Below are 55837 nucleotides of genomic sequence, written 5' to 3'. Positions count from 1 at the left end.
TTCCGCGCAGGATGGCCATGCGCTCGTTCGAGGCTCTCGAACCCCTCTACCCGACCACGCAGGACCTGCATCGCGCGGCCTTGCGTCACATTCCGCGCTTCGTCGCCGCCTATATCGACGGCGGTAGCGGCGCCGACGCGGCGGCGGCCCGCAACCGGCACGCGTTCGACCGAGTCACGCTGGTGCCGCGCTACGGGCGCGGGGGTGTCGTACCCTCTCTGGAGACCGTTCTGTTCGGGCAGGCCTATACGGCGCCGTTCGGGGTGGCGCCGATGGGGCTCGGTGCGCTGGTCAGGCCGCGCCTCGAAGAGCGGCTGGCCCGGGCGGCGCAAGCAGCGAAAATCCCCTATGTCCTGTCGGCGGCCGCCAGCGCGGACATCGAGACGGTCGCCCGACTGGCGCCGGACGTGTTCTGGTTCCAGCTCTTCGGCCTGCCGCGCGACGATCACCGGGTCACGCTGGATCTGGTGCGGCGGGCTGATATTGCCGGCGCCAGGGTGCTGGTGCTCACGGTCGATACGCCCGTCCAGGCCCGTCGGCCCAAGGACATCCGCAACCGGCTCGCAACGGCCGGGTTCGAGCGGCGCCCGGCCATTCTCGCCGACATCCTGTGCAGGCCGAGCTGGGCGGCCGAGATGCTGCGTCACGGCAGGCCGGGCTGCGAGATTTTCCGGCGCTATCTGCCGAAGGGCGCATCCGCCGCCGACCTCACCGCTTTCGCGCGTGCCGAAATCGAAGGCGGCTTCACCTGGGATTTCGTCCGCCGCATCCGCGATGTCTGGCCCCGGGCACTGGTCGTCAAGGGCGTGCTTCACGGCCGTGACGCCATCGAGGCGATCGGCGCCGGAGCCGACGGCATCATCGTATCCAACCATGGCGGCAGGACGTTCGACGCGGCGCCGCCCAGTCTGGACTGCCTGCCGGAGATCGCCGCCGCCTGTGACGGGAAGGCCGCCGTCATGCTCGACAGCGGCCTGCGCGGCGGGCTGGATATTGCCCGGGCGCTCGCTTCGGGAGCAGCCACGACGTTTCTGGGGCGCCCTTTCCTCCATGCCGCCGCAGCGATCGGAGAGGAAGGAGGCGACTATCTGATCAGATTGCTGCAGACGGAGCTGCGCCACAGCATGATCCAGCTCGGCACCTCGACCATCGAGGAGCTGGCATCAGTCGAGCGGGGCCGAGCTTACCAAGCGTAGACCCACCAGTGTTCGGAGGGGAGGGGTTCGACACGGGTCTTCGCATCGAGATTGCGATAGCTGCCGCCGAAAAACACCAGAGGCTGGGCTGCCTCGCCGCCATGGCGGGTCAGCGTCAGCACCCGGCCGAGAATGATGATGTGATCGCCGCCGTCGAGGATGCGATGCGTCTCGCATTCGAACCAGGCGAGGGCGCCGGGCAGGAGTGCTGCCCCGCTCGCCTCTCCACGCAGCGTCTTGACGCCCAGCCATTTGTCGCCTTGCGCGCGGCCGAAGCGGCTGGACAGGTCGCGCTGCGACTGGTCGAGCACGTTGATCGCGAAGCGCTCGACGCTGTTCCAGGCGGCGAAGGCCTTGGCATTGCGCCCGACACTGAACAGAACCAGCGGCGGGTCGAGCGAGACGGAGTTGAACGAGCTGACGGTGGCGCCGATCCGCTCGCCGCCGCTCTCCGCCGTGACGATGGTGACGCCGGTGGCGAACATGCCGAGCGCGGCGCGAAGGTCGAGGGCGGTGAAATCGGCCGCGCCGGCGTGGCCGCCGCCGGTGCTGTCCTGCGCCCGGACGGTTTCGCCCGCCGCGCTCATCACAGGGCCGGCATCGCCAGGGCGCGATCGACCAGGTCGGTCGAGCGCTTGACGTCGTAGTTCCGGTACATGTTCTGCTTCACAAGGAAGGAGGCACCGCCATAGAATTTCTCGTATTGCTGGTGGCGCGCACCGAATTCCGAGCCGATGAAATCCCAGGCCAGGCGCATCAGCGCGATCCGCTCGCGCGCGCCGGAAACGCTCGAAGCGAGGTAGCGCTCGATATCCGCCGCCGTCTCCGGGCTTTCGAGATCCTTGAGCGAGGAGGGCATGGTGATCATCGCCGCGCCGGTGAGCTCGCGGATGATCTCGATCATGCGCGGGTTGATCTCGGATTGGAGCGCCATCACCGCATAGAGCGCCGAGCGCGACGGCCAGACCACGCCGTTGTCGTCGATCGTCGCCTTGATCTCCTGCGATTCCAGCATCGTCTCGACGATCGAGGCCAGAGCGGCGAGTTCGCCCATCTGCACCATGACGGGAGGAACGCCGGCATTGCCGGTCGCCTCGTTCATACGCTGGGCGAGGCCGACCATGAAGCGCAGCTTCGTGGCGTAGCGCGCCTGCGCCTGCAGATTGCCATAGGCATGTGAAGGCGTCTTCCACCACTGGTCGCGGCAGACTTCGAGATTACGGTAGATGAAGACGTGCTCCCAGGGCACGAAGACGTTGTCGAGCACGACGAAACAGTCGGATTCGTCGAAGCGGCTGCTCAGCGGGTGGTCGAAGCCGTTCTGCGCCTGGCCAGCGAAGGGCCGGCGCGGATAGAGCTTTAGGCCCGGCGCGTTCATCGGGATCGCGACGCCGATCGCGTAGTTCTCGTCGCCCGGCTGCAGCGGATGGATACAGCTGAGATAGAGCACGTCCGAATAGAGCCCGGCGGTGGCGAGCTGCTGCGCGCCGGCGACGACGATGCCGCCGTCCTTCTCCTTCACCACACCGGCATAGAGCGCCGGGTCGCTCTGCTTGTGGGCGGGCTTGGAGCGGTCGATCTGCGGCGGCACGATCGCATAGGTTGCCCAGAGATGGTTCTCGCGCAGATGCTCGTAATAGGCGACGACGTTCTCGGCGAACTGCTTGCCGCCGGCCTCGAAGACCTCCGGAACCGCCGCGTAGCCGCAGAAGAAGCCGGAGACGTGGTCGGGCGTGCGCCCCATCATGCCGAAGCTGGCTTCCGACCAGGTCTCCGAAGCCAGCCGCTTGGCCTTGAGGTCGGCATGGCTGCGCGGAATCTGGAAGGCGCGCAGGACGCGGTTGCCCGTCGTCGGCGAGACATAGGTCATCCGCTCTGCCATCGCGGGATCAGCGGCGATGTCGTAGAGCTTCGCGGCCGAAAGCGCCGCCTGCCGGAGAGCCGGATGTTGGGTGACGTCGCGCACGCGCTCGCCGTCGATGTAGACGGCGCGACCATCGGCCAGCGAGCGCAGATAATCGTCGCCCGTGCGCATCGAACCGGTAGCCGGCGCGGGAGCAATATGGGCCTTCTGGACGGCGGACATTGCAGTTCCTCCGGGCGCCTCTCTTCAGAGGCAATTAGCTACGTTATGTAGCTTCTAAATGTAACTTAAATCTGTTTCTGTCAAGCGCCTTTCGCGAGCGTCCGTCGCTACGGATGTGCCCGGCTTGACAGGGAAATCGCGTTGCGCCTTATCATAAGATGGCTTACAAATTTGAGCGCGAGATGCGGCCTCCTATGGCTGTCGAAGGACGATGAGCCTGACTCGCGAAACTCGGAACAACGGGGAAAAGCGATGGCGGCTGTTCAGTACCGCGACCTGCGCGACTTCATCGGGCTGGTCGAAGGGATCGGCGATCTCAAGCATGTGCGCGGCGCCCCGGCGGAATTCGAGCTCGGTGCCATCACGGAGGTCGCTGCGGGCTCTCCGGCTTGTCCAGCCCTTCTCTTCGACGAGATTCCGGGGCTCCAGTCCGGTTTCAGGGTGTTCTCGAACGCGACGGTGAACACGCGCCGTGCCGCCTTGGCGCTCGGCATCGACCCGACGCTGTCCCCCCTCGAGGTTCTGAAGAGCTGGAAGGAGCGGCGAGGCACTCTGAAACCGATCGACCCGGTCACGGTGAAGGATGCCCCGTTTCTGCAGAACGGCATGGCCGAGGGCGCGATCGACATTTCGCGCTTCCCGGCGCCCGTATGGCACCGCAACGACGGTGGGCCCTATATCGGCTCGGGCAGCCTCGTCATCACCAAGGATCCCGACGAAGGCTGGGTCAATGCCGCGATCTACCGCGTGCAGGTCCACGGCCCCGACCGCGTGACGGTCCAGTTCGACCATAAGGGCCGCCACGGCGCGATGATCTCGAAGAAATACTGGGACCGGGGCGAGCCCTGTCCGATCGCGATCGTCAACGGGCAGGATCCGGCGCTCTTCATCGCCGGCTTCGAATATCTGCCTGAGCGGCACCCGGAATATGCCTTCGCGGGCGCGATCAAGGGCGAGCCGGTCGAGGTCTACGCATTGCCACTGACCGGCCTGCCCGTTCCGGCCCATGCCGAGATCATCCTGGAAGGCTATCTGCTGCCTTTCGATCAGGCGAGCCTGCCCGAGGGGCCGTTCGGCGAGTTCACCGGCTATTACGCCGCCGACAGGCGGCCGGCGCCCGTGATGGAGATCAAGGCCGTCCATTATCGCGACAACCCCATCCTGCTCGGATCGCCGCCCTTGAAGCCGCCACGCTTCCATTTCGGCATTCCATTCCGCGCCGCCAGCATCTGGGGCAATCTCGAAGCCTGCGGCGTCGGCGACGTGGTCGGTGCCTGGCAGCATGTCTCGCAGCTGATGACGGTCGTCGCGATCCGCCAGCGCTATGCCGGCCACGCCAAGCGGGCGGGACTGATCGCGGCGGCGAACAGCTATATGGGGCGCGTGGTCGTTGTGGTCGACGAGGATGTCGATCCCTCGAACCTCGCCGACGTGATGTGGGCAGTGACGACCCGCGCGGAACCTTCGGAGGATGTCGACATCGTCCGCAACGCCTGGAGTTCCTCGCTCGACCCGCGGATTTCGGCGGCGGATCGCGATGCCGGCCGCACCTCCAATTCCAAGATGATCATCGACGCCTGCATCCCCTTCGAGCATCTCGACAAATATCCGAAATCCTCGGCACTTTCCGTCGATGAGGCCCTGGCCGTGAAGCGGCGCTGGCCCGACATCCTGGGAGCGTGAAGTCATGGCGGCGAGCCGGCTGATCGTCGGCATTTCCGGCGCCTCGGGCGTCGTCTACGGCGTAGCCGTTCTCGATGCGGCCCGCGCGCTTGGTCTCGAGACCCATCTGGTGATGACGCGCTCGGCCAAGGTCACGCTCGCGCATGAGATGTCGCTGAAAGTGCGCGATATCGAAGCCAGGGCCGATCACGTCCATGCGGTCGAGGATATCGCCGCGCCGATCTCCAGCGGCTCCTTCAAGACGCTGGGCATGATCGTCGCGCCCTGTTCGATCCGGTCTCTGTCCGAGATCGCGCATGGCACGACGTCGAGCCTGCTGTCGCGCGCGGCCGATGTCGTGCTGAAGGAGCGGCGCAGGCTCGTGCTGATGGTGCGCGAGACGCCGCTGCATCTCGGCCATCTGCGCAGCATGGTCCAGGTCACGGAAGCCGGCGCCATCGTCATGCCGCCGGTGCCGGCCTTCTACGCCAAGCCCGAAAGCGTCGACGACATCGTGCGCCATTCGGTCGGACGGGCACTCGATCTCTTCGGCCTGGATGTCGGCGGGCTGAAACGCTGGGGCGAGGCATGATGGACGATGTCGAAGCAAACGGCGCCTTCGATCTCGACTCGCCGTTCTGGCGCTTCGCCTTGAAAGTCTACGCGCAGCCCGGCGTCTCCCCCCTTTGCCTGACGCTGCAGGACGAGAACGGCATCGACGTCAACCTGCTGCTCTTCGCCTGCTGGTGCGGCGGCACGGGACGCAGACTCACGGCCCAGCATGTCGAGACCGCTGCAGCCTCGACGGTGGCATGGACGGAAGGCGTCGTCCGCAATCTGCGGGCGGCGAGGCGGGCCTGGAAAATGATCGGGCCGGACGAGCCTCAGGCCTGGGCGGGGCGCGAGGCGCTGAAATCGGTCGAGCTGCTTTCCGAACGGATCGTCTGCGCCACGCTTTATGGCATGGCCGATCGGCTCGGATGCGTCCGGGAGGCTGAGCTGCATCCGATGGGTGCGATCGGGGCGAATCTCGGCTTGGTGTTGCGGCGAGCCGGGGTCGCGCCGGATCGCGTGGACGCGGCGGCTCGTCTGCTGGTCGATGCGTGCCGGACGGTTGCCTGATCAGCCGGCAGCGCGAGCTGCCGTGAACCGGTTTTCCGGCACGTCCAGGCCCAGGTGATCGCGCAGCGTTGTGCCGGCATAGTCCTGCCGGAACAGGCTGCGCTTCTGCAACTCCGGCACCACGAGCGCGACGAAATCGTCGAAGGTGCCGGGGAAAGTCGCCGGCACGAGCATGAAGCCGTCGCAGGCCGGACCCGTGAACCAGCTCTCCATGATGTCCGCGACCGTCTCCGGCGATCCGCAGGCGACGAGGTAGGCGCGCGAGACGGCGAAGATGTTGTAGATGTCGCGCAGCTTGCAGCCCGGCCGCTGCGCGATCGCGCGGATGACGGCATGGTAGCTGTGGATATGGGCGGAGGGCGGCAGGTCCGGCATCGGCCCGTCGAGATCGTAGCCGGACATGTCGTGGCCCAGTCGCTCGGACAGCGTGTTGATCGCGCTGCGGTCATCGACGAGCTCGACCATGGCGGCGAGCTTGGCCCGGGCCTCCTCGTCGGTGCGGCCGACCACGGGAAACAGCCCGGGCAGGATCTTGCACTGCTCCGGCACGCGCCCCGCGGCGGCGACGCCGTCCTTGGTCTCGCGGTAGAAGGCCTTCGCGGCGTCGAGATCCTGCTGGACGGTGAAGATCGCCTCGGCATAGCGGCAGGCGAAGCCACGGCCCGCATCCGAGGCGCCGGCCTGCACGATCACTGGCCGCCCCTGCGGCGTCCGCGACAGGTTGAGCGGGCCGCGCACCTTGTAGAAGCGGCCGTCATGCTCGATCGGGTGAATTTTGGCGGGATCGACATAGGCGCCGCTCGCACGGTCGGCGATGCGGGCGCCGTCCTCCCAGCTGTCCCATAGCGCCTGCACGACATCGACGAACTCAGCCGCCATTTCGTAGCGCAGGTCGTGCTCGACCGGTTGCGTCAGGCCGAAATTCGCGGCCGCTTGCGGCGTCGAGGTGGTCACGACGTTCCAGCCGGAGCGGCCGCCGCTGAGATGATCGAGCGAGGCGACGAGCCGGGCGAGATTGTAGGGCTCCGTATAGGTGCTGGAGCCGGTGCCGATCAGCCCGACACGGCTGGTGCGGGCCGCGAGCGCCGACATCAGCGTGAAAGGCTCGAACCGCGCGATCGAGCCGGGATGGTCGCCCGGCGCAGAGGCCAGCCCGTCGGCGATGAAGACGAAGTCGAGTTTTCCGCGCTCCGCCGTCTCAGCGATGTGCAGGAAGGCGCTGAAATCCTCGCTGCTGGTAAAGGAGCCCTCCATTCGCCAGCCCGCGACATGGTTGCCGGGGCCGACCGAGAAGACACCGAGATGCATCTGCCGGCCGGGCATGGCGCGTCTCCTCTCAGCCTGCGGCGGCGATTGCCGCCAGATGCGGTGCGACGACGTCGTTATAGGCGAGGTCGCGGTCGAGCTTGCCCATGGCACGGCAGGCGCGGCTCATGCCGGCGACGAAGCCGGGCGTGATCGCGGTGTCGTAATAGGGCAGGTCGCGGCGGATCAGGTCGGTGATCAGAGCCGCCTGCGCCGGCGGGAAGAGGGCATTGCCCACGGCGGCGGAGCGCTCGACATCGGCCTTGAGCACGTCGTGAGTCCTGGCGATGGCCCGGATGATCGCCTGGGCGACTTCGGGACGCTCCTCCGACAGATCCTGCCGCACCGCGACCGAAGCCATCGTGCAGTCGAAGGCGGAAGCCGGTCCGTCGCCGCGCCTTGCATCCAGCACAACCGTGCCGAAGCCTTCGCGCACGGCGATCTCCGCCGCCATGCCGTTGGCCCAGAAGCCGTCGATCTGGCGATTCTGCAGCGCGCGGGCGGCGTTGAGGCCGAAATTGACGGATTTCTCCGGCGGCGCCGGCACGGGGCCGATGCTGATGCCGTCGCGCTCCAGATCCATGCCGGCTTCGGCCAGAAGGAAGCGCAGGCCCATCTCGACCCAGGGCGCGGCGCCGATGCGCCGCCCCTTCAGTGCACCGAGATCGCCGCGCTCGGCCTTGAAGTCGGCGTGCATGACGAGGAACCAGTACATGCCCTGCGCCTGCGCGCAGAGCAGCTTGACGCCTTCGAAGCGCGGGAAGGCCGCCAGCGCCGAATGGGCGGAGCCGGCGACGATGTCGACCGTGCCGTCGCGCAGGGCTTCATAGGCCTTGTCGACGGGAAAGATCAGCTCCAGCGAAACGTCGAGCCCATAATCCCGGAAGATGCCGAGCTCGATTGCCGCCTCCGCCGGAAAATAGGAATTCGACACCATGTCCGGCACGGCGAGCTTCATCGGCGTGGCTCCTTCTGCGGCGGATGGCCGGTTCAGTAGTAGTGGACTTCGAGCAGGATGCAGCCGTTCACCGACTTGAACGGGCCGTGATAGGCGCCCGGCGGACGCACGGCGTAGGTATAGCCGGTGAAGGACTCGCCGCCCTCGCCGTTCGCGTCGTTGCCGACGGTCAGGTCGCCTTCGAGCAGGAAGACCTCCTCGAAATATTCGTGGACGAAAGGAGCGGTCGTATAGACGCCGGGGTCGAAACGCAGCAGGCGCGTGCGGTTGCCGCGCTTGCCGGGCTCGTCCAGCCCGCCGGCAATGATCTTCTGCTTGATGCCGGATGGATAGCCGGGCGGCGTATGCCAGCCACTCTCCATGTCCAACCGGTGGAATTCGTCATGGGTCTTTTCGTAGACGACGGGTTCGCTCATCGGATCATCCCTCGATCGGCAGGCTGCGGATGGAATAGGCGGCGGTGATCGAGCGGCCGCTATGGGGATCGTGCAGCTCCATCTCGAAACGGTCGGCGGGCGCGACGCCTCCGATCGCGGCGAAAGTTCCGCAGAACATCGCCGTGCCGTCCGGCAGCGTGCTGCCGCCGTTGTAGAGCTTGATGAGTTCCGCCACGGGCCGCATCGCCCTGGCGGTGCCTTCCTGATAGAGCCGCCGCTCGCTGCCGATCACCGCATGGGAGCGGAGGATCAGGTCGTCCCAATGGTCGGCGACATCAGCGAATCGCCACAGCGTGGCCGAGACCGGCTTGGCGCACATCTGCTTCGACAGCGAGACGCCGACCGCTTCCGCCTCGCGATCCGTATGGTCCGAGCCGACGCCGACCCAGAGCTCGCCGCCGAGCGCGACGACGACCGGCTCGATCTCGCCGCTGGAGGCGCCGCCGAGCACCTCGATGGTTTCCGCGGTGGTCAGCAGCGAGGCGGCGGCACGATAGAAGATAGGCGTCGTGCGCGGACGTTTCACGCCGAGAGCCTCCAGCTCCTTGATGTGGTGTTCGACGGCTTTCTGATCGCGCCCGGTCCAGCCAGCGATGATCAGATGCTCGATGTCTGCGGGCTGGAACGGTCGTTCTATCAACACGGAAAGCCTCTCGGTCTGCCGGCTTCGGACCGGCGCTGCGCGGGCCTTTGACCAGCCCCGTTCGCATCCATGATTTTGCTTCGGGTAAAACTTGTCAAGTTTAGGTTATTAATGGAGCTAACTGGCGGCCGGCGGGAGGCGCTTCCCGCTGGCCGCGGGAGGTGGCGAAGACCGTTCCGCCAAAAGAGCATTATTTTTTTAGCTTTCATCTTGATATAAATTTTGAACGCGATATGGTCGCTGCTCATGGCGAGGGAGAGCGACCGTGAAGGCTTGGCTGACTTACGATTTCAATGACATGCGGCTCGAGGACGTGCCCGAGCCGAAGGCCGAGCCCGGCTGGGTCGTCTGCCGCACGCGGGTGCTGGAGCTGTCGGTCACCGAGGTCGCAGAGTTCAGCGGCGCGCCTGTCTCCAGCCACGAGAGCCTGAAGGCGATGCTGGCGAAGAGCCGGCCCTTGCCGCTGTTCGGCCACGAGTTCTGCGCCGAGGTCGTCGAGGTCGGCGCCGGCGTCACCAACGTCAAGCGCGGCGACCGCGTCTTCTACCATCGTGGCGTGCCCTGCGGCACCTGCAAGTACTGCCAGGCTCAGCGGCCGCAGCTCTGCCGCTCCGTCATCAATGTCGGCGAGGACACGCCCGGCTGCCTCGCCGAATATTTCCCCGTCCCGGCGCGCATGGTCGCCGCGGTGCCCAACGAGGTCACCGATGCCGAGGCCGCCGCGCTCCAGCCGCTGGTCTCGATCGTCGGCGCCACGGAAGGTATCGGGATCGAGATGGGCGACACCGTCGCCGTGATCGGGCTGGGGCCGATGGGCCTCGATTCGCTCCAGGTCGCGCGCTGCGCCGGCGCCTCGCGCGTCATCGCCATCGCTCGCCGCGATCCGGTTCTGCAGTTGGCAAAGCAGCTGGGTGCGGACGTGCTGGTCAACACGACCAGTCAGGATCCGGTCGAAGCGGTGATGGAGGCGACCAAGGGCTTCGGCTGCGACGTCGTCTTCGACTGCGCCGGCGGCGCGACGGGGCAGGGGCATGCCGGGACCCAGGCCTTCCAGCAGGGGTTGCAGATGCTGCGGCCTGAGGGGCGCATCATCGAGATCGGTCATCTGCCGGTCGGCGCGGAGGTCACCTTCGGACTGATCGAGAAGAAGGCGCTGCGAGTCGTCGGGCGCCGCTCGCCTTCGCCGAAGATGATCGACTACGCGATCCAGCTCGTCGCTTCCAAGCGCGTGCAGATCGCTCCGACGATCACGCACACCCTGCACGGGCTCGACAAGGTGCCGGAAGCTTTCGACATCCTCGCCAACAAGAGCAAGCACGGCGTGATCAACCCGCCGCAGGTCGTCGTCTGGCAATAGCCCGCAGCCGCGGCGGCATGCGGCCGCCGCGCTCTCGCACGCAGGTTTGTTGAGGAGCCGTCATGATCTCCGAAGAGCAACTCGCCGCCTTGTCCTATCCGGCGATGCCGCGCATGGTCTCGAACGAATTTCCGGGAGCCAAGGCCCGCGCCGTCATCGAGCGTGCCATGCAGTTCCAGAGCCCGACGCGCCCATCGGTGCGCGGTCGGCTCGTCATCGAGGGCGGGCGCGGCGCCGGCATCCAGGACCCCGACGGCAACATCTTCATCGACATGTCGGCGGGCGTCGCCGTTGCCAATGTCGGGCGCAGCCATCCGAAGGTGGTCGCGGCGGTCAAGGCTCAGGCCGAACGCCTTATGCACTCCGCCGGCCTCGTCAGCGAAACCACCGTGGCGCTGGCCGAGAAGATCTCGGCCTCCATGCCGGAAGGCCTGCGCGGCGAGTGCTTCACCTGGTTTGGCATGAGCGGCTCGGCCGCCAACGAGACCGCGCTGAAATACGCCAAGGCGATCACCGGACGCACCCAGATCGTGGCCTTCGAAGGCGCCTATCACGGCGTCTTCCACGGCACGCTGGCGCTGACCACCCGCGAGAATTTCCGCAAGCCCTACGGGCCGATGATGTCGGGCGTGATCCATATGCCCTATCCCGACGACTACCGGCCCTTCCTCGATCTCGAACCCGAGGCTGCCGCGGCGGCCTGCGCCAAATATCTCGATCATCGCCTCTCGACGCCCAACACCGGCGCCGACGACGTGGCCGCGGTAATCGTCGAATCCATGCAGGCCGATGGCGGCTACCTCGACCCGCCGCTCTCCTTCCTGCGGGCCGTGCGCGAGATCTGCACCCGTCGCGGCATCCTGTTGATCCTCGACGAGGTCCAGGCCGGCGGCGGGCGCACCGGCAAGATGTGGGCCTGCGAGCATGCCGGCGTCGTGCCGGACATGATGACCTGGGCCAAGGCGGTCGGCGGCGACCTGCCGCTCTCGGGCGTGACCGTGCACAAGCGCTATCAGGACAAGCTGCCGCCGGGCTCGCAGGTCATCACCGGCGCCGAAAACGCGCTCGCCAATGTCGTGGCGATGGCGAATCTCGATATCCTGCTCGACCGGGAAGACGACCTCATCGGCCGCTCCGTCGCCGTCGGCGAGGAGATGAAGCAGGAGCTGATCCGCATCGCCGGGAAGAGCAGGTTCCTCGACGGCGTGCGCGGCCGCGGCTTCTTCATCGGCGTGGAACTCGTCGCCGATAAGACGACGAAGGAGCCGCTCGACCTGAAGCGTGTCGGCGCCATCCTGCAGCGCTGCGAGCAATTGGGCGTGCGCATCATGTCCTGCGGCCGCTACGGCTCGACCATCCGCCTGATGCCGCCGCTGACCATTACCCGCGAGCATTTCCGCGAGGGGTTGAGGCTGTTCGGCCAGGCCGTTTCCGAGATCGAGAGCGAGACCGCCGGCTGAGTTGCGGCGCGGGGATCAGGCTGGGTTTGCGAGGTAGCGATGACCGAATTCACATGCAGCCAGGAAATCGTCAGCCAGGCGCGTCGCAACCTCAATCAGGAGGTCTGGGACTATCTGACCGGCGGCGCGGAATCCGAGATGACGATGCGGCGCAACCGTCATGCGCTCGACAGCTACGCCTTCCTGCCGCGCGTGCTGCGGGACGTCTCGACCATCGACCCTTCCGGCGCGCTGCTCGGCCACAAGCTGCGCATCCCGGTGATCCTGGCGCCGATCGGCTCGTTGCAGGCGATCGAGAAGGGCGGGGGCGCGAGTTCCTGTCGCGCTGCCGCGCGTTTCGGCACCATCCCGATGCTGTCTTCGATCACCGAGCCGTCGCTGGAGGAGAGCGTGGCCTCCGCCGAGGGGCCGAAGATGTTCCAGCTCTATGTCCGCGGCGACTGGGATTGGATCAAGGCAATCCTGAAGCGGGTCAAGGATGCCGGCTATGACGCACTGGCCGTCACCGTCGATTCCTCGCATTATGGCATCCGCGAGCGCCAGCTCATGAACCGCTATCTGCCGCCGAGCGTGAAGGCGCAGAAGGACCGGCATCTCCAGGCCGCAATCACCTGGGATCTCGCCAGTCGCATCCGGGACGAATGGGGCGGCCGCTTCATGCTCAAGGGCGTCGCCCATGTCGAGGATGCGGCGATGGCGGTCTCGCGCGGGGTCGACGCGATCTACGTCTCCAATCATGGCGGTCGCCAGCTCGACCACTGCATGGGCGCGCTCGACTCGCTGGTCGAGATCGCCGGCGCGGTGAAGAAGAAGGCCGAGCTCATCGTCGATGGCGGCTTCCTGCGCGGCACGGATGTGATCAAGGCGATCGCGCTGGGCGCCTCCGCGGTCGCGATCGGTCGCTTGCAGGGCTGGGCGTTGGCCGCCGGCGGCGAGGCGGCGCTGCTCCGCAGCCTCGAACTGCTCGAACGCGAGATCGTCAATGCGCTGGGCCTGCTCGGCGTGACTTCCTTCGCCGAGCTGAGCCCGGCCTATGTCCGCAAGGCCGAGGTGATCGGGCCGACCCACGAGCTCAGCACCTTCTACCACCTGCCGCAGCGGCTGGTCTGAGGATGATCGGGATGAACCAGGACTGGGCCAATCTCATCGGCGGCGACTGGGTCCGCCCGCATGGCGACCGGACGATCGCCGTCGTCAATCCGGCGACCGAAGCCGAGATCGGCCATCTGCCGCTCGCCGGCAAGGCTGAGCTCGACCGCGCATTGGAGGCTGCCGAGGCCGGCTTCAAGCTCTGGCGCAAGGTGCTGCCGCAGGAGCGCGCGCGTGTCGTGCGGAAGTTCGGCGCGCTGATGCGCGAGAATGTCGAGCTTCTGGCGGCGGCGATCACCGCCGAGCAGGGCAAGACCCTGGCGGAGGCGCGCGGCGAGGTGACGGGCGCGGCCGAGCTCGTCGAATGGCTCGCGGAGGAGGGGCGCCGGCTCTATGGCCGCATCGTGCCCTCGCGTTTCGCCGACAGCCGCATCCTGGTGACGCATGAGCCGGTCGGCGTGGTCGCGGCCTTCTCGCCCTGGAATTTTCCGTGCAGCATGGTCTCGCGCAAGATCGCCCATGCGCTCGCCGCCGGCTGCTCGGTCATCGTCAAGCCGGCGGAGGAGACGCCGACCGCCGCGATCATCCTCGGCCGCCTCTGCACCGAGGCCGGCGTGCCGCCCGGCGTCGTCAACATCGTCTATGGCGACCCGGCCGAGGTCTCCGCCCATCTGATCGGCAGCCCGATCGTGCAGAAGATTTCGCTGACCGGCTCCGTCGGCGTCGGCAAGCATCTGGCGGCGCTCGCCGCACGCGACCTGAAGAAGATCACGCTCGAGCTCGGCGGTCATTCGCCGACCGTGGTGTTCGACGATGCCGACGTGGCGCTGGCGGCGAAGCAATGCGTCGGCTCGCGCTTCCGCAATGCGGGGCAGGTCTGCACCGCGCCGACGCGCTTCTATGTGCAATCCGGCGCCGTCGAGCGCTTCACGAAGCATTTCGTCGATGCGGCCAAGGCGATCAAGGTTGGCGACGGCGCCGAGCCGGGCAGCCAGATGGGGCCGCTCTCGAACCGCCGCCGGCTCGAGGCCATGGAGGAATTCGTCGCCGACGCGAAGGCGCGCGGCGCGCAGGTGCTGGCCGGTGGCGAGCGCCTCGGCAATCGCGGCTTCTTCTTCGCGCCCACCGTCTTCGCCGATGCGCCGGTCGACAGCATGGTGATGACCCGCGAGCCCTTTGGCCCGCTGGCGCCGATCCGCCCCTTCGACACGGTCGACGAGGTGCTGGAACAGGCGAACAGCCTGCCCTACGGGCTCGCGGCCTATGCCTTCACCGGCTCGCACAAGACGGCGGCGGCGATGTCCGAAGGGCTGAGGGCCGGCGTCGTCGCCATCAACGGCGTCACCGTCACGGCGCCCGAGGCACCCTTCGGCGGCGTCGGCGACAGCGGCATCGGCCGCGAGGCCGGGATCGAGGGTCTCGCCGAATACACCCATCTCAAGACCGTTACCGAGACCTTCCTCTGACCTTTTCGCCCAGGGCCGCGCCATGAACCCGGACATTCCCGCAAAGAGCGCCGAGACCAGGATGTCCTGGGGCAGCGATGCCGCCGCCGAGATGCTGCGCCAGCTCGGCATCGACTATGTCTGCGTCAACCCAGGCTCCAGCTTCCGCGGCCTGCACGACAGTCTCGTCAACTATCTCGGCAACGAGAACCCGCAGATGCTGCTCGCGCTGCACGAGGGCAGCGTCGTCTCGATCGCCCATGGCTATGCCAAGGCGAGCGGGCGCGCCATGGCCGTGGTGCTCCACAGCAATGTCGGGCTGATGAACGGCATGATGGGCATTTTCAACGCCTGGTGCGACCGCGTGCCGATCCTGATGCTGGGCGCGACGGGTGCCGTCGACACCCATGTCAGGCGCAACTGGATCGACTGGATGCACACCGCCCGCGACCAGGGCGGGATGGTGCGCCATTTCGTGAAATGGGACGACCAGCCCCATTCGCCGGCCGCGACCATCGAGGCAATCGGCCGTGCCTATATGATGGCGCGCACCGCGCCCTGCGGGCCGTCCTATGTCATCCTCGACCGGCGGCTGCAGGAGGATGCGCTGACGGCACCCGTGGTGCTGCCGCCCGCCACGCTGTTCGAGCCACCGGCGCGAATCGTGCCTGATCGCGGGACGGTCGCGGGCGCGGCGAAGCTCCTCGGCGAGGCGAAAGCGCCGGTCATCCTGATGGGCCGCGTCTCGCGCAGCCAGGCGGATTGGGACAATCGCGTGAAGCTGGCCGAGCTGCTCGGCGCCCGCGTCATCACCGATCTGCGCACGGGCGCCTCCTTCCCGACCGAGCACCCCCTGCACGGCGCGCCGCCGGACCTGTTCCTGACGGGCGTCAACCGCAAGCTGCTCGCCGATGCGGATGTCGTGCTCAGCCTCGACTGGACCGATGTCGCCGACGTCATGCGCGTCGGTGCCGAGGAGGCCGGGCCGCGCAGGCTCATTCACGTCTCGGTCGATCATTACGTGCATAACGGCTGGAGCGGTGATCACCAGCGCTACAGCGGCGCGGATATCCATCTCGCGGTCGAACCCGATGCGGTGCTCGAGCCTCTGGTCGCGGCGCTGGAGGAACGCGGCGCCTTGAAGCCGGCGCTTCCGGCGGCGCCGAAACCTGCAGCAGGGCCGGTGGCGAAGGGCCTGCCGACGCTCGCCGATATCGGTGCGGCCTTGTGCGCGGTGAAGGGCAAGCGCGAGCTCTGCCTCGCCCGCGTGCCGCTCAACTGGCCGGCAGGGGCTTATCCCTTCCGCGATCCGCTCGATTATCTCGGCTATGACGGCGGCGGCGGAGTCGGCTCCGGCCCGGGCATGGCGGTTGGCGCAGCGCTTGCTCTGAAGGGCAGCGGACGGTTGACGATCGGGATGATGGGCGACGGCGAGTTCCTCGGCGCTCCCTCCGCGCTCTGGACCGCCGCGCATTACCAGATCCCGGTGCTCCTCGTGATCGCCAACAACCGCAGCTACTACACCGATGAGATCCAGCAGGAGGCGGTGGCCCAGCATCGCAGCCGCCCGCCTGAGAACAAGTGGATCGGCCAGCGCATCGACGACCCGGCGATCGACATCCCGGGGCTGGCCCGCGACTTCGGCGTGGAGTCCGAACCGCAGGTCACCGATCCCGCGCTGATCGCGGCGGCGCTGGAGCGAGGGCTGGCCGCCGTCGAGGCGGGCCGACCCTATCTGATCGACATTCGGATCGATTCCACCCGCGGATCGAGCCTGGACTGGCTGAACCACCACTGACGAGGCATTGCGGCCCGGGCCGCGACAGCAGAAGGAGCGCGACATGGCCCTGGCTCCCGCCGATACGGGTAGCGAAACGACGACCCAGATCGATCGAGCCGGCGTCCTCTCCGGGCGCAGGTTCGCAGCTTCGCTGGGACTCGACGCGGCGACCCTCTTCGGCCTCGCCACGGTTGTCTCTTTGCTCGTCCTGATCGAGATCCTCGTCAGGACCGGGGCGATATCGAGCCTGATCATCGCGCTGCCCAGCGAAGCGATCGGCGCGATCTTCCATGGCGAGACATTCCTGAAGCTCGTGCAGGCCACGAAGCTGACCTTCGGCATGGTGCTCGCGGCCATGGTCGCCGAGGTGGTGATCGCGATCCCCGCCGGCTACCTGCTCTATCGCTACAAGGCTTTCGGCAAGGCCTATGAAGGCTGGCTCGCCTCGCTCTTCGCGGCGCCGATCTTCCTGCTCTACCCGCTCTTCATGGTTATCTTCGGCCGCAACAATTTCACGCTGATCTTCATGGGGATGGCGGCCGGCATCATTCCGATCATCGTCCATGTCCGGCTCGCCTTCACGTCGATCCCGCCGACGCTGATCAAGGTCGGCCGCAGCTTCCACATGAGCGAGAGCACGATCTTCTGGAAGATCATGGTACCGGCCGGTGCCAAGACGATCTTCACCGGCATCCGGCTCGGGCTGATCTACACGCTGATCAACATCATCGCGATCGAGTACCTCGTCGATGCCGGCGGACTCGGGCGGATGGTGTCCGACAGCTATTTCCGCTTCGACATCACCGGCACCTATACGGCGATCATCGCGGTGACGCTGGTGAGCGTCGTCTTCAACATCATCGTCAATCGCATCGAAAAGCTGGTGAGGTAGGGATGAGCGACGTCGCATCGCCCGCTGCCGAGGCCAAGGGGCCGTCCGTCGCGGCCATCAAGATCGCGACGATCGCGGTCCTGCTGGTCGTCTGGCAGCTCATCGCCGTCTCGGGGCTGCTCTACAAGGGACTGGTCCCGCCGCCGCTGGCCGTGGCCGGCGCGCTCGTGACCGAGCTTATCGGCACGACGCTCTGGCGCGATCTCGGTATCACGCTGTTCACTTCCTTCTCGGGCTTCGTGATCGGTTCGCTGATCGCGCTTCTGGTCGGCATCTGGCTCGGTTCCAGTACTTTCTTTCGCCGCGCCTTCGAGCCCTACATCCTGGCGCTCGCCGGTACGCCGAAGATCATCTTCCTGCCGATCCTGTTCCTGGTCTTCGGCCTCGGCTTCGAGTCGAAGATCGCCAAATCGGCGATGTCGGCCTTCTTCCCGGTCGTGTTCAGCACGATCGGCGGCTATCTCCAGATCAGGCTCATCCTGCTGCGCGTCGGCGACAGCTTCCACCTGCGCTGGGCGCAGAAGGTGCGGATGATCTACCTGCCGGCGATGCTGCCCTCGCTGCTGGTCGGTCTGCGCCTCGGGCTCGCCATGTCTATCATCGGCGTGCTCTCGGCCGAGATCGCCTATTCCGACGCCGGACTCGGCTATCGGCTGATGCGCTACTCGGACCAGTTCCAGATCCCGAGCATGTACGCGACGATCATCGTCATCTTCGCGCTCGCCTCACTGGTGAATGCCGGCTTCAACCATTTCCAGCGCAGCCGGCTGCGCTATCTCGAGCGGCCCGGCGAATGAACGTCCGGGCTGCAGCGGCGGAGAGCGTCGGGGGGGCTGGCATCGGGAAGTCGGTGCGGCGCGTGGAGGACGAGCGCTTCATCCAGGGGCGCGGTCGCTATACCGACGACATCGCAGCGATCTCCGGCAACACCGCGCATCTGTTCCTGCTACGCTCGCCGCATGCGGCAGCGCGTATCGTCTCGATCGACGCGGTCGCCGCCCGGCAGGCGGAAGGCGTGCTCGCGGTCATCACCGCCGCCGAGATGGAGGCCGAACGCTTCGCCTGCTTCCCGACCCGGGTGAAGCGTCAGCTCGCCGACGGCTCCCCCGCCCTCGAGCCGGCATATTTCCCGCTTGCGCGCGATCAGGCGCGGCATGTCGGCGAAGGTGTCGTCGCGATCGTGGCGGAGACCCTGAACCAGGCGCGCGACGCTGCTGAACTCATCGATATCCACTACGAACCGCTCGACGCGGTCGCGGATACGGCGCGCGCGGCGCAAGCCGACGCGCCGAAGGTCTGGGAGGAGTTTCCGGACAATATCTGCTTCGACTTCCGCGCCGGCGATGCGCTGCGGACCGAAGCCTTGTTCGCTCGGGCCGCGCATGTCGTGTCCGAGTGCATCGTGATCAGCCGTGTCGGCACCAATTCGCTCGAGCCGCGCGCCGCGCTCGGTGAATATGATCCCCGGTCGGGCCGCTACACGCTCCATGCCGGCCTGCAGTCGCCGCACATGATCCGCGGCGAGCTCGCCACGATCTTCGGGATCGCGCCGGGTCGGATCCGCGTCGTGGCTCCCGATGTCGGCGGCGCTTTCGGCATGAAAGGCAGCCTGCATCCCGAACTGGTCCTCGTGCTCTGGGCGGCGCGGCTGACCGGTCGCTCGGTCCGGCACACCGCCGACCGTTCCGAGAGCTTCATGTCGGACCATCAGGCGCGCGACAACGTCTCCGAGGTCTCGCTCGCACTGGACGATGACGGCCGCTTTCTGGCGCTGCGGGTCGAGACGCTGGCGAATATCGGTGCCTATGTCGCCTCCAACGGCCTGCACGCGCCGACGAACAATGTCGGCGGGCTCGCCGGCGTCTACACCACGCAGGCTTTCGACGTGAAGGTCCGTGGCGTCTTCAGCAACACAGTGCCGACCTGCCCGTTCCGAGGCGCCGGGCGGCCCGAGGCCTCGTTCTGCATCGAGACGATCATCGACAAGGCGGCGCGCCAGCTCAACCTCGACCGTGCCGAAATCCGGCGGCGCAACATGATCCCCCCGGGGGCGATGCCGTACCGGACGCCGCTGGTCTTCACCTATGACAGCGGCGAATTCGAAGCGGTCATGGACAAGTGCCTGAAGGCGGCAGATTGGAAGGGCTTCGAAAAGCGGCGCCGCGAAGCCGGGAAGCGCGGCAGGCTGCGCGGCATCGGCATCGCCTGCGTGATCGAGATCGCCGGCGGACCGCCCGACCGACCCTTCGAGGAATATGCCGAGATTCGCTTCGATCCCACCGGCGACATGACCATCTTCGCCGGCAGCCATTCGCAAGGACAGGGTCACGAGACGACCTATCACCAGATGGCTGCCGAGCTGCTCGGCGCTCCCAGTGCGCATGTCCGCGTCGTGTTCGGCGACACCGATGCCGTCGCCCACGGGCGCGGCACCTTCGGCTCGCGGACGATGATGGCCTTCGGTGCCGCCTTCGTCCGCGCCAGCGAGCGCATCGTCGAGAAGGCGAAGCCGCTCGCGGGCCATCTGCTCGAGACGGCCGGCGAGGACATCCTGTTCGAGCGCGGCCGCTTTGTCGTCGCCGGGACGGACCGTTCGGTTTCGCTGCGGGATGTCGCCAGGGCCTCCTTCCAGTTGCGGACGCTGCCCGCCGGCTTCGAGACGGGCCTGCAGGCTTCGGCGAGCGTCGCGCTCGACAAGTCGACCTTCCCCAATGGCTGCCATATCTGCGAGGTCGAGATCGATCCCGGGACGGGCCAGCGGGACATCGTCGCCTATCATGTCGTCGACGATGTCGGGACGGTGGTCAACCCGCTGCTGCTGAAGGGCCAGATCCATGGCGGCGTCGCTCAGGGCGCCGGTCAGATCCTCGACGAGTTCATCGCCTTCGATGCCGACGCCCAGGTGCTGAGCGGTTCCTTCATGGATTACGGCATGCCGCGCGCGACCGACCTGCCGGCGATCGGGGTCGAGAGCCATCCCGTGCCGACGACGACGAACCCGCTCGGCGTCAAGGGCGCGGGCGAGGCGGGAACCGTCGGGGCGCTGCCGGCGGTGATGAGCGCGATCCGCGACGCTCTCGCGCCGCTCGGAATCAAGGAGTTCGCGATGCCGGCAACGCCGCTGAGGCTCTGGCGCGCCATCCGGGACGCGCAAGCCGGTCCCTGAACGAGACGCCGAAGCGGCACCGCGATCCGCTGGGGGAAGGATGATGATGCCGAATGTACTCTATCCAGAATTGCTCGACCCGGACACGCGGCTCGAGCAGGCCGTGCTCGCCGGCCACTGCTCGGTGACGTTCCGCGACGTGCCCGAGCTGTCGGATCTCGCCGAGGCGGATTGCCGCGAGGCGGACGGCCTCCTCGTTTTCCGCCACCATGTGCGGGAGGCGGATTTCGCCCGCTTCCCCAAACTCAAGGTGCTGGTGCGCATCGGCGTCGGCTTCGACCGTATCGCGATGAAGACCGCGGCCGCCCGCGACGTCCTGGTCTGCAACGTGCCCGATTACGGGACGACCGAGATCGCCGATCACGCCATGGGCCTCGTCCTGGCCCTGCGTCGCGGCCTGTTGCTTCATCACGATCTTCAGCGTGGCAGGGAGCCCGCGCCCTGGTTGATGATCGATACGCCGCTGATCGATCGGTCCGGCGCACAGACCTTCGGCATCGTCGGTCTCGGCCGGATCGGGACGGCCGTCGCGCTGCGAGCCAAGGCATTCGGCTTCCGCGTCGTCTTCTACGATCCTTATGTGCCGAACGGCACGGAACTCGCCATCGGCGTCGAGCGGGTGCGGTCGCTGCCCGAATTGCTAGCGGTCTCGAACGTGCTGTCGCTGAACTGCCTGCTCTCCGACGAGACGCGCGGCATGATCGGCGCGGGGGAACTGCGGCAGCTGCCGGCGGGAGCCGTTATCATCAACACCGCCCGCGGCGCGCTGATCGACATCGACGCGCTCGGCGAGGCGATGAAGGACGGCCATATCGCTGGGGCCGGGCTCGACGTGGTGCCGGTCGAGCCGCCGGCCGAGCCGCTGCCCGTATTGCTCGCGGCTTATCGCAATCATGACGCGTGGCTGACAGGGCGGCTGATCGTGACCCCGCATGTCGCCTACTACTCGCCGCAGGCCAACCGGGACATTCGCGTCAAGGCGGCCGAGACGATGGTCGCGGCCCTTCAGGGACGGCCGCAGAACATCGTGCTGCCGTCGAGCCGCTTCGCGGGCCCGGCGCCGTGAGGGCGGCGCCTATATCCGGAGAGGCGCGCATCGTCGCCGCACCGCGGCCGCTGGACGAGATACCGCGCAACCTCGCATCCTTCCTCTGCCTGGACGATTTCCAGGCCGCCGCGCGGCGAAGGCTGCCGCGGCAGATCTACGGCTACTATGCCGGCGCCGCCGAGACGGGCCAGTCCTTCGAGGCGAATCGCGAGAGCTTCCGCAGTTACGAGCTGGTGCCGCGCGTCCTCGCCGACGTCTCGACTCGCACCACGCGGACCGAGCTGTTCGGGCAGCATTACGACGCGCCCTTCGGCATCGCGCCGATGGGGCTGTCGGGGCTCGCCACCTTCGACGGCGAGATCGCGCTCGCGCGTGCAGCCGAGCGGGAGCGCATCCCCTCGATCGTCAGCGCGACCTCGCTCACCCGGCTCGAGCGCATCGCGCAGGAGGGCGGGGCGCGCTGGTTCCAGGCCTATCTTCCCGGCGAGGACGAGCGCATCGCGGCGATGGTGGAGCGCGTCGCGGCAGCCGGCTACGATACCTTCGTCCTGACGGTCGACGTGCCCGTCGCTGCCAATCGCGAGAACAATGTCCGCACCGGCTTCAGCATACCGCTGCGTCCTTCGCTTCGCCTCGCCTGGGACGGGGCTATCCGCCCGCGCTGGTTGCTCGACACCTGGTTCGCCAGCTTCCTGCGCAAAGGCATCCCGCATTTCGAGAATATGGACGCCTTCCGCGGCCCGCCGATCCTCTCGCGCAACGTGGTGCGCGCTATCGGCGCGCGCGATCAACTGGCCTGGCGCCATCTGGAACTGATCCGTCGTCTCTGGATGGGCCGGCTGGTGGTGAAAGGCGTGCTCAGCGCGCAGGATGCGGTGCTGGCGCGCGAGGCCGGCGCCGACGGCGTGATCGTCTCGAACCATGGCGGGCGCCAGCTCGACGGCGCGCGGCCGGCGCTCGCGGCACTCCCGGCGATAGCCGATGTCGCGGGGCCGATGAGCGTGATGATCGACGGCGGCATCCGGCGTGGGTCCGACGTGCTGAAGGCGCTCGCGCTCGGGGCGGATTTTGTTTTTCTCGGCCGGCCTTTCCTGTTCGCCGCGGCAGCGCGCGGCGAAGCCGGCGTCGGCCATGCCATCCGGCTGCTGAAGGTCGAGATCGACCGCAACATGGCTTTGCTCGGCGTAACGGATCTCGCCACGATCGGGCCGGAGCATATCGAACCGGCCCTGTGGCGCCGCTTTTGAGGGAGCGGCCCGGCTGGGGCCAAATTGCGCAGCGAGGAGATGACATCATGGCGATGACGATGAGCGGCGAGGCGACCTTGCCGGCGAGCAAGGAGGTCGTCTGGGCGAAGCTCAACGATCCCGATGTGCTGAAGGCCTGCATCCCGGGCTGCGATCAACTCGCCAAGGACGACGAAACCCATCTCTCGGCGGTGGTGAAGGTCAAGCTGGGCCCGGTGAAGGCTACCTTCAAGGGCAAGGTCGAGCTGACCGATCTCGATCCGCCGAACGGCTACCGCATCCAGGGCGAAGGCGAGGGTGGCATCGCCGGCTTCGCCAAGGGCGGCGCGCGGGTGGCGCTGAGCGATGCCGGGGGCGGGCAGACGCTGCTGCGCTACGATGTCGAGGCCCAGGTCGGCGGCAAGCTGATGCAGCTGGGATCGCGGCTGATCGATTCGGTCTCGAAGAAGCTCGCCGACGAGTTCTTCGCCAATTTCGCCAAGGCGGTCAGCGAAGGCTGAGCCCGGCCGCAAAGGAGACTGTCGGATGAACCATCGCTTGCAAGATCTGGGTCGGCTCCTGCGCTCTGGCGAAGCCAGCGCCGAGGCCTTGGTCGACGAGGCGCTCGCTGCGGCCGCGGCACCGGAAGGCGAGGGCAGCCGCGTTTTTACGAGCCTCTACAGCGAGAAGGCGCGGGCTATGGCGCGCGCCTCCGACACGTTGCGCAAGGCCGGCGTCGTCCGTTCCCCGCTCGAGGGCATTCCGGTCTCGATCAAGGACCTGTTCGACGTGGCCGGCGAGACCACTCGCGCCGGGAGCGTCGCGCTGGAGGATGCACCGGCGGCGGCCACAGATGCCATGATCGTCAGCAGGCTGATCGCGGCCGGGGCCGTCCTCGTCGGCCGCACGAACATGACCGAATTCGCCTTTTCCGGCCTCGGGCTCAACCCGCATTACGGCACGCCGCTCAATCCTTACGACCGTGCGAGCCGGCGTATTCCGGGCGGTTCGTCTTCGGGCGCCGCCATTTCGGTCACGGACGGCATGACCGCAGCGGCGATCGGAACCGACACCGGCGGCTCGGTGCGTATTCCCGCCGCGCTCTGCGGCCTCGTCGGCTTCAAGCCGACGGCGGCCCGCGTACCGCAGGAAGGGACACTGCCGCTTTCCAGGAGTCTCGATTCGATCGGTCCGATCGCGCGCAGCGTCGCCTGCTGCGCGCTGCTCGACTCGGTTCTCGCCGGCACTGACTTCGATCTGCCGGAGGCGCTGCCGCTGGCGGGACTGGGCCTTGCCGTGCCGACGACTCTCGCCCTCGATGGGCTTGATGCCAGCGTTGCGGCGGCGTTCCGCAATGCGTTGGATCGGCTTTCGCAGGCTGGCGTGCGGATCTCGGAACTGGCCGTGCCGGAATTCGCCGCTCTCGCGGCGATCAATGCCAAGGGCGGCTTTGCGGCCGCGGAAGCCTGGCATTGGCACCAGGCCCTCGTCGAAAGGGCCGGCAGCCGCTACGATCCCCGCGTACTGATGCGCATCCGCCGCGGCGCGGACATCACCGCCGCGGATTACCAGGATCTTCTCGCAGCCCGCGCCGCCTGGATCGCCGCGGTGGAGAAGCGGCTCGAACCTTTCGACGCCCTGGCGATGCCCACCGTCCCGGTCGTGGCTCCGAAGATCGCCGATCTCGAAGACGACTCCGCCTTCGGCGCGACCAATCTGCTCATCCTGCGCAATCCCACTCTGATCAATTTTCTCGATGGCTGTGCGCTGTCGATCCCCTGTCATGCGGCCGGGGAGGCGCCGGTCGGCTTGATGCTGGCTGGCAAGGGAGGGAGCGACCGGCGCATCCTCGCGCTCGGCCTGGCCATCGAGGCCGCGCTGGAGGCGGCAGCATGAAAGCCGACGGGGCTGCCGGCGTCGACCTGATCGTCCGCAATGCGCGGATCTTCACAGTCGATACGGAAAGACCCTGGGCGACCGCGCTGGCGGTCCATGATGGACGCTTTTCCTTTGTCGGTGACGATGAGGGGCTTTCGGCTCACCGCGGGTCTGCGACCGAAATCCTCGACGCCGGCGGCGCGCTGGTCGTCCCCGGCCTGATCGATAGCCATACCCATGCCTATGAAGGTGGCCGCGCCGCGCTCGCGGCGGTGCGCCTTTCGGCCGACGACGATCTCGACAGCCTGATCGCGGCAGCCGCCGCCGCGGCGGATGCCGCGCCGCCCGGCGAATGGCTGACCGGCGCGGGCTGGAGCGTGGGCCGCCTCCTCGGTACCGTCGGCGAGCCGGAGGCGCTGCGTCGTTTCGACGATGCGACGGGCGGACGGCCCGCGGCCCTGCGGGACAGCAGCCATCACGCGGTCTTCGCCAACACCACGGCGATGGAGCGGGCTGGCCTCGGCCGCGACACGCCTGCTCCTCCGCATGGCAGCGTTCTGCGCCATGGCGACGGGGCCCTTTCCGGCCTCTTTCTGGAAACCGCCTGTGCCCTGATCGACCGCGCGATGCCGCCGCCCGCGCCGGCCGAGCGCGAAGGCTACGCCCGCCATGCCGTGTCGCTCTATAACGGCTTCGGCGTCACCGGTTTCGTTCATGCCGCGACCTCGGAAGCGACCATGGCGACATTCGCCGCGCTCGATCGGCGCGGCGAACTCAGCGCCTGGGTGGCGACCTGCATCGCCACCGACACGCTGCTGACGCCGGAACGCGACGGGGTCGGCGAGGCGGTGATCGCGCGCCGCGCCGCTCACCGCACCGGGCATGTCGGGGTGGACTTCGCCAAGTACTTCCTCGACGGCGTGCCGGGCTCGCGGACGGCCTCCTTCATCGCGCCTTATCTGGATGGCCCGTCCGAGCCGGTTCCGCCCTTCTTTTCAGTGGAGGAGCTGGCCGGCCTGATCGCACCGCTCGATGCGGCCGGGATTCACGTCAAGCTCCATGCCGTCGGCGATTGGGCCATCCGCACGGCGCTCGATGCGATCGCCCTGGTCCGCGAGCGCAACGGCTCGGATGGCCCGGCCCACTCCATCGCCCATGCCAGCTACATCGCCGCGTCGGACATTCCGCGGCTCGCAACCCTGGATGTCGTCGCCGATTTCTGCCCACCGCTCTGGTTCCCCAACCCGATCCTGCAAGCCAATGCTCGGCTGCTGGGCGAGGCGCGTTCGCAAACAGCCTGGCCGATCAGCGACATCGTGCGATCCGGGGCGCTTGCGGTCGCAGGCACAGACTGGCCGATCGTCCCTTCGCCCAACCCTTGGCCGGGAATCGCGGCCTTGGTGACGCGGCGGCACCCCGCGGGGACGGCGGAAGCAGCTTTTCGGCCGGAACAGGCGCTGTCGGTCGCGCAGGCGCTTACCCTTTGCACGCTTAACGTCGCGAAAATGATGGGAATCTCCGAGAGGACGGGCTCGATCCGCGCCGGAAAATCCGGCGACTTCGCCATGCTCGATCGCGATCTCTTCACGATCGATCCGACCGAGATCGCCGGCACGCGCGCTGTCAGAACCTATTTCGCCGGTCGCCTCGTCCATTGCGGCCAAGGCTGATCCGGCGACTGGCGTCCTTTCGGAAAATGCGCTTGACAACGTTCGGGCTCAGGCAAAATCTCTACAGAATTTACATTTAGTGGAAATTGAATTCGCCGCCGAACGAATCTTGGGGAATGGCGGGGTGGCGAATGCTTCGCGGTCGCAAGGCCGAGTTTGAGCGGGAGAAACCGACATGCTTATTCCGATCCAGGGCAGACTGGCCCTGGGCCTCGCGGCCGGGCTCATCCTGGCGGCGCCGTTGCGCGCCACGGCCGCCGATCTGACGACCGCCGTCTTCATCAGCCCGATCGGCGAAGTGCTGAAGACGCAGGTGATCGAACCTTTCGCGAAGCAGAACAAGCTCGATGTCGCGGTCGACAACCGCGACTGGGGCCTCGGTGCCGTCCGCGCCAAGATCGAGGCGGGCAACAGCGCCTGGGACGTGGTGTCACTCGAGGAGGTCGAGGCTTTGCAGGCCTGCGACGAGGGCCTGTTCCAGCCGCTCGACCGGTCGAAGCTGACCAACCTCCCGGATTTCGATGCGATCGGCGAGGGCTACAATTGCGGCGTGCCGATCTATTTCTACAGCTCGGTCCTGGCTTACGACAAAAAGCGCATCAAGGAGGAGCCGACCTCCTGGGCCGATCTTTGGGACCTCAAGAAATGGCCCGGCAAGCGCGCCATGCACCGTTCCGTCAGCGGTACGCTCGAAATCGCGCTGATGGCGGATGGCGTACCGCGCAACGAGGTCTACAAGGTTCTGGCGACGAAGGATGGTGTCGACCGCGCCTTCCGCAAGCTCGACGCCATCAAGTCGAGCGTCGTCTGGTGGCAAAATCCCGGGCAATCCCGGCAGATGCTGGCCTCCGGCGAAGTCGCTCTCGCCGTGACCTACGACAACGGCATCCGCTTCTTCAACAAGACGCAGGGCACGGATTTCGGCCTGGTTCGCAAGGATGCGATCGTCCATGTCGATTTCTGGGGTATCGTCCAGGGCAGCAAGCATGTCGACAAGGCCTATGCCTTCCTCAACGACGCGATGGGCCCGCAGAAGCAGGCGGCCGTGACGAACGGGCTGGCGATCTCGACGCCGAACCGCAAGGCCATGGATCTGGTCGACGCGGACCTGAGGCCTTTCCTTACGCCCAATCCGGAGAATCTGAAGGAGGCGATCTCCCTCGACGCGAAGTTCTGGCTCGACAACACCGACGCCTTGACCCAGCGGTTCGAGGCTTGGCTCGCTTCGAAATAGCTGAAGCGGAGCCGCCGCGCGCCCGTCCGAGTCCCGGAGATCTTGCCGAGACCGGGCGGGAATGGTCTCAGCTGAAGACGCCTCCGCCATCGACGTAGATCTGCTGGGCTGTGACGAAGGAGCTCTCGTCGCTGGCAAGGAAGGCCACGATGCCAGCGATGTCGGACGGCAGGCCGACGCGCCGGAGGAATTTTCCCTGGGCCTTTGCCTCGAGTTGCTCCTGTGAAAAGGCTCTGGTGTCGATCTGGCCCGGATTGACCATGTTGACGGTGATTCCGTTGGGGCCGAATTCGTGATGCAGGAGGAGCTGATCCGCATCTTCGAGGATAATCGCAAGACCATCTCTTCGTGACGCATGCGATCGACGAGGCCATTCTGCTCGGCGACGAGGTCGTGGTCATGACGGCACGCCCGGGTCGCATCAAGGAGGTCCTCCCGGTCGACCTGCCGCGTCCACCTTCGCTCGACATGGTCAACACCCCCGCATTCGCGGCTCTTCACAAGCGAGCCTTCGACCTGATCCGGGAGGAGGTCATCAGGGCTATGGAGCAGCAGAGCGCGTCCCTGGTCGGGGCAAGCTGACATATCGGATGCCGGCGGGGTTCAGTCCGCGGGCCGGTGCCGCTCCGGCAGGCAATTGCGCAAACAGGCATGTCGGGTTGCACGCCGATCAGGCGCTCCTTGCTTGACTTCCATTTGGCTCCGTAAATTATGTATGATCTTAATATAGATATCGCGCCGCCCTGTTCGGCGGGGGACTGAAGATCGCCATGCTCGCCGTGGATACGCGGCGGCGTGGGCTGGAGAATTCAATGTCTGCGATCACATTCGGACGCACCGGCCTCGCGCTCCTGGCGGCCGTGTCGTTGCTGGCGACGGTCCCCGTGCGCGCCGCCGACCTGGCTGTCTCCGTGTTCATCAGCCCGATCGGCGAAGTCCTGAAGAAAGATGTCCTGGAGCCGTATCGGAAGCAATCCGGCGTCGATCTGCGCATCGACAGCCGCGATTGGGGGCTGGGATCGGTCCGCGCCAAGGTCGAGGCGGGTGGCGCCGACTGGGACATCGTCACAAACGAGGAGACCGAAGTCCTGCAAGGCTGCGACGAAGGCGTCTTTGCCGAGATCGACAAGTCGCGCCTGCCGGGCCTCGCCGATTTCGACAAGATCGGCGAAAGCTACAAATGCGGCGTGCCGTTCATTTTCTACAGCTCCGTGCTTGCCTACGACAAGAAGAAGCTCAAGGAACTGCCGAGCTCCTGGGCCGATCTTTGGGATCGGGCAAAGTGGCCGGGGCGCCGGGCGATGCGCAAGAGCCCCGTCCAGACGCTTGAGGTCGCGCTGATGGCCGATGGTGTCGCGCGCGGCGACGTCTACAAGCTGCTGGCGACGAAGGCAGGCGTCGATCGCGCATTCCGCAAGCTCGACGAGATCAAGCCCGATATCGTCTGGTGGGTGAACGCCGGCCAGTCGCGGCAACTGCTCGCCTCCGGCGAGGTCGTTATGGGCATGAGCTACGACAACGGCATCGCCTTCTTCAACAAGACCCAGGGCACGGATTTCGGGATGTCGCGCAAGGACGCCATTCTCCTGACCGACTTCTGGTCGATCGTCCGCGGCAGCAGGCATGTCGACAGCGCCTACAAGTTCCTGAATTATGCGATGCGGCCGGAGGTCCAGGCGGCGGTCACGAACGGACTCGCGATCTCGACGCCGAACCGCAAGGCCATGGCCTTCGTCAACCCGGACTGGAAACCGTTCTTGACCCCGAATCCGGATGTTCTGCAGGACGCCATCCCGCTCGATGCGGAATTCTGGGTGAACAACGCCGACGAGCTCACGCGCCGCTTCGACGCCTGGCTTGCTGCCCGCTGATGAGGCTCGGCTAATGACGGCTGTGCATGCAGACGGGGCTCTTCTCCAGCCGGCGGAGGCGAAGCGCCTGGCCCGCCGCCTGGCGCGGTCCGAGCGATCGGCGCGCTTGTCGGCCCTGCTGTTGGTCACGCCGCTCCTGCTGTTCCTGCTCATGGTGTTCATCGGCCCGCTGCTGATGATGTTGAGCCGGGGCGTACGCGATGCGGAGGTCGCGCAGGCTCTTCCCGCAACCGTGCTCGCCCTGCGCAACTGGCGTCATGATGCGCCTATCCCGGACGCCGCCTTCCGCGCCTTGGCCGACGATCTCGCAAAGGCCCATACGCCGGCGGCCGTGGCCGATGCTGCAGCCCGCTTGAATTATGCGCTCCCCGGCCTGCGGGCCATGTTGATGAGCGCGCGGGCCCGCATGCGCAACCTGCCGGTCGATCCGCGAGCCTTCTTCGTGGGCCTGTCGCCGCGCTGGGACGACAAGGAGACATGGTCCGCGATCCGCCAGGCCAGCGGGCCGTTGACCGATTTCTACCTGCTGTCCGCTCTGGATCTGAGGCGCAGCTCCACCGGAGCCATCGAAGCCGTTCCCGCGGGAGAAAGCGCTTTCGTCCAAGCGATCCTGCGCACCTTCGGCATCTCGTTCGGCGTGACGGCGCTGGCCATCCTGCTGGGCTTCCCCTTCGCCTATCTGATGGCGACGACGGGAAGGCGGATGGCAGGCGTGATGATGCTCATCCTGCTGCTGCCGTTCTGGACGGCCGTCATGGTGCGCGTGCTCGCCTGGAGCATGCTGTTGGGCCGCGAGGGCATCGTCAACGACGGTTTGAGAAGCCTCGGGCTGCTGAGCCAGCCGCTGGACCTGCTCTATAACCGCACGGCGGTTCTCGTCTCGCTCCTCCACATCTTCATCCCCTACATGGTTCTGCCGCTCTACAGCGTGATGAAGACGATCCCCACCTCGCAGATGCGGGCCGCCGCTTCGCTCGGCGCGCCGCCCGCGATGGCGTTTCGGCGCATCTTCCTGCCACAGATCGTGCCGGGCCTTGCAGCAGGCTCGCTGCTGGTCTTCATTCACAGCCTCGGCGTGTTCGTCGTTCCGGCGGTGCTCGGGGGGCCGCGTGAGCAGGGGTTGCCCGTGCTCGTGGTGAATTACGTCACCAAGACTCCGAACTGGGGACTGGCAGCCGCGTTGTCGATGGTGCTGCTCGTCTCGGTCTACCTGCTCTACTGGCTCTTCGTGAAGCTGACGAAGACCGTCACACCGAGCGTGAGCGCGCGATGACCGGCTTTCCTCCCACCCCCGCCCAGAAAGCCGGCCGTCTGCTTCTCGTCGTCTTTGGCGTGCTGTTCTGCCTGTTCCTGATCGGGCCGATCCTCGCCTTCGTGCCGATGGCGTTCAACGATGTCGCCGTTCTGCATTATCCGATCCAGCATTTCAGCCTGCGCTGGTTCCGCGCACTCTTCGCCTCGTCCGATTGGAGCCGCGCGCTGCTCAACAGCTTCCTCGTGGCAGCCGGCACCACGTTTCTCGCTCTGCTGATCGGGGTGACGGCCGCGATCGGCCTCTGGCGCTGGCGCTCCGCCGGCAAGGACGCGCTGATGGTGCTGATCATGACGCCGATGATCGTGCCGAGCGTCATCGGCGCCACCAGCATGTATTTTGCCTTTGCGCGTGTCGGGCTGGATTATAGCTATGTCGGGCTGGTGCTCGCTCACTGTGCCTTCGCCGCGCCGATCGTCGTCGTTACCGTCTCGGCTGCACTCCAACGGTTCGACGGCAACCTGCTGCGGGCGGCCGCCAGCCTCGGGGCGCCGCCTCTCCTGACCTTCAGGCGCGTGACCTTGCCGCTGATTCTGCCCGGAGTGGTCTCGGGCGCCGTTTTCGCCTTTGCCATCTCCTTCGACGATGTCGTCGCGGCCCTGTTCCTGGCGGGCCCCGACCAGCGCACGCTGCCGGTGCAGATGTACATGCGCTCCGGCGACCTGTTCGATCTCGTCATTGCGGCGGCGGCGACGGTCATGCTGGTGATCGCGATTTCGCTGATGGCGGTCCTGCTTTTCGTCAGACGCGGCGACAGGCTGCGCCAGACCGGTGCGCAGGGGGCGGCTCATTGAGACCAGCCGAGGGAAGCTCCGACGTGGACCCGATCGTCCGTTTCCAGAACATCTGCAAGACCTATGACGGGCGCTCGCAGGTCGTCCGCGATCTCAATCTTTCGGTCGAGCGCGGCGAGTTTCTGACGCTGCTCGGCCCTTCCGGCTCGGGCAAAACGACGTCCTTGATGATGCTCGCGGGCTTCGAGATGCCGACCAGCGGCGAAATCTATCTCGACAACAAGCCGTTCTCAGGCCTGCCGCCCCATCGCCGCGAGATCGGCATGGTGTTTCAGAACTATGCCCTGTTTCCGCATATGAGCGTTGGCGAGAACATCGCCTTTCCCCTCCAGGTCCGGCGGCTCGACAGACAGGAGATCGTCACGCGTGTGCGCCGGGCGCTCGACATGGTGCAACTGCCGGGCGTGATCGACCGCAAGCCAGCGGAACTCTCGGGCGGCCAGCAACAGCGCGTGGCCTTGGCGCGCGCACTCGTCTACGAGCCTGCCATCGTGCTGATGGATGAGCCGCTCGGCGCTCTGGATCGCCAGTTGCGCGAGGGCATGCAAATAGAGATCAAGAGTCTCCATCAGCGGATCGGGGTGACGATGATCTACGTCACGCATGATCAGCAGGAGGCTCTGACGATGTCGGACCGCATTGCCGTTTTCAACGGCGGGGTAATCGAGCAGCTCGCAGTGCCGAAGACGCTCTACGACGTGCCGGCCAATGCGTTCGTCGCCGGTTTCGTCGGTGAAAATAACCTGCTGCGCGGTCGTCTCGCGAGGCGGATTGGCGATGAGGGCGAGGTGGATATGCCTGGCATCGGTCTGATCCGGGGGCGCCTCGGTGAGGTCGCGGAAGGGCAACCGGTCGTGCTGGCGATCCGGCCGGAGAAGATCGCATTGGGGACGGGAAGCTGCCCGCCGGGAGAGGGAAACCGGCTGAGCGGGAATTTGATCGAGAGAATCTATCTCGGCGACCAGACAAAGCTCACGATTCAGTTGCCGGATCGGCAAACTGTCACGGTGAAGGCTGGCTCTCTTCTGTTCGATGCGGCCGAAGGCCCCGTGAATGTGAGCTGGGCCCCGGAGGACGGGATCGTTTTCGCTGCTTGACTTTGCTCGCAGCTCATAAGCCGGCATTGATGTGAGTTTGGGCGCGTTACCCGTTTGAATCGCTGTCTCCGGTGTGGCCGAGGCCGTCAGATCGTTATCCGCAGTGAATGTCGGCGTCGGTGGCTTGTGGAGCGCGCCGGTGCCGATCGCGACATGAGGCTGAGCGATGCCGACGGCATAAGGCAAGAGTGGCGTCGCCATGATCGACCCGCCGCCGCCCACGAGACCAGGGGTAAACCCGACAAGGCAGCCTGAGCCGATCGCAATCAGGATCTGCGCGGTCATGGCCGGCTGCCTCCAGGGTGCGGCGCTGCCATGCGGTCATGGATTGTCATGCCGGCGAGCATGGCCGTGATGAACAGCATGACCGGGGCCAGCCCAAGCGAGAGCGCGGCCAGCGCCGGGCCGGGGCACAGACCTGCCATGCCCCAACCGATCCCGAAGATCGCCGAGCCCAGGATCAGGCGGGTGTCGACCGGTGCCGTGGCGGGCAGGTGGAATGCAGTGTCGAGGGCCGGCCGCCGCAGATGACGGCGCAGGAACATGCCCACAAAGGCGACCGCGACGGCCCCGCCCAGGACGAAGGCGAGGCTCGGATCCCAATCGCCGGCTACATCCAGGAAACCGCGCACGCGAACGGGGTCGAGCATGCCCGACATCGAAAGGCCGAGGCCGAAGATGGAGCCCGCCAACAGTGCGGCGAGGGCCTGCGCGGACGAAATCCAAGTTGGGCGCGTCATGGAACGGCGAGCCTCATCAGTGTGACGGTTACGATGCCGGTCGTGAGGAATGTGGCGACGGCGGCGAGCGAGCGCGGCGACAATCGCGCAAGCCCGACCACGCCGTGTCCGCTGGTGCAGCCGGAGCCCATCCGGCTGCCGAAGCCGACCAGGAGTCCGGCCATGACGACGACCGGCAGGGAGGCGGGAATGGTCACGGCTGGCCAAGCGCCCGAAACGAGCCTGTAGAGCGACGGACCGATCATGAGCCCGACGACGAAGGCTGCGTTGGTCGGCACCTGCGAGCCTTGCGTCAGCCGGCCGAGAATTCCGCTGATACCGGCGACGCGGCCGTTGAGCAGCAACAGGAGCGCGGCCGAGAGGCCGATCAGCATCCCGCCAATGAGAGAAGGCCAGTAGGCGATCATGGCACGGATTCCGGCGCGCAAAAGATGGCGTGGAGCGCGGCCACGAGGCTCGCCGCCTTCCGCTCGGTCAACCGGTAGAAGATCTGCCGGGCTTCGCGCCGCGTCTCGACGATGCCGGCCTCTCGCAGTACCGTGAGCTGCTGCGAGAGCGTCGGCTGGTGGATGTCCAGCATCTCTTCGATCTGGCCGACGGAATACTCGCCCTCCACCAGCGTGCAGACGAGCATCAGACGGTTGGGATGGGCGAGCGTCTTGAGCAGGCCGGCGACTTCCGCCGCCCGGCTCGCCAACTCCGATCGATTCATCGGCGCCAGAGTCATGACGCCGTCTCGTCCCAGGCCGCTCCGGTGAAGGCATCGAGCGGGATCTTGAGATAGCGCCTGCCGTTCGCCTCCGGCTCGGGCAAGCGACCGCCGCGGATGTTCACCTGCAGCGCATGCAGGATGAGCTTGGGCATGGGGAGCGTTTTATCGCGCGCCTGACGCAGGGCGACGAACGAAGCCTCGTCCTCCCCGGCGACGTGCGGGTTCGTCAGTTTCTGCTGCCCGACCGTGCTCTCCCAGCGCGGCGCGCGGCCGTGGGGCTGGTAGTCATGTCCCGTGAACAGCCTCGTCTCGTCGGGCATCGCGAGAATGGCCTGGATTGAAGCCCAAAGCGCGCGGGCGCTGCCGCCGGGGAAATCGGCCCGCGCCGTGCCGGAATCGGGCATGAACAGCGTGTCGTGGACGAAGGCTGCATCGCCGATGACATAGGTGATCGAGGCCAGCGTGTGCCCCGGAGAAAACAGCACGGAGACTTCCAGCGAGCCGAGCCTGAAGCGCTCGCCATGGGCAAGGAGCCGATCCCATTGCGAGCCGTCGGTCGCGAGATCCGGGAGGTTGTAGAGATCCTTCCAGAGCTTCTGCACGGCGACGACCTGCGCGCCAATCGCAGTTCGCGCACCGGTCTTGCTCTTGAGATACTGCGCGGCGGAGAAGTGATCGGCATGGGGATGGGTGTCGAGGATCCAATCCACGCGCAGGCCCTTCTCACGGACGAAGGCGAGGATCGTGTCGGCCTGGGTCGTGGCGGTCGCGCAGGATTTCTCGTCATAGTCGAGAACGGGATCGATGATGGCGCAGATCTTCGTCGCGGGATCGGTGACGACGTACTGGATGCTGCCGCTCCTCGGTTCGTAGAAGCCGGTGACCTGTGGCGCCCCGACCGCATGGCGGTCGAGCCAGGCCCTGGCTCCGGCGAGGTCGAAACCGAGTGTCTGGCCGAATCCGACGATCGCATCGGCTGATAGGCGGCCAGCGAGGACTTCGCCCAGCACATGAAGGGTAAGCGCGCGGGTGCCGCTCTTGCAATGCGCGAAGACCGGCCCCGACGCCCGCGCGACCGCCGCACCGAACGCCGCCACGTCAGCCTCGGTGATGGTCGGGCCGGTCACGGGGATGAAACTGTAGGCCATCCCGGCGTCCTCGGCCGCTTTCCTCTCGGCAGCCGAGCCCGGCTGTCCCGCCTCCTCGCCATCAGGCCGGTTGTTGATGATGGCCTTGAAGCCTTGCGCGGCGAGCTTCTCGAAATCGGTTAGAGCGGGCTGGCCGGCGATCGACAATGTTTCCGAGATTTTCGTGGGGTGCATGGCAGGAATCCGGGGTGCGCTACAATATAATATATATTATTGTATAATACATAATGTTTGTCTGCAAGCCTCAGAGGACGACGACCTTCGAGCCGCTCGGGATGCGGTTGTAGAGGTCGATAACGTCCTGGTTCATCATGCGGATGCATCCGGAGGAAACCGCCTCGCCGATGGTTTCAGGCTCGTTGGTCCCGTGAATCCGGTAGAGGGTGTCGTTGCCGTTCTTGAACAGGTAGAGCGCACGCGCGCCTAGCGGGTTGCCTTCGCCGCCGGCCATGCCGCCCGCCCATTTCGCGTAGCGCCGCGGATCGCGCCGGATCATGTCGGGCGTTGGCGCCCAGCGCGGCCATTGCGCCTTGCGTTCGATCGTCGCGGTGCCGGCGAATTCGAGGCCGGCCTTGCCGACGCCGACGCCGTAACGCAGTGCCTTGCCATGCTCCTGCACCAGATAGAGAAAGCGCTGATGCGGATCGACGACGAGCGTTCCGGGCGAGTGTTTCGTCGCGTAATCGACGAGTTGGCGCACATTCCGGGGCTGGAGATCGTCGAGATCGACCGCCGGCACCTTGAACTTCTCGGTCTCGATCGCGGCATAGCGCTGCGCGACCTGAGGCGGTATCGCCGAATAGGAGACCGTCGCAGGCGGTTGCGGCTGGATCGTGGTGCAGGCGGCGATCAGCAGCGGCAAGGCGATGACGGCGAGCGGCTTCGCCGCTCGGGGGATGCAGATCATTCCGGTCTTTCTGATGAGGCCTGGGTGACGGGCGATGCGAGGACGGCGATCAGTTCTGTTTCGCTGCCTGCTTGGCGCGCGCGTCTGCCACGACCTGCTTGAAGCCGGCATAATCCAGCGTCGAGGTCCGGAACGGGCCGACGAGATAGGCCGGCGTCCCTTGGAGGTCGATGGAGTCGGCCTGGGCGAGGTTGCGTCGCAGCAGAGCGGTGATGGCGTCTGCCCTGGCGTCGAGATCGGCCTGGAGGCGGACCATGTCGACACCCGATGCCTTCACGGCTTCCAGCATCCTCTCCTTGGAAATCCGCATGCCGGGAATGCCCATGAGCGCATGGTGCACGGCGTCATACCTGCCCTGATAATGGGCTGCGACCGCGAGCTGTGCGCCGTAGACCGAGGCCTCGGACAGGATCGGCCAATCCTTGTAGACGAGCCTGATCTTGCCGTCGGTCTTGACGACGCGATCAAGATCGGGCGCCGATTTCTTGCAGAAAGGGCAGTTGTAGTCGAGGAAAGCGACGATGGTGACGTCCCCCTTCGGATTGCCGGCGGTCGGCGCCTCGGGGTCGTTGAGGATGGCGTTGGTGTCGACACCCTGGCCCAGGGCAGAGGGGGTTCCCAGCAGTCCGGGACAGATCGTGGCGAGAACGCCTGAGGCACTCAATCCAGCGAAGCGGGAGATCAAGGTTCTGCGGTTCATGGCGAGCTCCAGGGGGGGGCGAGGTGGACATATGAGGCGGGGGTGGCGTCAGGCGCCGGCTTTCGTGAGCGTCGCCGCGAAGGCGTCGACAGTGGTGGCGCCGGTCGTGCGGGTGTCATCGACCTCGCGGCCACTGCCGGCATCGATGAAGAGCAGGGTCGGCGGGCCCACCACGCCGAAGCGATCCATCAGGGCCTGCCCCTCGGGGCCATAGACAGTCAGGTCGGCGCGGATGATCGTGACCCTGTCGAGGCGGGCGCCGATGGCGGGATCGCGCATCACACCGCGGTCGATCTCCTTGCAGATGGTGCACCAGCCGGCGGTGAAATCGACGAGGATCGGCCGCTTCGCCGCCCGGGCCTCAGCGAGCGCGGCATCGAAGGCCGCGGGCGTCGAGACGACCCTCGCGCTCGCCGCAGCCGGCTCCGACGCGCCGGCCCCGTCGAGAAAGGCCGCGAGGCGTAGCGGATCCGGTCGCCCCGTCGCAGCAGCCGCGACCAAGACCAAACCGCACAGCGCAAGAGCTGCTCCGGCGAAACGCGGCAGCAGGCGCAGATGGTCGCGGATCAGCGCATAGCCCCCGAACCAGGCGCCAGTCGCGATCGCCAGCAGGCCCCACAGCAGAAGCGTGAGATCGGCCGGCAGCACGCGCGCCAGCATCCAGATGGCGAGGCCGATGAAAACGAAGCCGAAACCCTGCTGCGCCTTGACGAGCCAGGGCCCCGACCGTGGCAGGATACGGGCTCCGAACGTGCCGAAGAGCACGAGCGGCAGACCCATGCCGAGGCCGAGCGCAAACAGCGCCGCCGCCCCGCGCACCATGTCGCCGGTTTGCGCGACATAGAGCAGCGCGGCCGCCAGCGGCGGCGTCACGCACGGACCGACGATCAGCGCCGAGCTGAAGCCAAGCAGCGCCGCGCCGCCCGGCGAGCCGCCGCGACCGCGGCCGGATCCCGCAAGCCTCGTGCTCCAGCTCTGCGGAAGCTGCAGATCGAAGAGGCCGAACATCGACAACGCCAGGATGACGAAGACGAGGCTCATCAACCCGAGGGCCAATGCTGTCTGCAAAGCGATCTGCAGGTTGCGGCCCGATACTGCGGCGGCGACGCCCAGAGCGGCATAGGCCGAGGCCATGGCGAGCACATAAGCGCCCGACAGGATGAAACCACGTCTGGCCGACAGTTGTTCGCCCGTCTGCGCCAGCAGGCCCGACAGGATCGGGATCATCGGAAAGATGCAGGGCGTCAGCGACAGGAGCAGGCCGAAGCCGAGGAAGCTTGCCAGTGTCAATGCGAGGCCGCCGGAGAACAGGCCGGCCGGTGCTATGGCTGTCGTCGCGGCGCGGGGAGAGGAGGCGACGGCCGGCGACGTGTCGCCGATGCGGATAGGCTGCGCCTTCGACAGAGCGCCCGTTGCCAGATCGACATTCCTGACGATCGGCGGATAGCAGACGCCCTGCTCGGCGCAGCCCTGATAGGTCACGACAAGCGTGCCTGTGGCCGGCGAGTCGCTGGCCGCGATGCGGGCCTGCGTCTGGCCGTGATAGATTTCTGTCAGTCCGAAATTGGGATCGTCCTTCTGCTCGCCGCCCTCGGTGGAAAGCGCCAGCGGCGTGCCGTCCTGCCTCTGCGCTTTCAGGCTTTCGCGATAAAGGTAATGGCCCGGCAGTGCCGTCCAGGTCAGGACGAGGCTGCGGTCGGCGGCGCGGGCGACGCCGAGGCGAAAGACCTCGTCGGCCGGGCGCGGCGTGGTGGCGGACGCGACGCCCGCCATCGCCATGAGGCAGAGGGCGAGGCTGGCGAACGCTGCGAGAAACGGACGGCGCATGGCGACCTTCGATCGGTTGAGGCCGCCATCTCGACATCGCAGCTTAAGCCAGCCTTAAGGCTGGGCTGGCTGATCGCCGGGATCGATGATGCGATGAAGGGTACCGACACATGCGCATTCTCGTCGTCGAGGACGATTCGGTTCTGGCCAATGGACTCAAGGTCGGGCTCGGTCTCGCCGGCATGACGGTGGACTGTGTCGGGACCTGCGTCGACGCGCGTGCAGCATTGTCGACCTCCGTCTTCGACACGGTGGTGCTCGACCTGATGCTGCCGGACGGTACCGGCCTCGACCTGCTACGCGAGATGCGCGGGGCAGGCGACCGCACCCCCGTTCTGCTGCTCACCGCGATGGACGAGACATCCGACCGCATCCGTGGACTCGACACCGGGGCGGACGACTATCTCGGCAAGCCGTTCGACCTCGATGAGCTCGCTGCCCGCGTCCGAGCCATCGCCCGGCGAGGCTCGGGGCGAGCGTCGGCCTGCCTTTCGGCCGCGGGCATCCTGCTGGACCCGTCGAACCTGTCGGCGGCCCTGCACGGTGTGCCTCTCTCGCTGTCCCGGCGCGAGTTCTCGGTACTGGCGGCCCTGATGGAGCGGCCCGGCACAGTGCGCTCCAAGGCCGAGATCGAGGACCGGCTCTATGGTTGGCAGGAGGAGATCGAAAGCAATGCGGTCGAGGTCCATATCCACCACCTGAGGGCCAAGATCGGCCGCGACACGATCGAGACGGTGCGTGGCCTCGGCTACCGGATCAGGGTGACGTCATGACTTCCTTGCGTGGGCGCCTCTTCGCGATCCTGCTGAGCGCGACCGGGGTGATCTGGCTGTCGGCCGTGCTGTGGATCTATGTCGGGACGCGCGGGGAGCTGGAGCACGTCCTCGATACCCGTCTGCAGGAGGCGGCGCGGATGGTGAATTCGCTGGTTGCCAGCGCCGATATGACCTCCCCGGCCGCCGTCCTTCCGAGCCTGCCCGCGGAAGGGGTTGGCTATGAGCGCCAGCTCTCCTGCCAGATCTGGTCGCTCGACGGCCGCCTGATGGCTCGGTCGAGCGGTGCGCCCGACACTCGCCTGACGGAAGCGGCATCGGGTTTTTCCGACCGCATCGTCGATGGTGAGACCTGGCGCGTCTACACTATCGCCAACGCCGCTACGGGTGCGCGCGTCATGGTCGGGGACCGGCTCGGCCTGCGCGACCGCCTCGTCTCCGATCTGATCAAGGGTCTTCTGGCACCAGCTCTTCTGATCGCGCCGCTGCTCGCTTTGCTGATCTGGATCAGCCTTGGACGCGGCCTGCGGCCGCTGCGCACGATGGCCCGCGATGTCGGTGGGCGTGACGCTGACGACATGAGCCCGATCGATCCCGTGCGTGCGCCAGCGGAGGTCAAGCCGCTGACGCAGGCCTTGAACGGTCTGTTCGCCAAGGTCGAGGCCGCCCGGCGGCACGAACGCGAGGTCACGGCCTTCGCGGCGCATGAGCTGCGGACGCCCCTTGCAGGGCTCAGGATGCAGGCCCAGATCGCGATGAGCGGCGGCGCGCCCGAGGTCAGGCAGGGAGCGCTGCAACAGATCGTGCTCTCCGTCGACAGGACGGCGCGCCTCGTGCGTCAGTTGCTGGCTCTCGCAAAGCTTGATGCGAATGCGGAGCCGCAGGCTTGCGAGCCCGTCATCGTCGGCGACGTCTTCGACGAGATCACGGCTACGGCTCCCGAAGCGGGCATTTCAGTCAAGATCGAACCCGCGCTGAGAGAGCTGACCGTGGTCGCCAGCCGCGAACTGCTGACACTCGCGCTTCGCAACCTCCATGACAACGCCGTGCGGCACATGCCTTCGGGCGGCACGGTGACCTGGCGCAGCTCTGCGGCCGGAAACGGGATCGTGGTCGAAGACGAGGGTGTGGGCATTCCGGAGGATGAAATCCCCCTCGTCACGCAGCGCTTCTTCCGCGGCCGCAACAAGAGTGCGATCGGAACCGGACTGGGGCTGGCGATCGCCGATGTCGCCGTGCGGCGCATGGGCGGCGAACTCCGTCTCGCCAATCGCCGCGACCGTGGTGGCCTGGAAGCAACGATCCGGATGGCACCAGACTCCCGCAGTTGATTTGCAGCGTATGGAATGTCCGCCACTTCATCTGAACTGTATTGGTCCGGTCTAGGGCGTTTCCGGTTTAATCAGGTTCATATCCGGCCGCTCTGAAGAATTTGGCGCATTCGGTTGGCGAGAAGAGATCGACGATGACGGCGACCGTCCGAGATCGTGTCGAAGAGAAAATCGAGGCTCCAGCGCGGATTGGCCGAATCAGGCACGAGCATGAGCCTGCGCGTGCCAGCGCCCGTTTGCGGCCGCCGTCACTGCAGCACTCTTCACCGGTCTGGTTCGAGGCTTGATGAGACAGGGACGGAAGTCCTGGCCGCAACGCAAGATGATCAACATAAGCGGCAGAAATTGGCAATCAATCTGACGATGTATCGGCCGCAGCTGCCGTGAGAGGCATTTCCGACATTATGAGAATGGCGGAAATGACTTGTCATTCTACTTTCTATTCTTCTCTTCTCGCGAGCCGGTACATGTTTCGCTGGAAAAGGCTTCAGGTCTTATACCAGGCGGCGAGGTTCCATGTCGTCACATCCCATCCCGAAATGTCGGACACGAGATTGTTCGCACGTCCGTCCATGATCCTGCGGGCCAGGATCGGCAGGATGACATTGGCCTCGCAGAAGATATCGTTGACCTTGATCAGCAACTCCGCTCGCTTGGCCGGGTCGAGTTCCTGCTGCGCGGCCTTGTAGGCCTCATCGGCAGCCGGATCGGAGTAGCGCGAGACGTTGCGGCCCAGCCACTTGTTATCCTTGCTGGCGATCTCCCAGGATGTGAACTGGTTCAGCAGCCTTTCGGGATCAGGCTGGGGCTGCGTCGCCGCGAACATCTCCATGTCGGCATAGAATTTCGTATAGGTGTCGGGATTGGCGACGTCTGAAGAGAAGAACACCGACGCGGTGACCGATTTCAGCTCCAGATCGATGCCGGCGCGTTGGCAAGCGTGCTTGATGATGGCCTGGGTCTTTTGACGCGGCGCGTTGATCGAGGTCTGGAAGACGTATTTGAGTTTCTTTCCGTCCTTTTCGCGGATGCCGTCGGGGCCCTTCTTCCAGCCGGCCTCGTCGAGAATCGCGTTCGCCTTCTCGATGCTGAACTCATACTTGAGCTTGGTCGACTTGAACTGCCTGGGCTCGTTGATGAAGCTCGCCGTTGCGGTGCCGCCGCGGCCATAGATGAACTTCTCGATCGAGTCGCGGTCGATCAGCAGGTTGATCGCTCGGCGCACGGCGGGGTCCGACAGGGTCGGGTGCTTGGTCTTGACGCTGGAACGCTCACCGTCGACCTCTGTCCAGGGGTCCGTGGTGTTCAGGATCATGTATTCGAGGTTGCCGGATGGGGCGGCGCTCACCTTGCCGCGGCCGCCCGCCTCCATGCGCTTGAGGACTTCGTCCTCGACCAGGAGGTTCCAGGCATAGTCGTACTCGCCGGTCTGGAGCACGGCACGCGCGGCAGAGGCAGCATCGCCACCGCCCTTCACTTCCAGCGTATCGAAATGCGGCTGGTTGGCGACATGGTAGCCGGCAAACCGCTCGCCGGTGAGGATATCGCCGGGTCTGAAGTCGATGAATTTATAGGGGCCGGTGCCAATGGGCTTCAGGTTGTCCGGCGCCTCGCGCGACTTGGCGCCCATATAGCCGGCGAAGCGATGCCTGGGCAGGATCTGCCCGGCATTGCCGACGAAGGCATCCGCCCAGAACGGTGTCGGCCGCGTGAAGACGATCCTGACCGTGAGGTCGTCCAGCTTCTCGACCTTGATATTGGCGTAAGCCGCGGTGGTGTAGGCCGTTGTCGCGGGGTCCTTGGCATATTCCCAAGTGAAGACGACGTCGTCGGCGGTGAAAGGCTTGCCGTCATGCCATTTTACGCCGGGCTTGAGTTTCCAGACCACGGAAAGCCCGTCATCCGACAGGCCGCCATTCGCCTTGGTCGGCACCTCGGCGGCGAGGCAAGGAATGAGGTTGCCGGCGCCGTCCCAGCCGGCGAGCGGCTCATAGAAGATGCGAGAAGCGATCTGGTCCTTTGTGCCGTTGGCAAAATGCGGGTTGAGCAGTGTCGGGGCCTGCCAGAGCAGAATCTTGAGTGCGCCGCCGCCGCCCGCCTTCGTCGGCTTATACGCGAATGTGGAGTTCGCCATCGCGACGCCGTTCCAGGCGAGCACCTGGCTGGCAAGCGGCGCGGCGAGGCCGACAGCCGCCATCCTCTGCATGAAGGCGCGCCGCGACAATGCGCCTGTCTTCACATCCGCGATCAGATTGCGGATTTCGTGGCTTCGCATTCGTGCTGCTCCAATAATCAAGGCCCTTCACGATGCAAATCGGTTCGTTCGCATCGATCGCCGGACCATGTGGCAAAAGACGATTCCTTGCCAGCCATTGCGCTCCTGGCGCATTTTTCGTGGTATTCGGGGCTCAGAGTTCCGAAGCCGAGCCCCAATCCGGAACATGCGCGGCGAGCTTGTCGAGCAGGCGGTCCAGCTGCTCGCGCTCGGTGCTTGAAAGGCAGGCGAGCATGGCTGCTTCGCGTGCCTTCAAGCCCGGGACGTAGCGGCTGTAGAGTTCGCGCCCGGCATCGGTCAGGAAAAGGCGCTGCCGCCGGCTGTCCGCCTGGTCGGTGACCCGCCTGATCAGATTCTTCTTTTCCAGGGCGATGGCCGCGCGGCTGACCCCGGCCTTGAGATGGCCCGAGAACTCGCAGAACTCGGCTGCCGTAATGCCCTCGCGAAAATGCAGGGCAAGCAGGATCACGATCTCCGGGCGCGTGAGGCCGAACTCGGCTTCGATGCGCCGGAAAGACGGCTCCCGGTAGAAGTTGAGGATATAGCCGATCCTGTAGGCGGTCGGGATTTCGGTGCCGCCCAGAATGGCGCGCAACCCTTCATTCCCTTGATCGGCCTCGGCCGGGGGGACTGGCAGCTTGGCTTCATTCGGTCTCATATGAGACTTTCTTGTTGATCTCATGGTGGCGCGGTCGTAGCATCCAGGCAAGAAGATGGCACGGCCTCGGAGCCCTGCCGGCGGGAGGATCGCATGAACAGCTCGGCTTCGGCGAGCGCTCGCCCTGTCGCGGCCCGCCCCGCGTTCGGGCGCGCCTTCTTCAGTGGAACAGCCGCTTGCCCGATCTATGTCGATCATCTGCCGGCAAGAGCTGGGTCCCATCATCGTCCCGTCGTGATGGTGCATGGCGGTTGCCATACCGGACAGTGCTATCTTGCGACGCCGGATGGCCGCGAGGGCTGGGCACCGCGCTTCGCGGCGGACCGGGACGTCTTCGTGGTCGACTGGCCCGGCCATGGCCGCTCGCCGGCCTGCGAAGAGCTGGCGTCCCTGTCGACGCAGGGCATTGCGGAATCGATCCTGGTGCTGGTCGAGCAGGTCGGCCCGGCCGTCCTCCTCGTTCATTCCGCCAGCGGCCCGATGGCCTGGTGGATTGCCGAGCGCGCGCAGCGCTCCGTCGCCGCCGTTCTCGGCATTGCCCCCGGCGCGCCTGCCAACATCCTGGCTGTCTTGCCCGAGGATCGCGAGGCGGTTGCCAGGCTCAGCAACGACATCAGCCTTGGTTGCCCGGTGATGACACCGGAAGATCGGCCCGTCAGCGTCGGCGATGCCTTCATGCGGGATTTCTGGGCCAATGCTCCGCGCTTTCCGCGGCACGCCTTCGACCAATACCGTCTCTCGATCGTGCCGGAGAGCGCGCGCCTCTTCAACGAGCGCTTCAATATCGGGGGGCGAGGTCTGCGCATCGGCAACCCAGCTTCTCTCGCGCAGACGCCGATCCTGATCGTCACGGGGGATCATGATCCCAGGCATCCGAGAGCGATGGACGAGGCGACCGCACGTTATGTCGGCGCGGAGTTCCTGTGGCTGCCGGATGAAGGCATCGAAGGCAACGGCCACATGCCGATGATCGAGGACAACAGCGATGCCATCGCCGGCAGGCTCCTGCGCTGGCTCGATGAGCGCGGCCTTTAAGCGAGTGATCTGACGATCCGCGCCAAGCGGACCTTATCCGGGAGGACGAGATGAAGAAGCTGCTGCTGGCCGGCGTGACGGCCCTGATTGCCTATGGCGGCGCTGCTCGCGCGCAGGTGAGCGATGACGCTGTCAAAATCGGCGTTCTGACCGACATGGCCGGTGTCACCGCGGATATCACTGGCAAGGGCTCTGTCGCCGCCGCCGAGATGGCGGTGAAGGAGTTCGGCGGTACCGTTCTCGGCAAGCCGATCCGGATTCTCTCCGCCGATCACCAGCACAAGGCGGATGTCGGCCTGACCATCGCCCGCCAATGGTTCGACGTCGACAAGGTCGATGCGATCGTGGATGTGCCGAATTCGGCGGTAGCGCTCGCGATCCAGTCCCTGGCGCGCGAGAAGAAGCGCATTGTCATGTATTCCGGCGCCGGCACGACGGCGCTCACCAACGAGCAGTGCTCGCCCTATGGGTTTCATTGGACTTACGACACCTACGCGGTCGCGCGCGGGACGGCCTCCGCCGTCGTGAAGGCCGGCGGAACCAGCTGGTTCATGCTCGCCTCGGATTACGCCTTCGGCCATCAGTTGCAGAAGGATGCGACCGATGTCGTTGAAGCCAATGGCGGCAAGGTCGTGGGTGCGGTCCGTCACCCCCTGAACAACGCCGACTTCTCGTCCTTCCTGCTGCGGGCGCAGGCTTCCGGCGCCAAGGTGATCGGCATCGCCAATGCCGGCAACGACACCGTCAATGCGATCAAGCAGGCCGGCGAGTTCGGCATCGTCGAACAGGGGCAGAGCCTGGCGGCGCTGATCTTCTTCCTGCAGGACGTTCACAGCCTCGGGCTCAAGGCGACCCAGGGCACCTATCTGACGACGGCCTCCTACTGGGATATCGACGACGCCTCCCGCGCCTGGTCCAAGCAGTTCCTCGAACGGACCGGGATGATGCCCTCGATGCTTCACGCCGGCGTCTACGGCTCGGTGCTGCATTACCTCAAGGCGATCAAGGAGGCCGGCACGGATGATCCCGACAAGGTGGCCGCCGCGATGAAGGCGATGCCGATCAACGACGCCTTCACGCAGAACGCCAGGATTCGCGCCGATGGCCGGGTCTTGCGGGAGATGTATCTCGCCCGCGTGAAGAAGCCGGCGGATTCGAAGGCGCCTTGGGATTATTTCGAGATCGTGCGCAAGATCGCGCCGGAAGAGACGGTCTGGCCGCTGTCCGAAAGCAAGTGCCCCCTCGTCGTAAAATAAGGAGGCCGCTATCTGGAGGCGCCCGCTTTCCAGTGTTGAGCCAAGGTCCGGAGACGGCGCTGGCCTTACGTCAGGCGCGGTTCAGCCGAGCCGTGGCACTTTCGATCTGCTATACGGGAACGAGCAGCCAATCGAATGTCGAAGACGTAGCGGCAACTGACCCGTTTTATGCCGGGCGTGCCCATCTCCCAATGCCGGTCCGCGCCCTCGGCGGCGGTGAAGCGCATCGGGGTCTTCGGACATGTCAGCCTATCGAAAAAGGCACCAGCGCTGTTACCGAGGACACCATTCTCGACCTGAGTGATCAGCGCCGGGGAGGAGATGGCCTCGGCCGGCCCCATCGTCGTGAACAGCTCAGACTGCGAGCGCAGTGGTATCTCCGTTCAGGGAGCCTCCGCTCGGTTTGCGGCCAGGCGGGCGTCGAGCGTTTCCTGCATCAGATCGGCGATCGCGTGGGAGTCGGCATCCGGCCTCCGCCTCAGACCGGCGATTGCGCCGCGATGGCGGGTCTCGTCCTTGTGCTGGATCAGCTTGAGCTGGGCTTGAACTCCATCGATGCGCAGTTCGATGGTGACGATCGCCTTCATCATCATCGCCATCTTTTGGGGGGCGAGGCTCTCCGTCGTCCAGGGGGCCTTCTCGGGCATCCTCGCCTCGAAAAAGCTCACCATCCGGTCGATGTGGTCACGATTCATGTTCTCGGACAGGACACGCGCCGTGCCCGTCAGATGAACTGCCGTGTAGGTCCAGGTCGGGACCTCGTTCGGCATGCCGTACCATTCCGGCGTGATATAGGCGTCGGGTCCGTTGCATATCAGCAGCGCCGGGCATCCTTCGCCGATCAGCTTGTGGATCGGATTGGCCCGGGCAACGTGAAGTTCGACCCGGAGCGCCTCATCGCCATCCTCATAGGTCAGGAATGGCAAATGAACGGCCGTTGGCGCCGTCGCGGTCGGCACGACGAAAACGCCATAGGCCCGCTCCCTCAAAATCCCGAGCGCGGTCTCGCGTGTCGTTGTGAAGGCGGGATGGACGTACATAGGCATGGCTCCTGTGTCGGGTGCGGCTTTCTTTACGCCCGCCTGGTCCATCGCCCTTGTGCCAGTTGCAGCTTTCCTATTAGACCGGTTGATGCCCGCGTCACCTCTCCCCATGCCGGGATTCGCCCTTGACCGATCGCGCGCCGATGGTTGGCAGGATCAGATTTTCGCGCATTTCCGGGCCCTGATCCTCGATGGAGCGCTCAAACCGGGCGCGGTTCTTCCCTCCAGCAGGGCTCTTGCCCGCGACATCGGCGTGGCGCGGCAGACCGTGGTACTGGCCTATGGCCGCCTCACTGCCGAAGGCTATCTGACAGGAAGGCCCGGTTCGGCGACGCGTGTATCCGCACTGCTGCCAGACATCCTACTGCCCACCCCAGGCGGACTTCGATCGGAGCCTGTCCGTCCATCACCAAATCTGTCCGAAGCCGGCTTGTCCCGGAGAGGGAGAGCGACTGCTGCGCTCCCGGTCACGGCCGCGCGTCCGGGCGCCGCGATGCTTGCGCCCGGCATTCCGGCGGTGGACGCCTTTCCGGGGCAGATCTGGGCCCGCCTGTCTGCGGAAGTTTGGCGCGGAGGGGCGCCCAGCCTGCTCGGCTACGGCGATCCTGCCGGCTACCGCCCGCTCCGACAGGCGATCGCAGCGTATCTGGGCGCCATGCGTGGCATCGCCTGCACGGCAGAGCAAGTCATCGTGACGTCCGGCTCGCAGCAGGCGATCAGCCTCGCCGCGCAGTTGCTCGCCGACGCCGGCGATGCGGCCTGGGTGGAGGACCCAGCCTATGTGGCAGGGCGGAACGCCCTTTCGGTAGCCGGATTGCGCACAGTGCCGGTACCCGTGGACATGGAGGGACTGGACGTCGCGGCCGGTGAGGCATCGGCGGCGCATGCGCGCCTGGCCCTCGTCACACCCTCGCATCAGTATCCACTTGGCGCGGTCATGAGTCTGCGGCGCCGGTTCGCCCTGCTGGCCTGGGCGGAGCGCGCCAATGCCTGGGTGATCGAGGACGACTACGATGGCGAATTTCGCTATTCGGGCCGCCCCTTGCAACCGCTCGCAGCGCTGGATGCAGGTCAGGAAAGAGTGATCTATGTCGGGACCTTCTCGAAGGTCCTCGCGCCGGGTTTGCGCCTGGGCTACGTCGTGTTGCCCGGAAGGCTCGTCGGTGCCTTCACCGCGGGTCGGGCCCTGGCGGATCGACAGTCTCCCGGACCGGATCAGGCGATCCTCGCCGAGTTCATCGCGCGTGGGTACCTGGCTCGGCACATCCGTGCGATGCGGGTACTCTATCGAGCCCGCCGTGATGCACTGGCCGATGCCGTTGCACGCCATGCCGACGGCTTGCTCGATATGGCGCTGCCCGAATGCGGCCTGCACGCCCTCGGTCTGTTCTCCGACAGCAGCGTGATGGACACGGAGATATATGGACGCGCGTTGCGGCTCGGTCTGCAGACACCACCGCTATCCGCCTATTATTCACCCGGTCATCCACGATCTGGACTGCTGCTCGGCTTCGCCAGCACGCCGGAAGAACAGATCGCCCCGGCCGTGCGCAGACTTGTCACTCTTTTCCGGCGAGACTGATTTCGAATCCCACCGTAGAACGTGCAGCCGACGCGATCATCTGCGCAACGTGTCAGGCCTGCTTCCCGGTTCGCCGAGCGATCGCGACGGACAGCGCAACCTCGAACATCAGCGCCGCGACGAGATAGAGGTATCCGTGCGATGCCATCTCGGCGACGGGGGTGTCCCGGCGGCGCGCCGCGGGCGGTGGGGCGATATTGACAAGATCGCCAGCACACGGCAGCATTATTACATAAAGTAAAAATAAACGGGAGGATGCATGCGGGAGCCGAGAAGCCGGCGCGAGACGCGCTCGGCGGTTCTGCGCTATCTCTGGTGCTCCGGTGGCTCCTTTCGCCCTATTTTGGCGGATCATCTCGGCCTGACCGATGCGAGCATCTCGCGCATCGTCTCCGAGCTGAAATCCGAGGGGCTGGTGGAGGAAGCGAAGCGCACGGCGCCCTACCAGGGCGGCCCGAGCTCTTTCCTTACACTAAGTAATGCTCTCCATGTCGGCACGATGGAATTCTCGGGAGGGCGCGTCCATATCGGCGTCGGTTCGCTGACCGGCGAGATTCGCTTTTCCGAGTGGCTGGACCTGCCGGACGGCGCCGGGCCCGAGGGCGTGAAAACAACCTATCGCCGCGCTCTTCATCAGCTCGCCGACCATCTGCGCCGGGCGGGCATCGGGCTTCGTCAGCTCGCCGTGTCGATCCCGGGCTATCACGAGACTCTGCACGCCAATCCGATCATCGCGCTGAACCCTGCCGAGCTCCTGGCGGAGATCCAGGCGGCATTGCCCGCGGTGGCGCTGCTCGCGGCGAATTCGATCGTGACCCGCGCCGTCGCGCATCGGCTCAAGCTTGGCGTCGATCTCCCCGGCGGCCCCTATTTCTACACCTTCGCCGGCCATGGCGTGGCCGCGGCGCTGGTCGATGACTTCGCCACGAGCGGGGACGTGGCCGTCTGCGAAATCGGCCATATGGTGCTCGATCCACGCGGCCCCCGCTGCCGCTGCGGCCATTCCGGCTGCCTCGAGGCCTATGTGTCCACCACCGCCGTCGCCCCCGCCATCGGCCTGCGCGAGCATGACCTGCTGGCGATGGGCGGATGGCAGGCCAGTCGCCTCAAGCTGTCGGCGCGCGCGCGAGCTGACCTCGCGGCACGTCTGGTGCGACTCGGACACGCCATCGGCAATGCGCTCAACCTGACTCCCATTCGACGGGTGGTGGTGGCCGGCTGGCCGGCCGAACTGGGCGACGACATGCATGCCGGCGTTCTCGGCGGCATCGAGGCCAGCCTGTTCGGCGGCGCCGCGGCGGTGAACCTCACCTTCGCCAAGGCGGAATTGGGGCGGGAGCCGGCGGCCGGCCTGGCGCTGGCCACCTACGCCTACCTGCAACGCGGCGCGATGCGCCCGACGGAAGCGGCCAGGGACATGGCCGCGCATCACCTCATCGAACGACAAGGGGGAGGACAATGAGTTTCAAAGCAGTGACGGCCGCGCTTTTCGCCGGTGCCATGCTCGTCTTGACCGGGCCGGTTCAGGCCGAGAGCGTTCTCAAGGTCAAGCCGTCCGGAGACGTGAAGCTGCTGGACCCGATCCTCGGCTCGGATTCCATGGCCCGGAATTTCGGCTACATGATCTACGACACGCTGTTTGCGGTCGACGAAAAGCTGGCGATCAAGCCGCAGATGGTGGAAAGCTGGGACAGCTCCGCCGACGGCAAGACCTGGACCTTCGTCCTGCGCGACGGCCTCGCTTTCAGCGACGGTCAGCCCGTGACGGCCGAAGACGTGATCGCCTCGCTGAAGCGCTGGAGCGTCAATGACAGCATGGGGCAGCAGCTCAACCAGCGCGGCGCGAACTGGCAGGCGGTCGATGCGAAGACATTTCGCCTGACGCTGACCTCGCCGTGGGGAATGGTGCTGGACGCTCTCGGCAAGCCCGGCGCGCCGGTGCCGTTCATCATGCCGGCCCGCATCGCTTCGGCAACGCCGCCCAACCAGGCGGTGACCGACCATACCGGCTCCGGCCCGTTCGTCTTCAAGAAGGACGAATGGCTGGCCGGCGCCCGGCTGGTCTTCACCAGGAACGCCGGATACAAGCCTCGCCCCGAGGCGCCGTCCGGTCTCTCCGGCGGCAAGGTCGTCAAGGTCGATCGCGTCGAATGGCAGATCATTCCCGACCAGCAGACCGCGATCAACGCCCTGATCAAGGGTGAGCTCGATATCAGCGAGGAGATTCCGGGCGATCTCATCCCGCTCGCCAAGACGTCGAAGGACATCGGTCTCGAACGCCAGGACGATATCGGCGTCGCCCAGCAGATCCGCATCAATTCGCTCCAGCCGCCATTCGACAATCCGAAGCTGCGGCAGGCCCTCCTCCATGCCGTCGATGGCGCGGAGTTCCTCGCCGCCGTGATCGACGATCCGAGCCTCGGCAAACCCTGCCGCTCCTTCTATGTCTGCTCGTCTCCCTATTTCACAGAGAAAGGGTTTCCGGCGGTCAATCTCGACAAGGCCAAGGCCCTGCTGAAGGAAGCCGGCTATGATGGAACTCCGGTGGTGCTGCTCGATGCCGCCGAGAATTCCAATATCCATGCTTTCACCATGGTGGCCGAAGCGCTGCTGAAGAGCATCGGCTTCAAGACCGATGTCCAGGCCATGGACTGGGCGACGGTCGTGGCCCGGCGGGCCAGCAAGGAACCGGTCGGCAAGGGCGGCTGGTCGATCTTCATCTCGGGGCCGGGCGGGCTCGACATGATGGAGCCGGTCAGCCATCTCGGCCTTCGTTCGAACTGCGAGAAGGCCTGGTTCGGCTGGCCCTGCGATGCGGAGATCGAAAAGATGCGCGCTGCGTTTTCCGATCTTTCCGACGTCGCGCAACGCAAGGCGCTGGCGGAGAAGATCCAGCTCCGCGCGGTGGAGACCGTTCCCTATGTGCCGATCGGCGTCCAGTATCAGATCCGTGCCTATCGTGCGAACCTGACCGGCCTCCTGACCCCGCCGGCGCCGGTCTACTGGAACATCGCCCGCAAATAGGCCTCTGCGAGCGGCCTCGCCCCCGACGACGCCTGCTGCCCCGCATCACCGGCAGCAGGCACCCCGGCATCGGCGACGGCCGGAGCCGCACCGCGACATCTCCGTACCCATGTCTCCCGATCCATCCGCAGCCGCGCTCCCCGACCAACCTCTCATTGTCGATACGCCCCACGGCCGGCTGCGCGGCGCGGTCTTCGACGGAATCCGGCAATTCAAGGGGGTGCCTTATGCCGCAGCCCCGATCGGCCCCTTGCGTTTCCGTCCGCCGCAGCCGCTTGCGCCCTGGACCGGCCTGCGCGAGGCGCTGAGCTTCGCGCCGGCGGCGCCGCAACCGGCCGATCCGGGCTTCTATCCCGGCGATCCCGACGCCATGCCCGCCGTGCCGACGAGCGAGGATTGTCTCTACCTCAACATCTGGTCGCCGGCCGGGGCCGGGCCGCATCCGGTGCTGGTCTGGCTGCATGGCGGAGGCCAGGCCGTCGGAGGGACGAGCCGGCCGGTCTATGACGGCACGGCCTTCGCCCAGGCCGGCATCACGTGTGTCACGATCGGCCATCGGCTCGGCCTGCTCGGCTTTCTCGAGGGCGGGCGCATCTTCGGCGAGGAATTCCGCGGCAGCGGCAACAATGCCTTGCGGGACATCCTCGCCGCGCTCGCCTGGGTCCGGCAGACCATAGCGGTCTTCGGCGGTGATCCCGGCCGCGTCACGATCGGTGGCGAGTCGGCCGGCGCGAAGAACGTCGCGGCCCTTCTGGCCGCGCCCGAGGCGGCCGGCTTGTTCCATGCGGCGTTTTCAAGCTCGGGCGGCGGTGACACCGTCCATAGCCTGCAAACGGCGGACGCGGTGGCCGAAAGGATGTTGGCCCTTGCCGGGAGCGCACGCGCCCTTCAGGAGCTTTCCGCTGTCGCCCTCATTGCCCTGCAAGAGCGGCTGGGCCGGAGCGAGACACGGCGCCATCCCTTTCGCGCCGTGGCCGACGGAATATTCCTGCCGCAGGCGCCACGGCTGTTGCCTCGCCACCCCGTGCCGCTGCTGATCGGGACGGCGCGCGACGAGGCAGCGCCTTTCCTTATCGAAATGCCGCAAGGCGACGGCGATCCGGCGGCGATCTGGGACGGCCGGCTGCTGGCACATCTGGAGCCCGACATCATGGCGCAAGCCGAGGAGCGCGCCGTGCAGCTATGGCCCGGCGTGTCGGCTGGCGCACGGCGCCTGAGGCTGCTTACGGCGGAGGCGTATGAACTGCCGTCGATCCGGCTTGCCGATGCCCATCGTATGTCGGGGAACCCGACCTGGTTCTACCGCAACGACCGGCCGCTCGCGGCCGGGCCCTTCGCTGGCTGGGCACCCCATGTTGCGGATCTGGGACTGATCTGGAACCGGCCGGGCCCGTATGGGACGGTGGCGGTCCCCGGCAACGGCGGCATGCACGAGATGATCACGACATTCGTTCACGCCGCTGGCGCTGCAGTCTGGCTGCCATACGATATCGGAAAACGGGCGACGCAGGTTTTCGATGTCGACGGCGCCGAACTTCGAGCCGACCTGTCGGCGGATATTCGCCTGATCTTCGATGGTCTGTTCGAGCGTTAGCGCGATCGACCGCAGTCCCAAGGGGAGGCGCAAAGAACCGGATGGCCAGAGAAACTGTTGAGCGCGCTATAGGGCCGCGGCCTTGTTCTCCGACGCTTTGCGTCTGCCCGGTCTTCTTCTCCAGAGAGAGGGCGGTTTGCCTCGAATAGACCGTCAGATCGTTATCCGCCGCAAATGTGGGTATCGGTGGTTGCCTGCCCCCGCAACCAAATAAAAAGCCCGTCGCAACAGCGGCGGGCTTCGTCGCTCTGGACACCCGCCGCAGACACCAGCGCAGAAAATCAGGAGGCCGAGATCCCGCTCCTGACAAGCCCCAGTCGCCGCTGCGATTAGCCTGACAGGGTACAGGCTCCCCGAAACCGGGTGGCGGAATACGCATTGCGACGCCAGTATCTCTTCCGCATCGCAACAAGGAACCGGGCGCATGACCGCGGCAGGCAGGATTCATATCGGCATTGGCGGCTGGGTGTTCGAGCCCTGGCGCGGGGCGTTCTATCCGGACGGGCTGCCGCAGAAGCGCGAGCTGGAATATGCCGCGAGCAAGCTCACATCGATCGAGATCAACGGCACTTATTACGGCTCGCAGAAGCCGGAGAGCTTCGCCAAATGGCGCGAGGAGACGCCTGACGATTTCGTGTTCGCGCTCAAGGGCTCGCGTTTCTGCACGAACCGGCGGGTGTTGGCGGAAGCAGGCCCTTCGGTCGAGAAATTCCTGTCCAGCGGCCTGACCGAGCTCAAGCACAAGCTCGGGCCGATCAACTGGCAGTTCATGCCGACGAAGCAGTTCGATCCCGTCGATTTCGAGGCCTTCCTCAAGCTGCTGCCTAAGGAGCTGGACGGAATCACGCTGCGCCATGCCGTCGAGGTCCGGCATGACAGCTTCCGCTCGCCGGATTTTGTCGCGCTGCTCCGCGGCTATGGCGTGGCGGCGATCACCTCGGCCGATGCGGACTACACGCAGATCGCCGATGTCACGGCGCCCTTCGTCTATGCGCGGATCATGGGGACCAAGCAGGCCGAGCCGAAGGGCTATGCCGAGGCTGGCCTCGATCGCTGGGCCAAGGCTGCCCGGACCTGGGCTGAAGGCGGCGTGCCGGAGGGTTTGGAACCGGTCGGGCCGGCGGCGAAGGCCGAGAAGCGGGACGTGTTTCTCTATGTCATCAGCGGCGACAAGGTGCGCAATCCCACTGCTGCGATGGAACTGATCGCACGGACGAAGGGCTAGGCTTTACTCGGCCGCTGCGGCTTCCTGCGCCGCTTCCTGGCAGGTATCGACCCATGCGGCTTGGGTCAGCACGGCCATACGCTCAGGCGCGATACGCAGCGCGCTATGGGTCGAGCCTGCTGCGGGCACGACGATGTCGAAGGCCTTGAGCGAGATATCGCAATAGACCTTGAGCGGCGTCGCGAGGCCGAAAGGGCAGACGCCGCCGACGGGGTGGCCGGTCAGGGCCTCGACCTCTTCCTGGCCCAACATGCGCGGCTTGCCGCCGAGCGCGGCCTTGGCCTTCTTGTTGTCGAGTCTGGCATCGCCGCGTGTGACGACCAGGACAACCTCCTCGCCGATGCGCAAGGAGAGCGTCTTGGCGATCTGGCCGGGCTCGACGCCATGGGCCGCCGCGGCGAGCGGCACGGTCGCGCTGCTCTCAGGCGTCACGATGACGGCGATGTCGGGAGCATGCTCGGCGAAGAAGGCGCGGACGGATTCGAGGCTCATCGGGCAATTCGCGAGGTCAGAAACAGGATCAGCAGGCTGGCGATCGCCGGCACGCCGAAGACGACGAGGAAGATCGGGGCTTCCTCGATGACGGTATAGCCGGCCCGGGCGACGCCGATCCAGAGATTGATCAGCGCGCCCGCGAACCAGAGAGGCAGGAAGAGCTTCACGGCGAAGGGGATCGGCCGGCCTGCCGAGATCGCGAGGCGCGGTGCCAGGACGAGCAGGATGCCGAGCAGGGCGAAGCCGATGCCGATGACCTTGACGGTATGCATGGTTCAGGCCTCCTTCGTCCGCAGCGAGATCGCTTCCCATGCGGCGACGAGGATCAGGATCGCAGTCGCGGCCAGGCTGAAGCCGAGCGGCGGTAGCACCGTCCAGGCGGGCGTGAGCACGGCGAGCAGGCCGAGGCCGACGAGATGGGAGAGCGGATACCAGCCGGCCGTGATGCGTTTGAACAGCAGGTTGCCGAGCAAATAGAAGGCCGGGCCGGCGAGCACCGCGATGGCCGTCCGGCCGTCGGTATGGCCGGTGGGATGCGCGATCACCAGTTCGTCGCCGACGGCCACGAGGATGATGCCGGCGACCAGCAGGACATGGAGATAGGTATAGGCGATCCGCGCGATCCGGCCGGGGTCTTCCGAATGGGCGATATGCTGGCTCGCCCGCTCGGCGCCGATATGGAAATAGACCCACCACATCGCGACCGTGCTCAGGAAGGCATTGAGGAAGGCGGTGAGATTGACGGCTGTCGGGGGCAGCTTCGCGGCAGTTGCGCCGGTCATGA

52 protein-coding genes and 1 pseudogene (1 of these 53 only partly in view) are annotated in these 55837 nt (G+C 66.2%); 32 read left to right on the top strand and 21 right to left on the bottom strand.

From position 1 onward, the window contains the following. Window positions 1-11 precede the first annotated feature (11 nt). On the top strand, window positions 12-1196 hold the full coding sequence (locus Q0Q36_RS02615) for an alpha-hydroxy acid oxidase (RefSeq protein WP_293795296.1): 1185 nt from the start codon (window positions 12-14) through the stop codon (window positions 1194-1196). Here Q0Q36_RS02615 and Q0Q36_RS02610 read toward each other — a convergent pair. Then, on the bottom strand, window positions 1184-1783 hold the full coding sequence (locus tag Q0Q36_RS02610; protein WP_293795295.1) for a flavin reductase family protein: 600 nt from the start codon (window positions 1781-1783) through the stop codon (window positions 1184-1186). The genes Q0Q36_RS02615 and Q0Q36_RS02610 overlap by 13 nt on opposite strands. Further along, complete coding sequence (locus Q0Q36_RS02605) at window positions 1783-3282, bottom strand: 4-hydroxyphenylacetate 3-hydroxylase N-terminal domain-containing protein (RefSeq protein ID WP_293795294.1); 1500 nt, start codon at window positions 3280-3282, stop codon at window positions 1783-1785. The genes Q0Q36_RS02610 and Q0Q36_RS02605 overlap by 1 nt, the downstream gene beginning before the upstream one ends. A gap of 252 nt (window positions 3283-3534) precedes the next feature. On the opposite strand from Q0Q36_RS02605, the gene Q0Q36_RS02600 reads away from it, so the two are divergent. The 3 genes from Q0Q36_RS02600 to Q0Q36_RS02590 are packed head-to-tail and all read left to right on the top strand — an operon-like array spanning window position 3535 to window position 6066. Continuing rightward, window positions 3535-4965 carry a UbiD family decarboxylase gene (locus Q0Q36_RS02600; RefSeq protein WP_293795293.1) on the top strand — a complete coding sequence of 477 codons (1431 nt, stop codon included), beginning with the start codon at window positions 3535-3537 and terminating at the stop codon, window positions 4963-4965. 4 nt (window positions 4966-4969) lie between these two features. Continuing rightward, window positions 4970-5536, top strand: coding sequence for a UbiX family flavin prenyltransferase (locus Q0Q36_RS02595; protein ID WP_293795292.1), 567 nt, complete (start codon window positions 4970-4972; stop codon window positions 5534-5536). Further along, window positions 5533-6066, top strand: coding sequence for a TIGR02444 family protein (locus Q0Q36_RS02590; RefSeq protein ID WP_293795291.1), 534 nt, complete (start codon window positions 5533-5535; stop codon window positions 6064-6066). The genes Q0Q36_RS02595 and Q0Q36_RS02590 overlap by 4 nt, the downstream gene beginning before the upstream one ends. Here Q0Q36_RS02590 and Q0Q36_RS02585 read toward each other — a convergent pair whose 3' ends face one another. Genes Q0Q36_RS02585 through Q0Q36_RS02570 form a run of 4 tightly spaced genes read right to left on the bottom strand, consistent with a single transcriptional unit; the run spans window position 6067 to window position 9409 of the window. Continuing rightward, on the bottom strand, window positions 6067-7389 hold the full coding sequence (locus tag Q0Q36_RS02585) for an LLM class flavin-dependent oxidoreductase (RefSeq protein ID WP_293795290.1): 1323 nt from the start codon (window positions 7387-7389) through the stop codon (window positions 6067-6069). A gap of 13 nt (window positions 7390-7402) precedes the next feature. Beyond that, window positions 7403-8329: an ABC transporter substrate-binding protein gene (locus tag Q0Q36_RS02580; RefSeq protein WP_293795289.1), complete on the bottom strand. Its 927-nt coding sequence runs from the start codon at window positions 8327-8329 to the stop codon at window positions 7403-7405. 32 nt (window positions 8330-8361) lie between these two features. After that, window positions 8362-8745 carry a cupin gene (locus Q0Q36_RS02575; RefSeq protein WP_293795288.1) on the bottom strand — a complete coding sequence of 128 codons (384 nt, stop codon included), beginning with the start codon at window positions 8743-8745 and terminating at the stop codon, window positions 8362-8364. Window positions 8746-8749: 4 nt separating this feature from the next. Next, the gene (locus tag Q0Q36_RS02570; protein ID WP_293795287.1) at window positions 8750-9409 is read right to left on the bottom strand and encodes a DUF2848 domain-containing protein; all 660 of its coding nucleotides are present in this window, start codon (window positions 9407-9409) and stop codon (window positions 8750-8752) included. 265 nt (window positions 9410-9674) lie between these two features. Here Q0Q36_RS02570 and Q0Q36_RS02565 point away from each other — a divergent pair, with 265 nt between their 5' ends. The 14 genes from Q0Q36_RS02565 to Q0Q36_RS02500 all read left to right on the top strand — a co-directional run bounded on the left by Q0Q36_RS02565 (window position 9675) and on the right by Q0Q36_RS02500 (window position 27654). Then, entirely contained in the window at window positions 9675-10766 is a 1092-nt protein-coding gene (locus Q0Q36_RS02565; protein ID WP_293795286.1) for a zinc-binding dehydrogenase, read from the top strand. A 62-nt stretch (window positions 10767-10828) separates the two neighbouring features. After that, window positions 10829-12226, top strand: coding sequence for an aspartate aminotransferase family protein (locus tag Q0Q36_RS02560; protein ID WP_293795285.1), 1398 nt, complete (start codon window positions 10829-10831; stop codon window positions 12224-12226). Between the two features lie 39 nt (window positions 12227-12265). After that, window positions 12266-13336, top strand: coding sequence for an alpha-hydroxy acid oxidase (locus Q0Q36_RS02555; protein WP_293795284.1), 1071 nt, complete (start codon window positions 12266-12268; stop codon window positions 13334-13336). An 11-nt stretch (window positions 13337-13347) separates the two neighbouring features. Continuing rightward, window positions 13348-14781 carry an NAD-dependent succinate-semialdehyde dehydrogenase gene (locus Q0Q36_RS02550; RefSeq protein ID WP_293795283.1) on the top strand — a complete coding sequence of 478 codons (1434 nt, stop codon included), beginning with the start codon at window positions 13348-13350 and terminating at the stop codon, window positions 14779-14781. Window positions 14782-14803: 22 nt separating this feature from the next. Further along, entirely contained in the window at window positions 14804-16558 is a 1755-nt protein-coding gene (locus Q0Q36_RS02545; RefSeq protein ID WP_293795282.1) for a thiamine pyrophosphate-binding protein, read from the top strand. A 43-nt stretch (window positions 16559-16601) separates the two neighbouring features. After that, complete coding sequence (locus Q0Q36_RS02540; RefSeq protein WP_293795281.1) at window positions 16602-17432, top strand: ABC transporter permease; 831 nt, start codon at window positions 16602-16604, stop codon at window positions 17430-17432. A 2-nt stretch (window positions 17433-17434) separates the two neighbouring features. Continuing rightward, window positions 17435-18229 (top strand): ABC transporter permease, encoded by a 795-nt coding sequence (locus Q0Q36_RS02535; RefSeq protein WP_293795280.1) that lies wholly within the window; start codon window positions 17435-17437, stop codon window positions 18227-18229. Then, window positions 18226-20598, top strand: a complete 2373-nt coding sequence (locus tag Q0Q36_RS02530) for a xanthine dehydrogenase family protein molybdopterin-binding subunit (RefSeq protein ID WP_293795279.1) — start codon at window positions 18226-18228, stop codon at window positions 20596-20598. Before Q0Q36_RS02535 ends, Q0Q36_RS02530 begins: the two co-directional genes overlap by 4 nt. A 40-nt stretch (window positions 20599-20638) precedes the next feature. Continuing rightward, the gene (locus tag Q0Q36_RS02525; protein ID WP_293795278.1) at window positions 20639-21664 is read left to right on the top strand and encodes a C-terminal binding protein; all 1026 of its coding nucleotides are present in this window, start codon (window positions 20639-20641) and stop codon (window positions 21662-21664) included. A 59-nt stretch (window positions 21665-21723) separates the two neighbouring features. Further along, window positions 21724-22893: an alpha-hydroxy acid oxidase gene (locus Q0Q36_RS02520; protein WP_293795315.1), complete on the top strand. Its 1170-nt coding sequence runs from the start codon at window positions 21724-21726 to the stop codon at window positions 22891-22893. Between the two features lie 47 nt (window positions 22894-22940). Next, window positions 22941-23393: a CoxG family protein gene (locus tag Q0Q36_RS02515; RefSeq protein ID WP_293795277.1), complete on the top strand. Its 453-nt coding sequence runs from the start codon at window positions 22941-22943 to the stop codon at window positions 23391-23393. 25 nt (window positions 23394-23418) lie between these two features. Next, window positions 23419-24768, top strand: a complete 1350-nt coding sequence (locus Q0Q36_RS02510; protein ID WP_293795276.1) for an amidase — start codon at window positions 23419-23421, stop codon at window positions 24766-24768. Continuing rightward, on the top strand, window positions 24765-26420 hold the full coding sequence (locus tag Q0Q36_RS02505) for an amidohydrolase (RefSeq protein ID WP_293795275.1): 1656 nt from the start codon (window positions 24765-24767) through the stop codon (window positions 26418-26420). Before Q0Q36_RS02510 ends, Q0Q36_RS02505 begins: the two co-directional genes overlap by 4 nt. 175 nt (window positions 26421-26595) lie before the next feature. Then, window positions 26596-27654, top strand: coding sequence for an ABC transporter substrate-binding protein (locus Q0Q36_RS02500; RefSeq protein ID WP_293795274.1), 1059 nt, complete (start codon window positions 26596-26598; stop codon window positions 27652-27654). A gap of 67 nt (window positions 27655-27721) precedes the next feature. On the opposite strand, the gene Q0Q36_RS02495 is transcribed toward Q0Q36_RS02500, so the two are convergent. Further along, entirely contained in the window at window positions 27722-27916 is a 195-nt protein-coding gene (locus Q0Q36_RS02495) for an SDR family oxidoreductase (protein ID WP_293795273.1), read from the bottom strand. An 86-nt stretch (window positions 27917-28002) separates the two neighbouring features. Between Q0Q36_RS02495 and Q0Q36_RS02490 the strand changes: the two genes are divergently transcribed. From Q0Q36_RS02490 to Q0Q36_RS02470, 5 genes are all read left to right on the top strand, one after another. Continuing rightward, window positions 28003-28236 carry a hypothetical protein gene (locus Q0Q36_RS02490; protein WP_293795272.1) on the top strand — a complete coding sequence of 78 codons (234 nt, stop codon included), beginning with the start codon at window positions 28003-28005 and terminating at the stop codon, window positions 28234-28236. Between the two features lie 230 nt (window positions 28237-28466). Beyond that, window positions 28467-29525, top strand: a complete 1059-nt coding sequence (locus Q0Q36_RS02485) for an ABC transporter substrate-binding protein (protein ID WP_293795271.1) — start codon at window positions 28467-28469, stop codon at window positions 29523-29525. Between the two features lie 13 nt (window positions 29526-29538). Next, window positions 29539-30798: an ABC transporter permease gene (locus Q0Q36_RS02480; RefSeq protein ID WP_293795269.1), complete on the top strand. Its 1260-nt coding sequence runs from the start codon at window positions 29539-29541 to the stop codon at window positions 30796-30798. Further along, window positions 30795-31631 (top strand): ABC transporter permease, encoded by an 837-nt coding sequence (locus Q0Q36_RS02475; RefSeq protein WP_293795268.1) that lies wholly within the window; start codon window positions 30795-30797, stop codon window positions 31629-31631. Before Q0Q36_RS02480 ends, Q0Q36_RS02475 begins: the two co-directional genes overlap by 4 nt. A gap of 23 nt (window positions 31632-31654) precedes the next feature. Beyond that, complete coding sequence (locus Q0Q36_RS02470) at window positions 31655-32728, top strand: ABC transporter ATP-binding protein (protein WP_293795267.1); 1074 nt, start codon at window positions 31655-31657, stop codon at window positions 32726-32728. 281 nt (window positions 32729-33009) lie between these two features. Here the strand turns inward: Q0Q36_RS02470 and Q0Q36_RS02465 are convergent, their stop codons facing one another. The 7 genes from Q0Q36_RS02465 to dsbD form a co-directional block, all read right to left on the bottom strand. Then, window positions 33010-33468, bottom strand: a complete 459-nt coding sequence (locus tag Q0Q36_RS02465) for a YeeE/YedE family protein (RefSeq protein WP_293795265.1) — start codon at window positions 33466-33468, stop codon at window positions 33010-33012. Continuing rightward, window positions 33465-33875, bottom strand: a complete 411-nt coding sequence (locus tag Q0Q36_RS02460) for a YeeE/YedE family protein (RefSeq protein ID WP_293795264.1) — start codon at window positions 33873-33875, stop codon at window positions 33465-33467. Before Q0Q36_RS02460 ends, Q0Q36_RS02465 begins: the two co-directional genes overlap by 4 nt. Further along, a complete protein-coding gene (gene bigR, locus Q0Q36_RS02455) occupies window positions 33872-34195 on the bottom strand; it encodes a sulfite-sensing transcriptional repressor BigR (RefSeq protein ID WP_293795263.1) in 324 nt (107 codons plus the stop codon). The genes Q0Q36_RS02460 and bigR overlap by 4 nt, the downstream gene beginning before the upstream one ends. Beyond that, complete coding sequence (blh, locus tag Q0Q36_RS02450) at window positions 34192-35502, bottom strand: bifunctional sulfur transferase/dioxygenase Blh (RefSeq protein ID WP_293795261.1); 1311 nt, start codon at window positions 35500-35502, stop codon at window positions 34192-34194. The genes bigR and blh overlap by 4 nt, the downstream gene beginning before the upstream one ends. Window positions 35503-35572: 70 nt before the next feature. Next, entirely contained in the window at window positions 35573-36235 is a 663-nt protein-coding gene (locus tag Q0Q36_RS02445) for a L,D-transpeptidase (RefSeq protein ID WP_293795259.1), read from the bottom strand. Window positions 36236-36284: 49 nt separating this feature from the next. Beyond that, window positions 36285-36935 (bottom strand): DsbA family protein, encoded by a 651-nt coding sequence (locus Q0Q36_RS02440; protein ID WP_293795257.1) that lies wholly within the window; start codon window positions 36933-36935, stop codon window positions 36285-36287. Between the two features lie 48 nt (window positions 36936-36983). Then, on the bottom strand, window positions 36984-38762 hold the full coding sequence (gene dsbD, locus Q0Q36_RS02435; RefSeq protein WP_293795255.1) for a protein-disulfide reductase DsbD: 1779 nt from the start codon (window positions 38760-38762) through the stop codon (window positions 36984-36986). A gap of 110 nt (window positions 38763-38872) precedes the next feature. On the opposite strand from dsbD, the gene Q0Q36_RS02430 reads away from it, so the two are divergent. Further along, on the top strand, window positions 38873-39535 hold the full coding sequence (locus tag Q0Q36_RS02430) for a response regulator transcription factor (RefSeq protein ID WP_293795253.1): 663 nt from the start codon (window positions 38873-38875) through the stop codon (window positions 39533-39535). Continuing rightward, window positions 39532-40866, top strand: coding sequence for an ATP-binding protein (locus tag Q0Q36_RS02425; protein ID WP_293795252.1), 1335 nt, complete (start codon window positions 39532-39534; stop codon window positions 40864-40866). Before Q0Q36_RS02430 ends, Q0Q36_RS02425 begins: the two co-directional genes overlap by 4 nt. A gap of 131 nt (window positions 40867-40997) precedes the next feature. Here the strand turns inward: Q0Q36_RS02425 and Q0Q36_RS02420 are convergent. The 3 genes and pseudogenes from Q0Q36_RS02420 to Q0Q36_RS02410 form a co-directional block, all read right to left on the bottom strand. Next, window positions 40998-41113, bottom strand: a pseudogene (locus Q0Q36_RS02420) (IS3 family transposase); the annotation flags it as partial. 240 nt (window positions 41114-41353) lie between these two features. Further along, window positions 41354-43141, bottom strand: a complete 1788-nt coding sequence (locus Q0Q36_RS02415; RefSeq protein ID WP_293795251.1) for a peptide ABC transporter substrate-binding protein — start codon at window positions 43139-43141, stop codon at window positions 41354-41356. Window positions 43142-43274: 133 nt separating this feature from the next. After that, the gene (locus Q0Q36_RS02410) at window positions 43275-43736 is read right to left on the bottom strand and encodes a MarR family transcriptional regulator (RefSeq protein WP_293795250.1); all 462 of its coding nucleotides are present in this window, start codon (window positions 43734-43736) and stop codon (window positions 43275-43277) included. A gap of 156 nt (window positions 43737-43892) precedes the next feature. Here Q0Q36_RS02410 and Q0Q36_RS02405 point away from each other — a divergent pair, with 156 nt between their 5' ends. Both Q0Q36_RS02405 and Q0Q36_RS02400 read left to right on the top strand, forming a co-directional pair. Beyond that, complete coding sequence (locus Q0Q36_RS02405; RefSeq protein WP_293795249.1) at window positions 43893-44834, top strand: alpha/beta fold hydrolase; 942 nt, start codon at window positions 43893-43895, stop codon at window positions 44832-44834. A gap of 50 nt (window positions 44835-44884) precedes the next feature. Beyond that, window positions 44885-46090, top strand: coding sequence for an ABC transporter substrate-binding protein (locus Q0Q36_RS02400; RefSeq protein WP_293795248.1), 1206 nt, complete (start codon window positions 44885-44887; stop codon window positions 46088-46090). Between the two features lie 383 nt (window positions 46091-46473). Here the strand turns inward: Q0Q36_RS02400 and Q0Q36_RS02395 are convergent, their stop codons facing one another. Further along, window positions 46474-47181, bottom strand: a complete 708-nt coding sequence (locus tag Q0Q36_RS02395) for an FMN-binding negative transcriptional regulator (protein ID WP_293795247.1) — start codon at window positions 47179-47181, stop codon at window positions 46474-46476. Between the two features lie 61 nt (window positions 47182-47242). Between Q0Q36_RS02395 and Q0Q36_RS02390 the strand changes: the two genes are divergently transcribed. The 5 genes from Q0Q36_RS02390 (at window position 47243) to Q0Q36_RS02370 (ending at window position 54558) form a co-directional block, all read left to right on the top strand. After that, window positions 47243-48715, top strand: a complete 1473-nt coding sequence (locus Q0Q36_RS02390) for a PLP-dependent aminotransferase family protein (protein ID WP_293795246.1) — start codon at window positions 47243-47245, stop codon at window positions 48713-48715. A gap of 259 nt (window positions 48716-48974) precedes the next feature. Continuing rightward, on the top strand, window positions 48975-50177 hold the full coding sequence (locus Q0Q36_RS02385) for an ROK family transcriptional regulator (protein WP_293795245.1): 1203 nt from the start codon (window positions 48975-48977) through the stop codon (window positions 50175-50177). Continuing rightward, complete coding sequence (locus Q0Q36_RS02380; protein WP_293795244.1) at window positions 50174-51739, top strand: ABC transporter substrate-binding protein; 1566 nt, start codon at window positions 50174-50176, stop codon at window positions 51737-51739. The genes Q0Q36_RS02385 and Q0Q36_RS02380 overlap by 4 nt, the downstream gene beginning before the upstream one ends. Window positions 51740-51848: 109 nt before the next feature. Then, window positions 51849-53333 (top strand): carboxylesterase family protein, encoded by a 1485-nt coding sequence (locus Q0Q36_RS02375; protein ID WP_293795242.1) that lies wholly within the window; start codon window positions 51849-51851, stop codon window positions 53331-53333. Between the two features lie 424 nt (window positions 53334-53757). Next, the gene (locus Q0Q36_RS02370) at window positions 53758-54558 is read left to right on the top strand and encodes a DUF72 domain-containing protein (protein ID WP_293795240.1); all 801 of its coding nucleotides are present in this window, start codon (window positions 53758-53760) and stop codon (window positions 54556-54558) included. A gap of 3 nt (window positions 54559-54561) precedes the next feature. Here Q0Q36_RS02370 and Q0Q36_RS02365 read toward each other — a convergent pair whose 3' ends face one another. The 3 genes in view from Q0Q36_RS02365 to Q0Q36_RS02355 are tightly spaced (at most 3 nt apart) and all read right to left on the bottom strand, a layout consistent with a single transcriptional unit that may run on beyond the window. After that, entirely contained in the window at window positions 54562-55050 is a 489-nt protein-coding gene (locus Q0Q36_RS02365; protein ID WP_293795239.1) for a YbaK/EbsC family protein, read from the bottom strand. After that, window positions 55047-55325, bottom strand: a complete 279-nt coding sequence (locus Q0Q36_RS02360) for a hypothetical protein (protein ID WP_293795238.1) — start codon at window positions 55323-55325, stop codon at window positions 55047-55049. The genes Q0Q36_RS02365 and Q0Q36_RS02360 overlap by 4 nt, the downstream gene beginning before the upstream one ends. Window positions 55326-55328: 3 nt before the next feature. Beyond that, window positions 55329-55837, bottom strand: the 3' portion of a protein-coding gene (locus tag Q0Q36_RS02355) for a low temperature requirement protein A (RefSeq protein WP_293795236.1). 670 nt of this gene lie beyond the right edge of the window; 509 of the gene's 1179 nt are visible here — the last part of the coding sequence; its start codon lies off the right edge, out of view — the gene reads right to left on this strand; its stop codon occupies window positions 55329-55331.

Origin of the sequence: uncultured Allobosea sp. (genome assembly GCF_945957345.1) — a bacterium.
Lineage (GTDB): Bacteria > Pseudomonadota > Alphaproteobacteria > Rhizobiales > Beijerinckiaceae > Allobosea.
This window is presented reverse-complemented; position numbering and strand designations above follow the sequence as displayed.

Excerpts from the sequence above, each read along its gene's own strand:
- blh (WP_293795261.1), bottom strand. The coding sequence starts at position 35,502 with ATGCACCCCACGAAAATCTCGGAAACATTGTCGATCGCCGGCCAGCCC.
- Q0Q36_RS02375 (WP_293795242.1), top strand. The coding sequence starts at position 51,849 with ATGTCTCCCGATCCATCCGCAGCCGCGCTCCCCGACCAACCTCTCATT.
- Q0Q36_RS02430 (WP_293795253.1), top strand. The coding sequence starts at position 38,873 with ATGCGCATTCTCGTCGTCGAGGACGATTCGGTTCTGGCCAATGGACTC.
- Q0Q36_RS02605 (WP_293795294.1), bottom strand. The coding sequence starts at position 3,282 with ATGTCCGCCGTCCAGAAGGCCCATATTGCTCCCGCGCCGGCTACCGGT.
- Q0Q36_RS02595 (WP_293795292.1), top strand. The coding sequence starts at position 4,970 with ATGGCGGCGAGCCGGCTGATCGTCGGCATTTCCGGCGCCTCGGGCGTC.
- Q0Q36_RS02390 (WP_293795246.1), top strand. The coding sequence starts at position 47,243 with ATGCCGGGATTCGCCCTTGACCGATCGCGCGCCGATGGTTGGCAGGAT.
- Q0Q36_RS02425 (WP_293795252.1), top strand. The coding sequence starts at position 39,532 with ATGACTTCCTTGCGTGGGCGCCTCTTCGCGATCCTGCTGAGCGCGACC.
- dsbD (WP_293795255.1), bottom strand. The coding sequence starts at position 38,762 with ATGCGCCGTCCGTTTCTCGCAGCGTTCGCCAGCCTCGCCCTCTGCCTC.
- Q0Q36_RS02440 (WP_293795257.1), bottom strand. The coding sequence starts at position 36,935 with ATGAACCGCAGAACCTTGATCTCCCGCTTCGCTGGATTGAGTGCCTCA.
- Q0Q36_RS02535 (WP_293795280.1), top strand. The coding sequence starts at position 17,435 with ATGAGCGACGTCGCATCGCCCGCTGCCGAGGCCAAGGGGCCGTCCGTC.
- Q0Q36_RS02505 (WP_293795275.1), top strand. The coding sequence starts at position 24,765 with ATGAAAGCCGACGGGGCTGCCGGCGTCGACCTGATCGTCCGCAATGCG.
- Q0Q36_RS02395 (WP_293795247.1), bottom strand. The coding sequence starts at position 47,181 with ATGGACCAGGCGGGCGTAAAGAAAGCCGCACCCGACACAGGAGCCATG.
- Q0Q36_RS02550 (WP_293795283.1), top strand. The coding sequence starts at position 13,348 with ATGAACCAGGACTGGGCCAATCTCATCGGCGGCGACTGGGTCCGCCCG.
- Q0Q36_RS02415 (WP_293795251.1), bottom strand. The coding sequence starts at position 43,141 with ATGCGAAGCCACGAAATCCGCAATCTGATCGCGGATGTGAAGACAGGC.
- Q0Q36_RS02575 (WP_293795288.1), bottom strand. The coding sequence starts at position 8,745 with ATGAGCGAACCCGTCGTCTACGAAAAGACCCATGACGAATTCCACCGG.
- Q0Q36_RS02400 (WP_293795248.1), top strand. The coding sequence starts at position 44,885 with ATGAAGAAGCTGCTGCTGGCCGGCGTGACGGCCCTGATTGCCTATGGC.
- Q0Q36_RS02365 (WP_293795239.1), bottom strand. The coding sequence starts at position 55,050 with ATGAGCCTCGAATCCGTCCGCGCCTTCTTCGCCGAGCATGCTCCCGAC.
- Q0Q36_RS02615 (WP_293795296.1), top strand. The coding sequence starts at position 12 with ATGGCCATGCGCTCGTTCGAGGCTCTCGAACCCCTCTACCCGACCACG.
- Q0Q36_RS02480 (WP_293795269.1), top strand. The coding sequence starts at position 29,539 with ATGACGGCTGTGCATGCAGACGGGGCTCTTCTCCAGCCGGCGGAGGCG.
- Q0Q36_RS02370 (WP_293795240.1), top strand. The coding sequence starts at position 53,758 with ATGACCGCGGCAGGCAGGATTCATATCGGCATTGGCGGCTGGGTGTTC.
- Q0Q36_RS02555 (WP_293795284.1), top strand. The coding sequence starts at position 12,266 with ATGACCGAATTCACATGCAGCCAGGAAATCGTCAGCCAGGCGCGTCGC.
- Q0Q36_RS02465 (WP_293795265.1), bottom strand. The coding sequence starts at position 33,468 with ATGACGCGCCCAACTTGGATTTCGTCCGCGCAGGCCCTCGCCGCACTG.
- Q0Q36_RS02560 (WP_293795285.1), top strand. The coding sequence starts at position 10,829 with ATGATCTCCGAAGAGCAACTCGCCGCCTTGTCCTATCCGGCGATGCCG.
- Q0Q36_RS02610 (WP_293795295.1), bottom strand. The coding sequence starts at position 1,783 with ATGAGCGCGGCGGGCGAAACCGTCCGGGCGCAGGACAGCACCGGCGGC.
- Q0Q36_RS02405 (WP_293795249.1), top strand. The coding sequence starts at position 43,893 with ATGAACAGCTCGGCTTCGGCGAGCGCTCGCCCTGTCGCGGCCCGCCCC.
- Q0Q36_RS02585 (WP_293795290.1), bottom strand. The coding sequence starts at position 7,389 with ATGCCCGGCCGGCAGATGCATCTCGGTGTCTTCTCGGTCGGCCCCGGC.
- Q0Q36_RS02475 (WP_293795268.1), top strand. The coding sequence starts at position 30,795 with ATGACCGGCTTTCCTCCCACCCCCGCCCAGAAAGCCGGCCGTCTGCTT.
- bigR (WP_293795263.1), bottom strand. The coding sequence starts at position 34,195 with ATGACTCTGGCGCCGATGAATCGATCGGAGTTGGCGAGCCGGGCGGCG.
- Q0Q36_RS02500 (WP_293795274.1), top strand. The coding sequence starts at position 26,596 with ATGCTTATTCCGATCCAGGGCAGACTGGCCCTGGGCCTCGCGGCCGGG.
- Q0Q36_RS02580 (WP_293795289.1), bottom strand. The coding sequence starts at position 8,329 with ATGAAGCTCGCCGTGCCGGACATGGTGTCGAATTCCTATTTTCCGGCG.
- Q0Q36_RS02510 (WP_293795276.1), top strand. The coding sequence starts at position 23,419 with ATGAACCATCGCTTGCAAGATCTGGGTCGGCTCCTGCGCTCTGGCGAA.
- Q0Q36_RS02385 (WP_293795245.1), top strand. The coding sequence starts at position 48,975 with ATGCGGGAGCCGAGAAGCCGGCGCGAGACGCGCTCGGCGGTTCTGCGC.
- Q0Q36_RS02540 (WP_293795281.1), top strand. The coding sequence starts at position 16,602 with ATGGCCCTGGCTCCCGCCGATACGGGTAGCGAAACGACGACCCAGATC.
- Q0Q36_RS02495 (WP_293795273.1), bottom strand. The coding sequence starts at position 27,916 with ATGGTCAATCCGGGCCAGATCGACACCAGAGCCTTTTCACAGGAGCAA.
- Q0Q36_RS02530 (WP_293795279.1), top strand. The coding sequence starts at position 18,226 with ATGAACGTCCGGGCTGCAGCGGCGGAGAGCGTCGGGGGGGCTGGCATC.
- Q0Q36_RS02590 (WP_293795291.1), top strand. The coding sequence starts at position 5,533 with ATGATGGACGATGTCGAAGCAAACGGCGCCTTCGATCTCGACTCGCCG.
- Q0Q36_RS02445 (WP_293795259.1), bottom strand. The coding sequence starts at position 36,235 with ATGATCTGCATCCCCCGAGCGGCGAAGCCGCTCGCCGTCATCGCCTTG.
- Q0Q36_RS02600 (WP_293795293.1), top strand. The coding sequence starts at position 3,535 with ATGGCGGCTGTTCAGTACCGCGACCTGCGCGACTTCATCGGGCTGGTC.
- Q0Q36_RS02545 (WP_293795282.1), top strand. The coding sequence starts at position 14,804 with ATGAACCCGGACATTCCCGCAAAGAGCGCCGAGACCAGGATGTCCTGG.
- Q0Q36_RS02485 (WP_293795271.1), top strand. The coding sequence starts at position 28,467 with ATGTCTGCGATCACATTCGGACGCACCGGCCTCGCGCTCCTGGCGGCC.
- Q0Q36_RS02360 (WP_293795238.1), bottom strand. The coding sequence starts at position 55,325 with ATGCATACCGTCAAGGTCATCGGCATCGGCTTCGCCCTGCTCGGCATC.
- Q0Q36_RS02515 (WP_293795277.1), top strand. The coding sequence starts at position 22,941 with ATGGCGATGACGATGAGCGGCGAGGCGACCTTGCCGGCGAGCAAGGAG.
- Q0Q36_RS02380 (WP_293795244.1), top strand. The coding sequence starts at position 50,174 with ATGAGTTTCAAAGCAGTGACGGCCGCGCTTTTCGCCGGTGCCATGCTC.
- Q0Q36_RS02460 (WP_293795264.1), bottom strand. The coding sequence starts at position 33,875 with ATGATCGCCTACTGGCCTTCTCTCATTGGCGGGATGCTGATCGGCCTC.
- Q0Q36_RS02525 (WP_293795278.1), top strand. The coding sequence starts at position 20,639 with ATGATGATGCCGAATGTACTCTATCCAGAATTGCTCGACCCGGACACG.